The sequence below is a fragment of the Parvibaculum sp. genome, assembly GCF_046297875.1.
Lineage (GTDB): Bacteria > Pseudomonadota > Alphaproteobacteria > Parvibaculales > Parvibaculaceae > Parvibaculum.
The window spans coordinates 1515792-1573462 of the sequence record NZ_JBKBHD010000001.1; the positions used below are offsets into that span (position 1 = coordinate 1515792).

44 protein-coding genes (2 of these 44 cut by a window edge) are annotated in these 57671 nt (G+C 62.9%); 25 read left to right on the forward strand and 19 right to left on the reverse strand.

Features of this window, described 5'->3' with window-relative positions; genetic code table 11:
- From ACK4FH_RS07430 to ACK4FH_RS07440, 3 genes are all read left to right on the forward strand, one after another.
- Positions 1-54 carry the 3' end of a mannose-1-phosphate guanylyltransferase/mannose-6-phosphate isomerase gene (locus tag ACK4FH_RS07430; protein ID WP_409812297.1) on the forward strand. It extends 1380 nt beyond the left edge of the window, so only the last 54 of its 1434 coding nucleotides appear in the window; its start codon lies off the left edge, out of view; its stop codon occupies positions 52-54.
- 179 nt (positions 55-233) lie between these two features.
- A complete protein-coding gene (locus tag ACK4FH_RS07435; protein WP_409812299.1) occupies positions 234-824 on the forward strand; it encodes a polymer-forming cytoskeletal protein in 591 nt (196 codons plus the stop codon).
- A gap of 138 nt (positions 825-962) precedes the next feature.
- Positions 963-1736, forward strand: a complete 774-nt coding sequence (locus tag ACK4FH_RS07440) for an MBL fold metallo-hydrolase (RefSeq protein WP_409812301.1) — start codon at positions 963-965, stop codon at positions 1734-1736.
- Here ACK4FH_RS07440 and ACK4FH_RS07445 read toward each other — a convergent pair.
- On the reverse strand, positions 1733-2596 hold the full coding sequence (locus ACK4FH_RS07445; protein WP_409812303.1) for a metal-dependent hydrolase: 864 nt from the start codon (positions 2594-2596) through the stop codon (positions 1733-1735). The two genes, ACK4FH_RS07440 and ACK4FH_RS07445, sit on opposite strands and share 4 nt — an antisense overlap.
- Before the next feature lie 182 nt (positions 2597-2778).
- Here ACK4FH_RS07445 and ACK4FH_RS07450 point away from each other — a divergent pair, with 182 nt between their 5' ends.
- The gene (locus ACK4FH_RS07450) at positions 2779-3063 is read left to right on the forward strand and encodes a hypothetical protein (RefSeq protein ID WP_409812305.1); all 285 of its coding nucleotides are present in this window, start codon (positions 2779-2781) and stop codon (positions 3061-3063) included.
- Positions 3064-3065: 2 nt separating this feature from the next.
- On the opposite strand, the gene wbaP is transcribed toward ACK4FH_RS07450, so the two are convergent.
- Positions 3066-4631, reverse strand: a complete 1566-nt coding sequence (gene wbaP / locus ACK4FH_RS07455; RefSeq protein WP_409812307.1) for an undecaprenyl-phosphate galactose phosphotransferase WbaP — start codon at positions 4629-4631, stop codon at positions 3066-3068.
- Between the two features lie 191 nt (positions 4632-4822).
- On the opposite strand from wbaP, the gene ACK4FH_RS07460 reads away from it, so the two are divergent.
- Positions 4823-5437: a pseudaminic acid biosynthesis-associated methylase gene (locus ACK4FH_RS07460; RefSeq protein WP_409812309.1), complete on the forward strand. Its 615-nt coding sequence runs from the start codon at positions 4823-4825 to the stop codon at positions 5435-5437.
- A 6-nt stretch (positions 5438-5443) separates the two neighbouring features.
- Here ACK4FH_RS07460 and ACK4FH_RS07465 read toward each other — a convergent pair whose 3' ends face one another.
- The 7 genes from ACK4FH_RS07465 to ACK4FH_RS07495 all read right to left on the reverse strand — a co-directional run bounded on the left by ACK4FH_RS07465 (position 5444) and on the right by ACK4FH_RS07495 (position 13323).
- Positions 5444-6136, reverse strand: a complete 693-nt coding sequence (locus ACK4FH_RS07465) for a glycosyltransferase family 2 protein (protein WP_409812311.1) — start codon at positions 6134-6136, stop codon at positions 5444-5446.
- Complete coding sequence (locus ACK4FH_RS07470) at positions 6118-7194, reverse strand: N-acetylneuraminate synthase family protein (RefSeq protein ID WP_409812313.1); 1077 nt, start codon at positions 7192-7194, stop codon at positions 6118-6120. The genes ACK4FH_RS07465 and ACK4FH_RS07470 overlap by 19 nt, the downstream gene beginning before the upstream one ends.
- Positions 7157-8059 (reverse strand): SDR family oxidoreductase, encoded by a 903-nt coding sequence (locus ACK4FH_RS07475; protein WP_409812315.1) that lies wholly within the window; start codon positions 8057-8059, stop codon positions 7157-7159. Before ACK4FH_RS07475 ends, ACK4FH_RS07470 begins: the two co-directional genes overlap by 38 nt.
- Before the next feature lie 50 nt (positions 8060-8109).
- Complete coding sequence (locus ACK4FH_RS07480; protein ID WP_409812317.1) at positions 8110-8826, reverse strand: cytidylyltransferase domain-containing protein; 717 nt, start codon at positions 8824-8826, stop codon at positions 8110-8112.
- A gap of 32 nt (positions 8827-8858) precedes the next feature.
- Positions 8859-9860, reverse strand: coding sequence for a UDP-N-acetylglucosamine 4,6-dehydratase (inverting) (gene pseB, locus ACK4FH_RS07485; protein WP_409812319.1), 1002 nt, complete (start codon positions 9858-9860; stop codon positions 8859-8861).
- A 119-nt stretch (positions 9861-9979) separates the two neighbouring features.
- A complete protein-coding gene (locus tag ACK4FH_RS07490) occupies positions 9980-11551 on the reverse strand; it encodes an MHYT domain-containing protein (RefSeq protein WP_409812321.1) in 1572 nt (523 codons plus the stop codon).
- An 86-nt stretch (positions 11552-11637) separates the two neighbouring features.
- A complete protein-coding gene (locus tag ACK4FH_RS07495; RefSeq protein ID WP_409812322.1) occupies positions 11638-13323 on the reverse strand; it encodes a DUF368 domain-containing protein in 1686 nt (561 codons plus the stop codon).
- Between the two features lie 243 nt (positions 13324-13566).
- On the opposite strand from ACK4FH_RS07495, the gene ACK4FH_RS07500 reads away from it, so the two are divergent.
- The 6 genes from ACK4FH_RS07500 (at position 13567) to ACK4FH_RS07525 (ending at position 20403) form a co-directional block, all read left to right on the forward strand.
- Positions 13567-14847 (forward strand): lytic murein transglycosylase, encoded by a 1281-nt coding sequence (locus tag ACK4FH_RS07500; RefSeq protein ID WP_409812324.1) that lies wholly within the window; start codon positions 13567-13569, stop codon positions 14845-14847.
- Between the two features lie 180 nt (positions 14848-15027).
- Entirely contained in the window at positions 15028-16446 is a 1419-nt protein-coding gene (locus tag ACK4FH_RS07505; RefSeq protein WP_409812326.1) for a circularly permuted type 2 ATP-grasp protein, read from the forward strand.
- 7 nt (positions 16447-16453) lie between these two features.
- Complete coding sequence (locus ACK4FH_RS07510) at positions 16454-17398, forward strand: alpha-E domain-containing protein (protein ID WP_409815196.1); 945 nt, start codon at positions 16454-16456, stop codon at positions 17396-17398.
- 9 nt (positions 17399-17407) lie between these two features.
- Complete coding sequence (locus ACK4FH_RS07515; RefSeq protein ID WP_409812328.1) at positions 17408-18226, forward strand: transglutaminase domain-containing protein; 819 nt, start codon at positions 17408-17410, stop codon at positions 18224-18226.
- A 59-nt stretch (positions 18227-18285) separates the two neighbouring features.
- Positions 18286-19029: a peptidase gene (locus ACK4FH_RS07520; RefSeq protein WP_409812330.1), complete on the forward strand. Its 744-nt coding sequence runs from the start codon at positions 18286-18288 to the stop codon at positions 19027-19029.
- 69 nt (positions 19030-19098) lie between these two features.
- A complete protein-coding gene (locus tag ACK4FH_RS07525) occupies positions 19099-20403 on the forward strand; it encodes a hypothetical protein (RefSeq protein WP_409812331.1) in 1305 nt (434 codons plus the stop codon).
- A 40-nt stretch (positions 20404-20443) separates the two neighbouring features.
- Here the strand turns inward: ACK4FH_RS07525 and ACK4FH_RS07530 are convergent, their stop codons facing one another.
- Together ACK4FH_RS07530 and ACK4FH_RS07535 are read right to left on the reverse strand one after the other, a co-directional pair.
- On the reverse strand, positions 20444-20815 hold the full coding sequence (locus tag ACK4FH_RS07530) for a limonene-1,2-epoxide hydrolase family protein (protein WP_409812333.1): 372 nt from the start codon (positions 20813-20815) through the stop codon (positions 20444-20446).
- A 120-nt stretch (positions 20816-20935) separates the two neighbouring features.
- The gene (locus tag ACK4FH_RS07535; RefSeq protein WP_409815198.1) at positions 20936-23005 is read right to left on the reverse strand and encodes a 3-hydroxyacyl-CoA dehydrogenase NAD-binding domain-containing protein; all 2070 of its coding nucleotides are present in this window, start codon (positions 23003-23005) and stop codon (positions 20936-20938) included.
- A gap of 346 nt (positions 23006-23351) precedes the next feature.
- On the opposite strand from ACK4FH_RS07535, the gene ACK4FH_RS07540 reads away from it, so the two are divergent.
- The 4 genes from ACK4FH_RS07540 (at position 23352) to ACK4FH_RS07555 (ending at position 28419) form a co-directional block, all read left to right on the forward strand.
- Complete coding sequence (locus ACK4FH_RS07540; RefSeq protein WP_409812335.1) at positions 23352-25016, forward strand: sulfatase-like hydrolase/transferase; 1665 nt, start codon at positions 23352-23354, stop codon at positions 25014-25016.
- A 76-nt stretch (positions 25017-25092) separates the two neighbouring features.
- Positions 25093-25800 carry a TetR/AcrR family transcriptional regulator gene (locus ACK4FH_RS07545; RefSeq protein ID WP_409812337.1) on the forward strand — a complete coding sequence of 236 codons (708 nt, stop codon included), beginning with the start codon at positions 25093-25095 and terminating at the stop codon, positions 25798-25800.
- 99 nt (positions 25801-25899) lie between these two features.
- Positions 25900-27162 (forward strand): cytochrome P450, encoded by a 1263-nt coding sequence (locus ACK4FH_RS07550; RefSeq protein WP_409815201.1) that lies wholly within the window; start codon positions 25900-25902, stop codon positions 27160-27162.
- A 123-nt stretch (positions 27163-27285) separates the two neighbouring features.
- Positions 27286-28419, forward strand: coding sequence for an aromatic ring-hydroxylating oxygenase subunit alpha (locus ACK4FH_RS07555; protein WP_409812339.1), 1134 nt, complete (start codon positions 27286-27288; stop codon positions 28417-28419).
- Here the strand turns inward: ACK4FH_RS07555 and ACK4FH_RS07560 are convergent.
- Genes ACK4FH_RS07560 through ACK4FH_RS07570 form a run of 3 tightly spaced genes read right to left on the reverse strand, consistent with a single transcriptional unit; the run spans position 28352 to position 36259 of the window.
- Positions 28352-33679: a hypothetical protein gene (locus ACK4FH_RS07560; RefSeq protein ID WP_409812340.1), complete on the reverse strand. Its 5328-nt coding sequence runs from the start codon at positions 33677-33679 to the stop codon at positions 28352-28354. The genes ACK4FH_RS07555 and ACK4FH_RS07560 overlap by 68 nt on opposite strands.
- A complete protein-coding gene (locus ACK4FH_RS07565) occupies positions 33676-35190 on the reverse strand; it encodes a hypothetical protein (protein ID WP_409812342.1) in 1515 nt (504 codons plus the stop codon). Before ACK4FH_RS07565 ends, ACK4FH_RS07560 begins: the two co-directional genes overlap by 4 nt.
- Positions 35191-35212: 22 nt before the next feature.
- Positions 35213-36259 (reverse strand): OmpA family protein, encoded by a 1047-nt coding sequence (locus ACK4FH_RS07570; RefSeq protein WP_409812344.1) that lies wholly within the window; start codon positions 36257-36259, stop codon positions 35213-35215.
- A gap of 142 nt (positions 36260-36401) precedes the next feature.
- Here ACK4FH_RS07570 and ACK4FH_RS07575 point away from each other — a divergent pair, with 142 nt between their 5' ends.
- From ACK4FH_RS07575 to ACK4FH_RS07605, 7 genes are all read left to right on the forward strand, one after another.
- Positions 36402-37976 carry an alpha/beta hydrolase fold domain-containing protein gene (locus ACK4FH_RS07575; RefSeq protein ID WP_409812346.1) on the forward strand — a complete coding sequence of 525 codons (1575 nt, stop codon included), beginning with the start codon at positions 36402-36404 and terminating at the stop codon, positions 37974-37976.
- Between the two features lie 175 nt (positions 37977-38151).
- Positions 38152-39093, forward strand: coding sequence for an AAA family ATPase (locus tag ACK4FH_RS07580; RefSeq protein WP_409812348.1), 942 nt, complete (start codon positions 38152-38154; stop codon positions 39091-39093).
- A 3-nt stretch (positions 39094-39096) separates the two neighbouring features.
- Positions 39097-40551 (forward strand): VWA domain-containing protein, encoded by a 1455-nt coding sequence (locus ACK4FH_RS07585; RefSeq protein ID WP_409812350.1) that lies wholly within the window; start codon positions 39097-39099, stop codon positions 40549-40551.
- Between the two features lie 254 nt (positions 40552-40805).
- Positions 40806-41768 (forward strand): DUF459 domain-containing protein, encoded by a 963-nt coding sequence (locus tag ACK4FH_RS07590; RefSeq protein ID WP_409812352.1) that lies wholly within the window; start codon positions 40806-40808, stop codon positions 41766-41768.
- Between the two features lie 58 nt (positions 41769-41826).
- The gene (locus tag ACK4FH_RS07595) at positions 41827-42978 is read left to right on the forward strand and encodes a hypothetical protein (protein WP_409812354.1); all 1152 of its coding nucleotides are present in this window, start codon (positions 41827-41829) and stop codon (positions 42976-42978) included.
- Positions 42979-43106: 128 nt separating this feature from the next.
- A complete protein-coding gene (locus tag ACK4FH_RS07600; RefSeq protein ID WP_409812356.1) occupies positions 43107-44558 on the forward strand; it encodes an MBOAT family O-acyltransferase in 1452 nt (483 codons plus the stop codon).
- A 9-nt stretch (positions 44559-44567) separates the two neighbouring features.
- A complete protein-coding gene (locus ACK4FH_RS07605; protein WP_409812358.1) occupies positions 44568-44951 on the forward strand; it encodes a hypothetical protein in 384 nt (127 codons plus the stop codon).
- A gap of 3 nt (positions 44952-44954) precedes the next feature.
- Here the strand turns inward: ACK4FH_RS07605 and ACK4FH_RS07610 are convergent, their stop codons facing one another.
- The 4 genes from ACK4FH_RS07610 to gltB all read right to left on the reverse strand — a co-directional run bounded on the left by ACK4FH_RS07610 (position 44955) and on the right by gltB (position 52195).
- A complete protein-coding gene (locus ACK4FH_RS07610; RefSeq protein ID WP_409812360.1) occupies positions 44955-45284 on the reverse strand; it encodes an AzlD domain-containing protein in 330 nt (109 codons plus the stop codon).
- A complete protein-coding gene (locus ACK4FH_RS07615; protein WP_409812362.1) occupies positions 45281-46006 on the reverse strand; it encodes an AzlC family ABC transporter permease in 726 nt (241 codons plus the stop codon). The genes ACK4FH_RS07610 and ACK4FH_RS07615 overlap by 4 nt, the downstream gene beginning before the upstream one ends.
- 76 nt (positions 46007-46082) lie before the next feature.
- Positions 46083-47501 (reverse strand): glutamate synthase subunit beta, encoded by a 1419-nt coding sequence (locus ACK4FH_RS07620; RefSeq protein WP_409812364.1) that lies wholly within the window; start codon positions 47499-47501, stop codon positions 46083-46085.
- A 2-nt stretch (positions 47502-47503) separates the two neighbouring features.
- Entirely contained in the window at positions 47504-52195 is a 4692-nt protein-coding gene (gltB, locus tag ACK4FH_RS07625) for a glutamate synthase large subunit (RefSeq protein WP_409812365.1), read from the reverse strand.
- Positions 52196-52806: 611 nt separating this feature from the next.
- Between gltB and ACK4FH_RS07630 the strand changes: the two genes are divergently transcribed.
- The 3 genes from ACK4FH_RS07630 (at position 52807) to ACK4FH_RS07640 (ending at position 55229) form a co-directional block, all read left to right on the forward strand.
- Entirely contained in the window at positions 52807-53673 is an 867-nt protein-coding gene (locus ACK4FH_RS07630; RefSeq protein ID WP_409812367.1) for a hypothetical protein, read from the forward strand.
- Positions 53674-53680: 7 nt separating this feature from the next.
- Entirely contained in the window at positions 53681-54715 is a 1035-nt protein-coding gene (locus ACK4FH_RS07635; protein WP_409812369.1) for a threonine aldolase family protein, read from the forward strand.
- 79 nt (positions 54716-54794) lie between these two features.
- Positions 54795-55229, forward strand: coding sequence for an Hpt domain-containing protein (locus tag ACK4FH_RS07640; protein WP_409812371.1), 435 nt, complete (start codon positions 54795-54797; stop codon positions 55227-55229).
- Between the two features lie 5 nt (positions 55230-55234).
- On the opposite strand, the gene ACK4FH_RS07645 is transcribed toward ACK4FH_RS07640, so the two are convergent.
- Positions 55235-57671, reverse strand: partial view of an ATP-binding protein gene (locus ACK4FH_RS07645; RefSeq protein ID WP_409812373.1) — the 3' portion only. It continues 101 nt past the right edge of the window; only the last 2437 of its 2538 coding nucleotides appear in the window; its start codon lies off the right edge, out of view; it ends in the stop codon at positions 55235-55237.

The following is a 57671-nucleotide window of genomic DNA, read 5'->3' on the forward strand; positions in this document are numbered from 1 at the left end:
GTTCGCTTCGATGATGTCTATGGCCGCGAAGTAAAAAAGCCGGCAGCTGAATAGCGGGCTGCCCGCTACTTTCCTCCAATCCGGTTCCTCTTCTGCAGCGTTTTGCGCCGCGGCGGATGCATCTCCCGTTTCTGGCAAGAGAATTTACAGCGGCATGAGCGCAGTCTTGACGTGTGCGGATCGTGAGCGATCCCGCATGGCGGAATGCGATACATGCGAAGAGGAGATGAAACGTGTCACTCAGCGAAACCATCAAGACGTCGGCCTCTGCCGATCATCCGGGCGGAAAACATGAGGCAGCGCATCAGCGCCGGGGCGATGTGCCGGTCCGGTTGCTGCGCGCCGGCAATGAAGACATCACCATCGGCGAGAACAGCGTACTCGAAGGCTCCTTCGAGACCCAGGGGGCGATGTTCGTCGATGGTGCGGCGGTGAATGCCGATCTGAGGGCGACGCAGCTCTCCATCGGTGCGACCGGCCGCGTGGAAGGACAGGCTTCCGTTTTGCGTGCGGAAATCGCCGGCACTTTCGATGGCGCGCTCGAATGCGCAGGCGAGGTCATCCTGCGTTCGTCGAGCCGCATTTCCGGCGAGATCAAATGCGCGCGTCTCGTCACACATCGCGGGGCCTTGATTGCAGCCCAGGTGCGCATCCTCGACGATGACGAGGAAGGCGATGGCGGCCTGCTCGGCCTTTCGGCGATCCTCCCGCCCAAGGCCGCGCGGCGCTTCTGGAAGCAGCGGAAATACAGAAAGCTCGTGCCCGTTGCCTATGGCGTTTTTCTTGCCGTCGGCACCATCGGCATCGTGTCTCTGGTTTTGTAGCTGTTTCCGCTTCGCATGCGCGCATCGGCCGGGCGGCGCCTCCCGCCGTCCGGCTGGCCGTCCTTGCGGACGAATTGACGTAATGCCCGCTCGCGGCTCACAATTCTGTCACGGCATCGTGTCGCCGTTGGTGGAGGTGTGGCCTTGAAAATCGCCAGTCGCTGGTTCGAGAAACAATCCTTTGGCGATGGGGTGACGCTCCTTTACGAGCCGCATGTCCATCCCTTCATCCGCTGCAACATCTGGCATGTGGCGGGCCGTGACCGCGATCTCTTGATCGATACCGGCACGGGCGTCGCCTCGCTGCGCGCGGAAGTCGCGAAGCTCACCACGAAGCCCGTCACGGCGGTTGCGACCCATATCCACTACGATCATGTGGGCTCCTTCCATGAATTCGATTGCCGCCTCATGCATGAAATCGAGGCGCCGCTCATGCGCGACTACCGCGAGTTCGCCGCGCTCGACATAGCCCGTTTCCCGGAAGACATCCGTGCGAGCCTTGCGGGCTATAGTCTCGCGGAGGAGGGCGGGGCGCTCATCGATGCGCTGCCGCATGAGGGTTACGACATCGCCTCATATGAAGTGCGGTCGGTGGAGGCCACCGGCACTGTCGGCGAGGGCGACGTGGTGGATCTCGGCGACCGCCATTTTTCCGTGTTTCATCTGCCCGGCCATTCGCCGGGTTCGATCGGGCTTTTCGAGGCGGCGACGAAAACGCTCTTCTCGGGCGATGCGATCTATGACGGGCCGCTGCTCGATGAATTGCCGGGCTCGGATATCGCTGCCTATCGCCGCACCATCAAGAGGCTGCGCGACATGGAGGTCGCCACGGTTCATGGCGGGCATGATCCGAGCTTCGGGCGCGAGCGGATGATCGAGATCTGCGATGCGTGGCTCTCGCTTCGCGGTTAGGCGACGTTCGCCTTTTCCGCCTCGCCATGTTCGGCCTTCCAGGTGGCCACATGCTGGCGGTTGTCGTCGTGCCAGGGGTGGAAGCCCGGCTTCAGCCAGCCGATCCAGGCCGGGAAGCAGACGCGCCATGCGCCGGGGAAGACCCATTGGTAGTGCAGGATGCGGCCCCAGGCGCGTGCATTCCATTGCAGTCCGTCCACTTTCAACAGCGTCCAGATGTGCCACATCAGAATCGCGTTGAAGCTCAACGTGGTGGCAAAAAGCGAGAAGGCGCGGATCAGATAGAAGCCGAGTGGCGAGGTGATCGAGCGCAGCATGTCATAGGCGACGGATTTGTGCTCCGTCTCCTCGATGCAGTGCCAGATCCAGAACTCGTAATCCTTCTGCGAGACATGGGCGCGGAAATGATCGCGCACATCGAGCAGGCAGCCCGAGATGATCGCCGTGTAGTGCTCCAGCGCGATGGTGAAGCCGAGTTGCAGCTTCTTCGGCAGCCAGTAGCCCACCGACTGCATCTGCGCCGAGCGGCGCTCAAGCTTGTCCATCGGGTAGCCGAACGCCTCGATGCGCTTGTTGTAGAGGTGGTGTTCGCGCGAATGGATCGCTTCCTGCGCCAGAAATTCCTTGATCTCGACCTGCAGTTTCGGGTCATCCACCCGGTCGCGCAGCGCGCGCACGGAATCGCAGAAGAAGGTTTCCCCCGCCGGAAACAGCGCCGATAGCGCGTTGAAATAGGCCGAGACTGCCGGGTCGCCATTGTACCAGAAGCGTTCCTCGCCGGCCTCGAACCGGATGTTCCGGGCCGCGAAGGGGAGCTTGCTCTGGCTCTTGCTTGGCGTCGCTTTTTCAGGGGCGGACATCTGCAATCCCGGATTCATGAAATTACCAGTTCAGGACGCTATTTTTTGCCAACATGGCGTTCTCTTCAAATAGTTTGTTTGGCAATCTGCGGGTTCAGGTGCGGTAAATGCCGATCCGGGGCCTATATCTTCCCTTTCCGCGCCCTATATGGCCGGAAAGCGCCGCCAGTCGGGAAATGCTCATGAGGATCAGGTTCGGCAAATACCGCATTCCGGTGCCGAAAAGCCGTACCGGGCGGGTGGGGCTCGGGACGGTGCTCGTCCTGCTCGGCTTCGTGCCCGGGCCGCCGGGCCCGGCCGCCATCCCCATCGGCCTTACCATGCTCACCATCGACAATCCGCGCGGGCGGCGCTGGCGGCGCGTTACCATCGTGCGGTTCGGCCGCCGCTGGCAGGACTATCAGGCGAAAAAACGAATGCGCCGCGCGGGTGAGCGCGGCGCATCCGGCAATGACGAGGCTTTCTAATCTCAGCAGGCGCCGCGGCGCAGCAGGACTGCGGGGAAGGTCTTGAACATGATGGCGATGTCCTGCCAGAGCGACCAGTTCTTCACATACCAGGCGTCGAGTTCGACGCGGCGCATATAGGTCGTCTCGTTGCGGCCGCTCACCTGCCAGAGGCCGGTGATGCCGGGTTTGGCCGAGAGGTAATATTCCGCGTCCTCGCCATAGCGCAGCACTTCCGAATAGGTCACGGGCCGAGGGCCGACCAGGCTCATCTCGCCGCGGATCACGTTGATGAGCTGCGGCAGCTCGTCGAGGCTCGTCTTGCGCAGGAACTCGCCGACCGGCGTCACGCGCGGGTCCTTGCGCAGCTTCTGGTCGCGCGCCCATTCGGCGGCTGCCTGCGGGTTGCTTTCCAGATGTGCCTTCAGGATCGCATCGCCATCGACATGCATGGTGCGGAACTTCCGGCACATGAATTCGCGGCCCTTTTCGCCGACGCGGCGATGGGCGAAGAAGGCGGGTCCGTTGTCGAGGCGGATCAGCGCCGAGACGACCCAGAAGAAAGGCGCAAGCGCCGCCAGCGCTAGGCTTGCCACGACGAGGTCAAAGCTCCGCTTCACGATGCGCGACATGGGCCGGTTCAGATTGTCGGCAAGCGTCAGCATCACGAGATCGTGGCTGAAGAAATTGCCAGTCTCGAGCGCCATCACGCCAATGCCCTTCACCGGCGGAATGATCGAGAAGGCGATGCGGGCGCGGTGCAACGCACGCAGGATATGGTCGAGGCGGCCCATTTCCTCCGGCGACGGGGCCAGCACGACGAAGCGAGCGCCGTGGCGGTCGCAGGCGAGCTTCAAGGCTGCCGAGAGCTGGCCGCCGGCCTGATACAGCAGGCTCGAGGGGCGGGCTGCATTTTCCTCGGAGGTGAGTTCGGCGAGGTCCAGCGCGCCGGCGATTTCATAGCCGAGATAAGGCTCGTCCTCGAGCACCTGGGCGGCATCGTCGGTGTTCTCTTTCGAGCCGATCAGCAGGACCGGTGCGGTCCAGCTGCCGTACCGCTTCAGGACATGTCTCATCCCGATACGGGTCACCGGTAGCAGCACAAGTGCCCAGGCCCAGGCCTGAAGCATCCAGAGGCGGGAGAAATAGTCCTTGGTGATGTATTGCAGGAAGCCGTCGACCAGTGCGACGAGGGCCACTGCCTTCACGATTTCCTTGGCTTCCGACCAGAAGGGGGTGCGCTTGGAGTAATGGCCCTTGGCTGCCCACCAGAGGATCGGCAGCATCACGAGGAAGCCGATGGTCAGGAGGCGCGAGATAAGCTCATCGGTCTGGAAAGCGCCGAATTCCGTGTTGAAAATCTGCACGTTGACGCCGAAAGCGATCGAGGCGGCGAGGAACTGGGCAAGCGCCAGCGCGCCGATATCGCCTATCAGCAGCATGAAACGGTCGGCAAGCGGCGTCAGGCGTGTGCCCTTGCCCTGCACCTCGCTATAGGTGCCTTCAAAGCCTTCCACGGGGGGAGTGGCGACGGGGGTCGCCGAGCTGAAGGCCGGAATGTGTTTTTCGATTGCAGTCACGATACTCACGCCCACTTGTGTCCGAATGCGACAGTCGGTTCGTGAGAGCGCAAGTTGTGCGCCAGCCTCTTTTGTCCCGTTTCGGGCGGCGCGCGAGGGTTAATTCCGGAAAGTTGCTGACGATGCGTTAAGCCCTGACTGGTATAGTTAACGGGTTGCACGGGCAGCGGATGGTTGGCTCAAAACGGGGGGCAAGGCGCATGGTCTACAGGACTGAGCAGGAGAATTTCTGGTCCGGCGAATTCGGCGAGGCCTATATCGAACGCAATCAGGGCGAGCGCCTTCTCGCGGCCAATACCGTCAAGTTCGGTCAGGTGTTGCGCTCCGCGCCGGGCATCCGGTCTGCGGTCGAGCTTGGCTGTAACATCGGGCTCAACCTGCAGGCGCTGAAGCGGCTCAACAAGGATTTCGATCTCTGCGGCTACGAGATCAACGAGGTCGCCGTCGGCAAGGCGCGCGAGCTTGGCGTCGCGGAAATTCATCAGGGCTCGATCATTGAGCCGCTATCGCTCGGCAGGCAGTTCGATCTTGCCTTCACCTCAGGTGTGCTCATCCACATCAACCCGGATGAGCTCGGCAAGGTCTATGACAATCTCAACGCTCTATCGAGCCGCTATATCCTCGTCGTCGAATATTACAATCCGACGCCGGTGACCGTGAATTATCGCGGCCATGAAAACAGGCTCTTCAAGCGCGATTTCGCCGGCGAGCTGATCGACCGCTTCGGTCTGAAGCTCCGGGATTACGGCTTCCTCTATCACCGCGACAATTACTTCCCGCAGGACGATCTGACCTGGTTTCTGCTCGAGAAGTAGGACGGATCAGCTTTCCATTGCGTGGCGGCGCGAGCGGCCAAAGAGGTTCTTCGCGTCGTCGCGCATGATGTTTCCGAGGGCCACGAGGATCCTCAGATTGGCTCGCAGGCGTCGGTCGAAGCGGGGTGCATCCTGCCGTCTCGTGCCGCTGACAGGGACTTGCCTGAACCTCGCACCACGCCGCAACGAATTGATCGCGAGTTCCGTGCCGATGGAATTTGTGTGGTCGAAGCCGCCATTTTCCGCCGCGAGTTTCAGGTCGTAGCCCTTCATGCCGCAGAGAATATCGCCCGCGCCAAAGCGGAGGCGGACATATAGTCCCATCACGACTTCGGCGAGGCGCTGCTTGCGCGGGCGAACGCCGAGGACAAGCGCCACGCCCTCACCGGTCAGCAGCTCCTTGAATTTGGCGACGAGTGCCGGATCGTGCTCGCCATCCGCATCCATCGTTATGGCGTGGGTGTAGCCGCGCTTCATCGCTTCCTCGAAAGCGCGGTTCAACGTGCCGTCATAGCCGAGATTGGTCTCGTTTCGAATGACGATTGCGCCTGCTTCCGCGGCCTTTTCGCCGGTGGCGTCGGGAGAGGCGTCGTCGACAACGATCACATCGGCATGGTCGCGTGCCGCCGCCACCACCTTGCCGATGGTCGCTTCCTCGCGGAATGCCGGAATGAGGATCGCTAGGCGAGGTCGGTCCACAGCAGTTCCTTCCCCGCATCCTTTGCAACGGTGAGCCGCTTGCCGAGAACCTTCGCCAGCGCATCCGGCGATACAGCACCGGCGGGGCAGGGCCGCAGCGCCTCGAGATCATTTGCGGAAATCGTCGTGCCTGCGGCGATATCCGACTTCACGCGGAGCGCGCGGCGCTGGATCACCACGGTCTCGGTTTCGTTCGCCTCGATCCGCTTTACGCCATCGCCGAGTGCCGCTTCGAGTTCGCGCGTTGCGTCGACCATGGCACGCCAGGTCACGGGGTTGAGTGCGAAGGAATGGTCCGGGCCTTCGCGCGAATTGTCGTCGGTGAAATGCTTCTCGACCACGCGCGCGCCAAGCGCGACCGCGCCAAGCACCGCGGAATGTCCCGGCGTGTGATCGGAGAAGCCCAGCACCATGCCGGGCCAGCGCGCCGCAAAGGTCAGCAGCACACGCAAGTTCACATATCTGAAATTCTCGAGGCTGCCCGTGTAGTTCGTGTTGCACTGCATAAGGCAGAGCTGCCGGTTGTGCTTCAGGATGAGGGCGGCCGCATCTTCGACTTCCTTCATGTCCGCTGCGCCGGTCGCCAGCAGCACGGGCTTTCCCGTCTTCGCAATATGCTCGACTTCCTCATGGAAGGTAATGTCGCCCGAGCCGATCTTGAAGGCGGGAACAAGATCGCGGAACATGTCCACCGCCTCGATGTCGTAAGGCGTCGTCATGAAGTGGATATCGGCCTTGCGGCACGTCTCGATCAGCTCATCCGTCCAGTCGCGGCGCGTGTGATACTGGTCGTAGACTTCCACGACGGACTTCTTCCATTTCGCCTGATGCGAGACCTGACCCTTCTGGCCCTCGAAACCCACCTTGCTCACGATCTTGCCTGCGACGAAGTGCTGAAACTTGGCGCAGTCGGCGCCAGCCTCCTTCGACTTCCAGATCAGATCCTTCGCGCGCTCCAGATCGCCGTCATGATTGGCGGCAATGTCGGCGATGAAGTAGGCCGGCGCGTCGAGCGCGATTTCATGCGTGCCGATGCGCAGCGATGTGTCGTAGTTCATGGCTCGATGTCTCGTTGTACTGGTGGAGAACGGAAGCAACCACTTCGGAAAGTATAGGCATCTTGCGGCCGAGCAGCGCTTCGGCGCGGCCGCTGTCGAGGCCGAGGCAATGGGCGCGGGCGGTCATGAGCCCTTGCACGGAACCGGAAATCGCATGGGTGAGAGTGTGCCCGATCTGGCGGGCAATCTCGCGCACGAATTCTTCCTTCGTGTAGACCTCGCTTGCGGCGAGGTTGTAGAGGCCGCAGGCCCCGGCCTCGGCCATGTCGAAGGCGGCGCGCGCGAAGCTTGCGACGTCGATCGAGGACGACCAGGCATCGCTGAAGAGCGTCGCGGGCCGGTCGTTGCGCGCGATGCCGATGGCCCATTCCGCCAGGGTCGGTTTTTCCCAGCCGCGCATGCCGACAATGCTCGTTCGCAGCACGAGGGCGTTTGCATCCGTGAGGGCGAAAGCCTCGCCCGCAAATTTGCTCCGTGCATATTCGTTGACGAGAGACACCGGGGCCTTCTCGTCATGCACGGCGCTGCCGCCTTCGGTGAAGAACTGGTCCGTCGAGATGTGAAGGAGCTTTGCGCCGTTTGTCCTCGCCCAGCCTGCGAGGAAGGCGAGGGGACGCGCATTCGCCTGCCATGCGGCAAGCGGGTCGCGCTCGCAGGCATCGAGATCCGTGAGCGCGGCGCAATTGAAGATGAGAGCGGGCTTCTCCGCTTCGAGCGTTTCGCACAGCGCCTTTTCATCCGCGATGTCGAGCGCAATTTCCGCGTTCCGCCGGGCGGCCTCGCGCAGCACAAGGCCCCGCCGCCGCGCTTCCTTCGCGGCCGCCTGTCCCAGCATACCGGTGCTTCCCAACAGGAGCGTTTTCATTCTTTTCCCGTATCCGGCCCGCCTGTCCTCGTATCGAGGTTCTTGGGGCGTCAGCGCTGACGTCTTATGGCGTTCAATTCCTGAAGTTCGGCGTTCTCCCTGCAAATCCTCAGCGTTTCCGTCCAGGGCGGAATGCCGCCGCCGAGCAGGGGAAAAAGCGCGCGGCAGAATTCAAGGTCTTCGGGGTAGTCGAGCGTCCAGCGCAGCTTGCCGAGTTCCTCGTCGGGGCCCTCAAGCGAGATGCGCTTCACGCCTTCCACGCGGCGCAGCCACGGCGTCACATGTTCGCGGTCATAGGCATCGCTCGCCTCTTTCCAGTCTCGTTCCAGCGCTTTCCATGTAAAAGCCTCGCAATCGAGGCCATGCGGATAGCGGTGAACGAAATTGTTGGCTGCGTAGTCGGCAGAAGGGTCGGCGAGAAGTGCCGCGAGAACCTCGCCGCAAAGCCCCGGATCGATCAGGGGGCAGTCGCTCGTAACCCGCATGATGTTGCCTGCGCCGAGGCCGCGTGCGGCGGTGTAGTACCTGTCGAGCACGTCATATTCTGAACCGCGGGCAACCGTCGCGCCGCAGGCTTCCGCTTCCGCGGCGACCGGCTCCTGTTCCGGTCCTTCCGGCACCGCGCAGCAGACGATGTCGATGCCGGGAATGGCGGCGCAGCGCGTCAGCACATGCCAGAGTACGGTCTTGCCGGCCAGGTCCTCGAGAACCTTGCCGGGCAGGCGCGTCGAGGTTATGCGTGCCTGAACGATCACGACGTTAGGCATGGTGCTGCCTTGTCATCTTGCGGCCGCGCCGGTCATGCGTTGGCCCTCACATTATACGCCTTGATTTCGTCGACGTTCAGGAAGTGCGGGTTGCTGCCGGAGCTGTATTCGAAGCCCTGGTCGACCGGTGTGCCGCGTTCCTCGACATTGTTGGTCAGGTAGTCGACATCGCCTCGATAGAACTTGATCGTCGGGCGGATCACGAAATGATCCGAGAATTCGACGGTCAGATGCGAGTCGTCTGCAGGGCACATTGTCTCGTGCAGCTTTTCGCCGGGGCGGATACCGATGACATTGGTCGGCATGCCGGGCGCCATGGCTTCAGCGAGGTCGGTGATGCGGACGGAGGGGATCTTCGGCACGAAGATTTCGCCGCCATGCATGCGCGCGAAATTGCGGATAACGAAGTCGACGCCTTCCTGCAGCGTGATCCAGAAGCGTGTCATGCGCTTGTCGGTGATAGGCAGAGACGTGGCGCCTTCGGCAATCAGCTTTTCGAAGAAGGGGACGACCGAGCCGCGCGAGCCCACGACATTGCCGTAGCGGACCACGGCGAAGCGGGTCTTTTCGTAGCCCACCATGTTGTTGGCGGCGACGAACAGCTTGTCCGAGGCGAGCTTCGTTGCGCCATAGAGGTTGATCGGGTTCGCGGCCTTGTCGGTCGACAATGCCATCACCTTTTCGATGCCGGCGGCAATCGCCGCCTTGATGACGTTTTCGGCGCCATGGACATTGGTCTTGATGCATTCCATGGGATTGTATTCGGCGGCCGGCACCTGTTTCAGCGCGGCAGCGTGAATTACGAAGTCCACGCCCCGCATCGCCTGCTGCAGACGTTCGGGATCGCGTACATCGCCGATGAAATAGCGCATCTGCGGCGTGTTGAACTCCTGCGCCATCTCGTATTGCTTCAGCTCGTCGCGCGAGAAGACGATGATGCGGCGCGGCTTGTGCTTTTCGATCAGCGTGCGGGTGAATTTGCGGCCAAAGGAGCCTGTGCCCCCCGTTATCAGGACCGATTTATTGTCGAACATCCGGTTTCCACTCTCGGTTGCATGTTCGATTCATGCCACGGTAATCCTAACGCCGCGTTAACCATGATAGCGGCTGGGACCGGAATTTGGGAGAATTCCGCGAAAAAAGGGTGTTCGGTCTAGGAAAAGGCGGCTGAGGCGCGTGCCGTCTGCGGGACGACCCGTTCGGCGGGGAAGGTCACGGTCACGCGTGTGCCCTGGCCGGGTTCGCTCTCGATGTCGAGCGTACCGCCGTGATGCTCTATCAGGCATTTCGAGAGCGGCAGGCCCAGGCCCGTGCCCTCATATTTCCGGGCCAGGTCCGAATCGATCTGTCCGAAGCGCTCCAGCGCGACGGGAATGTCCTCCGGCGCGATGCCGATGCCGGTGTCGATCACGCGGATGCTGAGGCCCGCCGGACCGCCAAACGCCTCGACCTTTACCGACCCGCCATCGGGCGTGAACTTCACCGCATTGGAAAGCAGGTTCAGCAGAACCTGCCGCAACCGGCGATGGTCGGCGAGAAGATGCGGCAAGGTCCGGTCGAAATTCGTCGAAAGCGAGATTTTCTGCGCCTCGGCCTGTCCCTCGATCATCCGCAGCGCATCGTTGATCGCATCGGCCACATCGACGTCTTCCTCATTGAGCTGCAATTCGCCAGCATCAGCGCGCGTGAAGTCCAGAATGTCGGTGATGAGCGAGAGCAGATGCCGGCCGCTCCTGTGGATGTCGTCCGAATATTCCTTGTAATGGGCATTGCCGAGCGGGCCGAATGTCTCCGCCTTCATGATTTCGGAGAAGCCCAGAATGGCGTTGAGCGGCGTCCGCAGCTCATGGCTCATGGTGGCAAGGAACTGCGACTTCGCATGGTCGGCGGCGGAAGCGGTCTTCAAGGCGATAAGGAGATCGGAGGAGGTGGCCTCGAGCTGCCGCTTTGTTTCTTCGAGCTCCGTCACATAGGTGCGCAGGCGACGTGCTTCCTGTACCGCGCGGTGCGCAAGATGACGGTCCACCGCGATGCCTGCATAGGCGAGAATCACGATGAGAAGAGAGACAGCGGCGACAGCGATGGCGAGAATGAAGCTGTCGAATGCGCGCGCCGAGACTTCGACGGCCAGATCGCCTGCAATGCTCATGGCGGCCATGCCGGTAAAGTGCAGGCTGCAAATGCCGAGCGTGAGCAGCACCCATGCGGCATGAACGCGCCAGACGCCCCTCAGCGAGAAGGCTGCCTGAGTTGCGGCGGCGGCAAAGAGCGTGCCGAGGATGATCGAGGCAGCAACGAAGCCACGGTCCCAGACGATATAGCCATGCGCGTTCACCGCGGCCATGCCGATGTAATGCATGGCGCCGATAGCGAGGCCGACGATCGCGCCGCCAATGCCAGCCGGCTTTACACGCGCGGCGATGGCAAAGCCGATGGTCGAAAAGACGATGGCGACGATGAAGGAAAGCACCGTCGTGCCGGGGTCGTAGCTCAGCTGTTCGCTCGGCCGGAATGCCAGCATGGCGATGAAATGCGTCGCCCAGATGCCGCAACCTGCGACGGCACCTGCGCCGAGAATCCAGAGTGCGCTGCTCCACGCGCCAATCCTGCCCGCCCGAACAAGCAGGTTGAGGGCGGAAAAACTCGCAAACATGCAAATGAAGCCCGCGAGAAGCACGAGCCTCAGGTCATGGTCGACCGTGATGCAGTTGTAAACTGTCAGCATGGCCGCACTGAACCACGGCCCCGATTAATCCTTGATTAAATCTAGTTAAAACCGTGCTTTCAGTGGTGCGGCAGGGGCTCAGCCACTTAACCATCCGAATGCTGCGCCAGCCGGTCGAGCAGGCGATAGAGCAAGATACCGGCAAGGATGGCGGCGATGCCGCCTGCTACCGTAAGGTCGAGGTCGAGCGGGAAATAGGGGTCGGCAGAGACCATCCGCTCCTTGCCGCCGATCGTTTCATATTGCCGGTCCTTGAAGGGCCAGACGGCGAGCAGCGAACCGGCGAGAATGCCGGTCACGGTGAGCATGGTCCGGCGGTAGAAGCGATCGAGCAGCCACGAGATTGCGCGGGAGAAGACCAGCGCCCCGGTCACAACGCCGCCCAGCAGCGGCAACAGGAACGAGAAGTCGAGCCGTCCCAGCGCATCGATGGCGTCGGTATATTTGCCGAGGATGAGGAGCACGAAGGAGCCGGAGATACCCGGCACCAGCATGGCGGCGATGGCGGCCATGCCCGCGAGGAAAATGAACCAGCTTGCGTCCGGTGTCTGTACGGGAACGAGCGTTGCCGCCGCAAGGCCGAAAGCGGTGCCGAGTGCAAGCCAGATCAGGCCCTTTGCGCCACCGATCTCGACATGCGACAGAAGCCCGGCAATCGACGCGGCGATCAACCCGAAGAAGAAGCCGAACATCGCTTCCGGGAATTCCGTCACCAGCAGCGAAAGCGGTATCACGCGGCTGAAGATGATGAGCGCCAGCAACACGCCGATGCCGATCGGCACGAGGAAAAGAATGTCGATGCGGCGCAGCGCCGCCGCGATCTCGATCCGCCGCAGATGGCCGAGCAATGCAGCGTCGAAATGGGCGATGGCGCCGATCAGGCGTTTGTAGATGCCGAGAATGAGCGCCATGGTGCCGCCGCTGACGCCGGGCACGAGGTCCGCCGCGCCGATGCACATGCCGCGCAGCACCTGTTTTGCGGGATGGAAGTTTTCCCGGTCCTCGTTGCTCAGCGCAGCGACGATGCGCTCCCATTGCCGGACGAGCGCACGCGAGGGGATGTGTGCGATCCGGTAAAGCGCATGCGGCAGCGGTGTTCCGGTTGCAAGGGCGAGTGCGACGAAGGCGCCGCCCAAACCGCCGGCAATGCTGCCGCTTGCCCATTCGGCGCCTGCCGCCACACGCGGCAATGCGGTGAGCAGCAAGAGGGCAAGCGCCATCAGCCCGAAATTTCGGCCGAAACCGAGCCAGAGCATCACCGTCAGGCCACCGGCAAAAACCGCATGGCTGGCCGGGAAGGAGGCAATGGCTTCCGTACCGGCCTCGGACCAGGGTACGGCTGTGCCGATGGCGATATGGTCCGGCACGGCGGCGGCCGGCGAGGGTTGTCCGCCCGCTACAAGCGTGGCGTTCAGCCCAAGCAGAATGAGCGGCAGCAGCGCCGCCACGATCCCGAGCGCGAGGTCGTGGGCAAAGCCCGGCCCCCGCTCGCGGCCAAGATGGACAAGCCATGAGGCGAGGATTGTCAGTATCAGGAAGGCAGCGAAGCGCGGTTCGCAGCCAATGGCCCAGACGGTCGCCATGAGACTGTTCGCAGCCGTGCCGTTCAGCGCGGCGTGGAGGCCCGTGTCGAGGCGGGACCAGAGGGAGGCGGCGACCGGCACGATCCATGAGGCGGCGAGAAGCAGCGCCGCGGCGGTCCAGGTCAGAAGCGGGGCAACGCGCCACCTCGTTGCCATCGGGAAGTCCGAGCCCTTGTGCCGCGCTTCCATGATCATTTCCCCCGTCTGCCTTTCGAGAATCGCGGGCATGAGTCTAGGGCGAGGGGTGCGCGATGACACCTGAAAACCGGACGGTGCCGGTCAGTGCCCGCCGATATGTCGCCTCATTTCATGGCTAGGAAGGAATCGGGGCGGCTGCGGTTAACCGAGATCGAAAATCGGGCCCGCGCCACCTGCGAAATGCGCGGCGGGCATGCTAGCGTCGCGGCCATGATCCACCCGGGAGAGCCCGAGATGTCTCGCTGCCGTTTGCCCCGCCTGTCCTTTGCGCGGCTTCCATTTCTTCCGGTTGTTGCCCTTGCGGCGCTAGCGCTTACCGGCTGCGCGGCCGATGCTGCGCCCGGTGCGCGGCTGCCGCTCGCACCGCCCGTCAGCGCCGCCGACGAACCGGCTTTCGCCGACTGGCTGACCGCCTTTCGCGACGATGCGATGAAGGCCGGCATCTCGGGTGCGACCTTCGACCGTTCGATGCGCGGCGTGCGGCCCGACGACGAAGTAGTGGCGGCGAATGAAAGCCAGCCGGAGTTCACGCGGCCGGTCTGGGAATATCTCGAAGGCGCGCTGTCCGAGACGCGCATCGCGCGCGGCAGGGCGCTGCTCGCGGAAAACGACGCGCTGCTCGGCCGGATCGAACAGCAATACGGGGTCAATCGCCATGTACTGGTTGCGATCTGGGGGCTCGAATCGAATTTCGGTTCCTTCCAGGGCACCAAGAGCGTGGTCCGCTCGCTCGCCACGCTCGGCTACAAGGGCCGGCGCATGGAATATGGCCGCACACAGCTCATCGCGGCGCTGCAGATCATTCAGAACGGCGACATCGAACCTGACAAGATGACCGGCTCCTGGGCGGGCGCGATGGGCCAGACGCAGTTCATCCCCACGACCTATAATTCCCATGCGGTCGATTTCGACGGCAATGGCAAGCGCGACATATGGAACTCGCATGCCGATGCGCTGGCCTCTGCCGCGCATTACCTTTCGAAATCCGGCTGGACGACCGGCGGAAGCTGGGGCTACGAGGTGAAGCTGCCTCAAGGTTTCGATTTCGCCAGCGCCGATATGTCGGTCACGCGCACGGTCGGCGAATGGTCGGCAGCGGGCGTTGCCCGCATGGATCGGCGGCCCTTCCCCGGCGGCGAGGCGGGCGAGAAAGCCTCGATCTTCCTGCCTGCCGGCCATCGCGGCCCGGCCTTCATCGTGCTCGGCAATTTCCGCACCGTGCTGGCCTATAACGCTTCGACCTCCTATTCGCTTGCCGTCCACCTGCTTGCGGACCGTTTCCGGGACCGCGGGCAGATTGCCGGAAGCTGGCCGCGCGACGAGCGGCCGCTTGGCCGGCAGGAGAGGCATGACCTGCAGCAATTGCTCTCCGACCGCGGCTACGACACGGGCGGCGTCGACGGCATTATCGGCTTCAACACGCGCAAGGCGATCCGCGAATATCAGCAGAGCATCGGAATGCCGCCGGATGGCTATCCGACGCTCGAGCTTCTCGCGCGGCTAAGGCGCGGCTGACCAATTGCCGCTTTTTGCGGCGATCCGTGTGTCCGAAGGTCAAATTGCGATCAGATTTCCGGCGAAAAACCGGGCAAATGCCGCAATTCGGGCCTCTCGCGGCATGGCATCGCTTTTGCTCACGCATTAGGCTTGAGGCATGACAAACGCGGGACGAACACCGCAGAGGCAGGAGTTTCGATGGCTGAGGCCATCTTCGATGAAATGGGCGCGCCGGGCAGCGAGGTTCGCCGGGCCTACCGGACCTTGCAGGCATGGCTCGACGAGACGCCGCATGAGATACTGACGCTCAGGCGCGAAGAGGCAGAAACCTTCTTCCGCCGGATCGGCATCACCTTCGCCGTCTATGGCGAGGGCGGCGACCCCGAACGCATCATCCCCTTCGACATCATCCCCCGGATTCTCGAAGCCGCCGAATGGCGCCAGATTTCCGATGGGCTCATCCAGCGCGTCAAGGCGCTCAATGCCTTCATCGCCGATGTCTATGGCGCGCAGGACATTCTCCGCGCCGGCATCGTGCCGCGCGATCAGGTCATCCTGAACGATACCTATCGCTACCAGATGCAGGGCGTTTCCGTTCCGCAGAATGTCTATACGCATATTGCGGGCATCGACATGGTGCGGGTCGGGCCGGACGAGTTCTACGTGCTGGAGGACAATTGCCGCACGCCGTCCGGCGTTTCCTACATGCTGGAGAACCGCGAAATCACGATGCGGCTCTTCCCGGAGCTCTTCTCGCGCTACAATGTGGCGCCGGTCGATCATTATTGCGACGAGCTGATGCGCACGCTTACTTCCGTCGCGCCGCGCAATTGCCCCGGTGAGCCGACGGTCGTGGTTCTCACCCCCGGCATCTACAACAGCGCCTATTACGAACACTCCTTCCTTGCCGACCAGATGGGTGCGGAGCTTGTCGAGGGGCCAGACCTATATGTCCTGAATGACGTCGTCTATATGCGCACGACGCAGGGGCCGAAGCGCGTCGACGTGATCTATCGCCGCGTCGATGATGATTTCCTCGATCCCCTGACCTTCCGGCCCGATTCCGCGCTCGGCGTTGCGGGCCTCATGAATGCCTATCGTGCGGGCAACGTGAACCTCACGAATGCAGTGGGTGCCGGCATCGCGGATGACAAGGCGATCTATACCTATGTGCCTGAGATGGTGAAATTCTATCTCGGCGAGACGCCCATCCTGAAAAACGTGCCGACATGGCGCTGCAGCGAGAAGGACGAAGCAGCCTATGTGCTGGAACATCTCGGCGATCTCGTCGTGAAGGAAGTGCACGGCTCGGGCGGTTACGGCATGCTGGTCGGCCCCAAGGCCACAAAGGAGGAGATCGAGGCGTTTCGCGCGCGGTTGAAGGCGGCCCCTGAAAAATATATCGCGCAGCCGACACTCGCCCTTTCCACCTGTCCGACATTCGTCGACGAAGGCGTCGCACCGCGCCATGTGGATCTCAGGCCCTTCATTCTGTCAGGACAGGAAATCCGCGTCGTGCCGGGCGGTCTCACCCGCGTTGCGATGCGCGAGGGTTCGCTTGTCGTCAATTCCAGCCAGGGCGGCGGCACCAAGGATACCTGGGTGCTCAAGGATTGAGGCCATGATGCTTTCGCGCACCGCAGACAGCCTCTTCTGGATCGCCCGATACATGGAGCGGGCGGAAAATCTCGCCCGCACCTTGCGCGTCACCGACCGCCTGTCGCTGATGCCGTCAGGCACCGATTCGGACGGGAATGAATGGCATTCCACCGTCGTCGTGTCAGGCTGCGAGCAGGGTTTCTACGAGAAGCATGACGAGGCGACGCCCGAAAACGTCATCTCCTATCTCGCCTTCGATCCCGAGAATCCCTCAAGCATCCGTACCTGCATCGAGACGGCGCGGCGCAACGCCCGCGCGGTCCGTACGGCGCTCACCACCGAGCAATGGGAATGTCTCAATTCCGCCTGGCTCGCGCTGCCGGGCTGGAACGAAACCCGCGTGCGCGGCAGCGGGCTTCACCGTTTTCTCGATTGGGTGAAGGATTGCTCGCTCCTTTTCACCGGCGGCACCGTCGCCACCATGCTTCGCCGCGACAGCTACTATTTCACGCGGCTCGGCACCTTCATTGAGCGCAGCGACAACACGGCGCGTATTCTGGACGTGAAGTATCATGTGCTGCTGCCCGAACATGCGGAGGTTGGCGGCGGCATCGACTACTACCAATGGGCCTCGATCCTGCGCGCCGTGTCTGGCTACCGCAGCTACAACGCAGTCTACCGCGAGGGGCTGAAGCCCTGGCTCATCGCCGAGTTCCTCATCATGCGCGAAGAAATGCCGCGATCTCTCATCAGTTCTGCGGCGGAAATCAAGGATTGTCTCGACAAGCTGGGTGAGGAATACGGCCAGCGGCACGAATGTCACCGGATCGCGGGACAGATCCATTCGCGGCTCCGTTTCGGCAAGGTCGAAGATGTCTTCAGGCAGGGTCTCCACGAATTCCTGTGTGAGCATATCGACCAGAACAACAGGCTCGGATTGGAGATCAGCAGAAGCTACCTTTTGGGGTAGACTGCGCTCATGAGAATCCAGATCACTCAGCAAACAAGCTACCGGTATGCCGGCCCGGCCAATTATTCGATGCAGGTGTTGCGCGTGCGCCCGCGCGACAATGGCGGCCAGAAAGTTCTTTTCTGGAGCTTGTCGGTGCCGCATTTCGCCAATGTGACGCAGGGTGAAGATGCCTTCGGCAATCCGCTCGATACGCTCTATGTCTCTCGCCTCCACAGCGAAGTCACGCTGATGATTTCGGCGGAAGTCGAAACGGTCGATACGGGCGGCATTCTGCGCGGCGTCGAGGAGCCCTTCGCGCCGGTCTTCTTCCTGCGCGAGACGCCGCTCACCGCGCCGGACGATGCCATCAAGGCGCTCGCGGCGTCGGCCCTTGCCGGCTCGGACGGGTCGCCCCTCGATCTGGCCCACAGGCTGATGGAGAAGGTGCGCGATGTGATCGACTACCGGATCGGCGAAACCCGTGCAGAGACGACAGCTGCCGAAGCGCTTGCACATGGCTATGGCGTCTGTCAAGACCATGCCCATGTCTTCATTTCGGCGGCGCGCCATGCCGGCCTTCCGGCGCGCTATGCCAGCGGCTATCTCTGGGAGCCGCGCGATACCGAATATGAAGCTAGCCATGCCTGGGCCGAAGCCTATATTGAGGGGCTTGGCTGGGTCGGCTTCGATGTTGCCAACCGCATTTGCCCCACGGATGCTCATGTCCGTGTCGCCTGCGGCCTCGATTATCTGGAGGCCGCACCGGCGCGCGGGCTCAGGCGGGGCGGTGGCGAGGAAACGCTGGAAGTGCGTCTCAGGGTCGATGCTGGCGCCACCCAGCAATAGGTTGGCCGGCGCAAGGTGAGCAAGGACCGGGGGCAACCCGGCAATGTCTGGAGACTTTAATGACCTATTGCGTCGCGCTTCGGCTGGAAGCCGGCCTTGTCATGCTGGCGGATACGCGCACCAATGCAGGCGTGGACAATATTTCCACCTTTCGCAAGCTCACTGTGATCGACCATCCGGGCGACCGGGTTATCGGCCTGATGACGGCGGGCAATCTCGCGGTAAGCCAGGCGGCCATCAACATGGCGATGGAGCAGGGCGTGCGTGTGCGCGGCTCCGAAGAGCTTGAAACGCTGCATACCGTGCCGACCATGGTGCGCGCCGCGCAGCTCATGGGCGAGGCCGTGCGCGAGGTCTACCGGATCGACGGTCCCTCGCTCGAGGCGCAGGCGGGCGATTTCAATGTCTCGATCCTGATGGGCGGGCAGGTCGGCAATGGCGAGCTTCGCCTCTTCCAGATCTATTCGGCGGGCAACTATATCGAGGCGACGGAAGACACGCCCTATCTCCAGATCGGCGAACACAAATACGGCAAGCCGATCATTGATCGCGCGCTCACCTATGACACACCGCTTGGCGACGGGTTGAAGCTCGCGCTCATTTCGATGGATTCGACCATGCGCTCCAATCTTTCGGTCGGTATGCCGATCGACCTCATGGTCTACCGCCGGGGTTCGCTCAAGGTCGCGTTGCAGAAGCGCATCAAGGACGACAATGAATATTTCAATGGGTTGCGCCGGTCCTGGTCCGATGCGCTGACCCAGGCTTACCGCGCCATTCCGGGCCCCGGCTGGGATTTTTAGAAAACTTATCCCCTCCCCCTCCAGCCTGCTTGAGACTGTCCGCTCATTCATGTGGACAGGAGCAAGCCCATGTCATTCATCGAGAGATCGGCCGCGTTTCCGCCCGCCGGTGCGGCGGCCTGGCCGCCTTGCGAGGCGCCAGTCTGGCGCGGCGGGCGGCCATGCCCGGCCCCGTTTGCAGCGTCTGGCTGGTGGCACCCGCAGGCGCGCCTCGCGCTCGATTTCAGGAACGGCCGCTATATGCGCGGCGGCGCGGAGATTGAGGCCGGTGCGCTGCTTGCCGTCACCCGCTCGTCCGGCATCGTCATTCCGAACACTGCCGGTGTTCCCCAGACGATTGGCAGCAACACACTCCCTCGCACGGATCGCGGGCTTAATGCGAACGGGCAGATCGCCGCGCTCAACGCCAATGGCAACAACCCGCAGAGCGCGACGGGGTGGGGCAATCAGGGCAGTCCGACGCTGGTAGATGGCCCAATCGAGGGCATTTTCTCGACCCTCTATGTTTCCGGCAGCGGCACGGCGCGTCGTCAGACCGCCATTATTACCGTGGGCGGCGTGGTCACGATGGCCACGAAAATCAGCTACGGCCCCGGCACAAACCCCTCCGCCAGTGCGGTCGTCGTGCTGGCAACGCCGGGCGGCAACTGGGTGTTCAGTGGAGCGCCGGGCGCGCTCGCCACAACGCAGACGGGCGGCGGCAGCGTCACCATCGTCAGAAACGCCGTGGGCGAGTTCTGGTTCTTGCATACGACCTCCGGCGCTGGCGATGTGCGCGTTGGCCTCGGCGCGGGCGATGCGGCGAAGGACATCAAGCTGCGGGGCATTGACGTAACGCAGACGAGCTTTGTGCCAGACGCATGGATCAGCAATGCGAGCCCCGCGCCGGCAGTCCTCGCCTCGGATATTCGCGCGGTTCAGGGCGTTCGCACGTCGAACGGCCAGCCTGAACCTTTTGCCGGTTGGGAAGCGGCGGGGCTCGATGCGGCTTGCGGCGGCATCGCAAAAGTTCTTATCGGCAGGCTGTCCGCAGCTTCCGCCCGTTTCATCACAGGCGCGGGCGTGGACGCCAATAACCTCTGGCGCGTGGTCTTCGATACCGACAATCGCTTCAAGATGATCCTGCGGAAATCCGGCTCGGATGTTCTGACGCTGCAATCCGGTGTTGTCTCGACGCTGGGGCTGAAGGAAGTGGTCTGGCGCGCGAAGCCCGGAGATTACGCGCTCGATGCCACGGATGTTGCGGGCGCCACCAGCGCGAGCAGCGAGACGCTGCCCGCAGGTTCCACGACGCTTCGCATCGGCTCCAGCTTTTCCGTCGCCACGCCGTTCAACGGCTGGATTGAGGAACTGCAAATCCTGAGGGCCGTGTGATGCAGGGCAACACTACTCAACCTGGTGCCACGTGTTCGGCCTAGGCCGCAGCCGCCTTCGAGAAAGTGGCAAGGTCGAAATAGTCGCGCCAGACCTTGATCTTGCCGCCTTCCATTTCGAAGACGCCGCAGCAGGGCAGCGCCACGGGCTTGCCGCCAACTTTCATGCGGTCGACGCGCTCTGCGAAGACGATGCTACCGGAGGAAGAGATATTCAGAAGCTCCCACTTCACATCGGACCAGCCATTGACGAAGCCGCCGATGAAACCCGTCAGCGCTTCGCGGCCCTTTACCGGCTCCAGCATCATGTTGTGGTAGACGCCGTCTTCCGCGAAGAAGCCGACGATCTTCTTCACGTCGAGGCGCGGCCAAGCGTCGACGAAATCGCGGATGACCTGTTCGTTGCTGCTCATGATGTCCTCCCTTGTTGTTCTTGGGCGCAATCGTGCCGTGCGCGAGCCCTGAATTCAATCGGTGGCATGAAAAAAGGCGGCGCCCGCAAGCGCCGCCCGGATCTTGCCTCGCGTGCAGAATCAGAAGTCCGAGAACTTCTTTCCTTCCGCGACGATCTTTTCCAGGAGCTTTGCGGGCTTGAAGTCGTCGCCCATCTGCGCCTGGAACTCTTTCATCTTGGCGAGCACCTTGTCCGCACCTACGGTGTCGCCATAAAACATCGGGCCGCCGCGATAGACGGGGAAGCCGTAGCCGTTGATCCAGACAATGTCGATGTCGGAAGAGCGGATCGCCTTGCCTTCTTCGAGAATCTTCGCGCCCTCGTTGATCATCGGATAGATGCAGCGTTCGAGAATTTCATCGTCGCTGATCTTGCGGCGGTTGATGCCCTTCTTCGCGGCGAAGTCGAGAATGATCTTTTCGACGACCGGCGAGGGCTTCGCGTTGCGGTTCTCGTCATAGTCGTAGAAGCCCGCGCCCGTCTTCTGGCCGCGGCGGTCCATCTCGCACAGCACGTCGCGGATCGTCTCGCCCTTCGACTTCTCCTTCGACCAGCCGATATCGAGGCCGGCAAGGTCCGACATGGCGAAGGGGCCCATGGGCAAGCCGAAATCGTAGAGTACGCGGTCCACGTCCCAGGGCATGGCGCCTTCGAGGATCAGCTTCTGCGCCTCGCGCTGGCGCTGCGCGAGAATGCGGTTGCCGACGAAGCCGGGGCAGACGCCGACCAGAGCGGCGATCTTGCCGATCTTCTTGGCGATCTGCATGGAGGTGGCGATCACTTCCTTCGAGGTCTTGTCCGCGCGGACGACTTCGAGGAGGCGCATCACATTCGCGGGCGAGAAGAAGTGGAGACCGATCACGGCTTCCGGCCGCTTCACGGCGGTGGCGATCTCGTCGATGTTGAGCGCCGAGGTGTTCGTGGCGAGGATTGCACCCTGCTTCACGATCTTGTCGAGCTTGCCGAAGACATCCTTCTTGATGTCCATGTTCTCGAAAACGGCCTCGATCACGAGGTCGCAATCGGCGAGGTCGTTCATGTCGAGCGAGCCGGTGAGAAGGCCCATGCGCTTCTCCACTTCTTCCATGGTGAAGCGGCCCTTCTTCGCCGAGTTCTCGTAGTTCTTGCGGATGACTCCGATGCCACGGTCGAGTGCTTCCTGCTTCGTCTCCACGATGGTGACGGGCAGGCCGACATTGAGGAAGTTCATGGCGATGCCGCCGCCCATCGTGCCGGCGCCGATGATGCCGACCTTGTTGACAGGGATCGTCGGCGTGTCGGCCGGCACGTCCGGCAGCTTCCAGACCTGACGCTCGGCAAAGAAGACGTGGCGCTGCGCGGCGGACTGCGTGCCTGTCACGAGTTCGCGGAAGAGCTTCTGCTCCACCTTGATGCCTTCATCGAAGGGCAGGTTCACCGCCGCCTCGATGCACTGGATGTTGTATTCGGGGGCGAGGAAGCCGCGGAACTTGCGGGCGTTCTCCTTGCGGATCTTCTCGAAGATTTCCGTCTTGCCGCGGGCGGCTTCCATCTTCTCGTTGAGATCGCGGATCTTCTTCAGCGGCCGCTTCTCGGCGACGATCTTCTTCGCGAAGGCAACGGCGCCCTCGCGCAGCTTGCCTTCCTCGGCGAGCTCGTCGACGAGGCCCATCTCGAGGCACTTCTTGGCGCCCACATGCTGGCCGCTCGTCACCATCTCGACGGCCTTTTCCGCGCCGACGATGCGGGGCAGGCGCTGCGTGCCGCCGGCACCCGGCAGGAGGCCGAGGTTCACTTCCGGCAATCCGCATTTCGCCGAAGGCACCGCCACGCGGTAGTGGCAGGTCAGCGCCACTTCGAGGCCGCCGCCAAGCGCGGTCCCGTGGATCGCGGCGATGACGGGCTTCGGCGCATTTTCGATCATGGCCTGCGCGTCGAAGAGGCTCGGGCCCTTCGGCGCCTTGCCGAATTCCGTGATGTCTGCGCCCGCGATGAAGGTGCGGCCGTCGCAGATCAGCACGATCGCCTGGACTTCCGGGTCCTCGATCGCCTGTTTGATGCCGTTGTTGATGCCTTCGCGCACCGGCGCCGAAAGCGCATTCACGGGCGGCGAATTGAGGGTGATGACGGCAATGCCGCCTTCCTTCTCAAGCGTGGTGACGTCGTTGATCGCTGTCATGGCGCTCCCTGCCTTTTCATTCTGGATATGGGAATCCGTTTGTTGGCCGGGATTATAGCGGCGAGCCCGGAGCGTGCCAGACGGCGCTTCACACCTGCCTGTGCAATGCTGTCTAGAGGCGGTGCGAGGCTGAACAGGAGTGGCTCGGTCGGATACAGGTTGCGGCAGCAAGGAGTTTCAGCATGCTCCAGCGAAGCATGGCGGTCCTCCCGGCTTGACGAATTAATGTCAAGCATTAACATCGGTTTCAGAGGAGCGGCTGGAGGGGCGCGGGACGATATTCCCGGCGGCCTGTGCGCCGTATTTTGCTTTGAGCGATCGGGAACAGGGGGAGCATATGAAAATCGGAAAACGGGGCTGGGCCATCGCGGGCGGGTCGCTTGTCGTATTGCTGGCGGCCGGCTGGTTCGGGTTTAGCCGCTATGCGATCCAGCTCCCCGCCATGATCCAGGACTGGCGCGATCCGATTGGCCCCAGCCAGACCGTCGACTGGGCGCCGGGCCCCGATGTGGCGGAGGCGCCAGCGGGTACGCGTCCGCCCAATATTGTGCTCATCGTCGCCGACGATCTTGGCTGGAACGACATCACGCTGAATGGCGGTGGCGTGGCGGGCGGCACCGTACCGACGCCGAACATCGACTCCATAGCGAAGTCCGGCCTTGTCCTCTCGCATGGCTATTCGGGCAGCGGCACCTGCGCCCCGTCGCGCGCAACCATGATGTCGGGCCGCTATCCGACGCGTTTCGGCTTCGAGTTCACGCCAATGCCGCCGGGCATGGCGCGCATTACCACGCGCTTTGCCGCCGAAGACCCCACCGCGCTTCGCCGCACGACGCTGATCGATGCCGAAGGGCCGGAACTGCACTATACCGAGATGGGCATGCCCCAGAGCGAAACCTCGATGGGCAATCTCCTGCAGGACGCCGGCTATCGCACCATCCATATCGGCAAGTGGCATCTCGGCGAAACGAACGGAATGGCAGCTTACGATCAGGGATTCGATGAAAGCCTGCTCATGGCATCCGGCCTCTATCTCAATCTCGACGATCCGAATTCCGTGGAAGCACGCAACGACTTCGATCCGATCGACCGCTTCCTCTGGGCTAATATGCGCTTCGCCGTGCGCAAGAATGGCGGCCCGCGCTTCGAGCCGGACCGTTATCTCACCGACTATTTCACGCACGAGGCGGTGAAGGCGATCGAGGCGAACAGGAACCGGCCCTTCTTCCTCTATCTCGCGCATTGGGCGCCGCATACGCCGCTTCAGGCGACACAGGAAGACTATGATGCACTCTCCCATATCGAGGATCACACGCTGCGCGTCTATGGCGCGATGATCCGCGCGCTCGACCGGGGGGTGGGCGAAGTGCTCGACGCGCTGAAGCAGAACGGCCTTGAAGAGAACACGCTTGTCATCTTTACGTCGGACAATGGCGGCGCGCATTACATCGGCTTGCCCGAGATCAACGAGCCCTATCGCGGCTGGAAGGCGACCTTCTTCGGCGGCGGCATCCGCGTGCCGCTCTTCATGAAATGGCCGACGAAGATCGAGGCGGGCCAAGAGTATCGCCATCCCGTGCATCATTTCGATATTTATGCAACGGCGGCTGCGGCGGCCGGTACGCAGGTGCCAAGCGACCGCGTGGTAGACGGCCGCAATCTTCTGGCGGTGCTCGACGACATGGACATGCCGCTGCACGAAACCTTGTTCTGGCGCAGCGGGCATTACCAGACTGTGCTGCACAAGGGATGGAAATTGCAGCGCACCGCGCGGCCCGATGCAGTGTGGCTGTTCGATCTCGAAAACGATCCCACGGAGCGGAACAATCTGGCCGATGCAATGCCCGAAAAGGTTGCCGAACTGGTGGCGCTTCTCGACCGGCACAATGCCGAGCAGATGACGCCGGGCTGGCCGTCTCGCGTCGAGATGCCGGTTTCGATCGACAAGGATCTGAGCGTTCCGCAGGCGGCAGACGACGAATATATCTTCTGGCCGAACTGATCGCATCCGTGCGGGCTTCGGCCCGCGCCTTTGCCCATGCTAGGTTGCGTCATCGAAGCTGGCAGAGGCGCGGAGCATGGCGGACAGGGCGGGCAAAGAGGACAAGACGGCAAAGGCGGTCGGCAGGCCGCGCCGTGCCGAGGCGCCCGTCTCCGGCGATCCGCGCGGCGACATCATCGCCGCGGCGGCGCGGCTCTTCCACGCCAAAGGCATTGCCGGCGCGTCGGTTCGCGAGATTGCTGAGGAAGCCGGGCTTCGCAAGGCGTCGCTCTACTACTACTTCCCGTCGAAGGAGGAGATTGTCTATGCGATGATCGAAGGTGTGCTCGGGCCCGCGCTCGACATGCAGCGCCGGCTCGGCAGGGCAGAGCTCTCCGAGCCCGCAAGGCTCTGGCTCTATCTCCGCTTCGATGTCGAGATGCTCTGCTCTGCGCCTTATGACTGCACCTGGCTCCTCTCGCATGCCAGCCTGAGCGACGAGCGTATGGCCGGCTATTGGACGGAGCGGCAAAAGCTTACCGCCTGGCTCACGGCGCGTCTCAAACAGGGGCAGGCGAAGGGCGAGATCAGGGAGTGCGATGCGGCGGCGGCCGCGAAGGCCCTGCTTGCCGCAACGGAATACTCGGTTACCTGGGCGGAGCGCGAAAATCGCAGGCGCATGATCGGCAATGCGGAGGAGGTCGCCACGCTCCTCGTTCGAGGTCTGCTCTCCGGCAAATGCGATTTTGACGCGGTGATGAATGAAGTTCGCGACGCATCCGGAGTCTTTCTTTCCGCGAATTAGATGTATGAAGATGACAGTTGCGTCATTCAAGGGAGGCCCCCAATGAGCGAAAACACACCCAAATCGCCGGCCCAGGACTACACCCGCAGCAATGCCGAGATGGCCGCGAAGTGGAAGATCGACGTCAATCGTGATCCCTGGTCGATCCCGCTCGAGGATCTTGATCCGGCGCATGACGATCTTTTCGGCGCGAACAAGGTGCTGCCCTATTTCGAGCGGTTGCGGAAGGAAGACCCCGTTCATCTGAGCGAGAAGGGGCCTTATGGCCGCTACTGGTCGATCACGAAATATGAAGACGTGATGTTCGTCGATACGAACCACAAGCTCTTCTCGTCCGACATCCGCAATGGCGGGATCCGCCTCGGCGGGCAGCGCATCGAAGGCGAGCCCGATCCGCTGACCTATCTGCCCATGTTCATCATGGAAGATCCGCCCAAGCATGACGTGCAGCGGAAAGTGGTGCAACCGATGTTCACGCCGCAGAACCTCGCCGATCTCGAACCGTTGATCCGCGAGCGGGCAGCTCTCATTCTCGATGCGCTGCCGCGCAACGAGGAGTTCAACTGGGTGCGGGAAGTGTCGGTCGAGCTGACGGGCCGCACGCTGGCGACGCTCTTCAACGTGCCGCAGGAGGACCGCCACAAGCTCATCCACTGGTCGGATACGGTGGAGCGTATCGGCGATCCCGAATATTTCGCTACGCCGGCAGATGCCTTCAAGGAACTGTGGACCTGCTACGAATATTTCGACGGCGTCTGGAAGGACCGGCTGAAAAATCCGGGTTCCGATCTCATTTCGCTGCTCGCGCATGGCGAGGCGACGAAGAACATGCCGCCCAACGAGTATCTCGGCAACATGCTGCTGCTGATTGTGGGCGGCAACGACACGACACGCAATTCGATCACCGGCGGCGTTCTCGCGCTCAATCAGCATCCGTCCGAGTACAAGAAGCTGCAGGAAGATCCCGGCATCATTCCGAACATGGTTTCGGAAATCATCCGCTGGCAGAGCCCGGTGGCGCATATGTGCCGGACCGCGACGGAAGATGTCGAAATTCGGGGCAAGAAGATCAAGAAGTGGGACAAGGTGGCGATGTGGTACGTCTCGGGCAACCGCGATGACGAGAAGATCGACCGCGCCAATGAATTCCTGATCGATCGCGAAGGCGCGCGCCATCACCTCTCTTTCGGTTTCGGCATTCATCGCTGCATCGGCAATCGCGTCGGCGAAATGCAGCTCCGGATTCTCTGGGAAGAGATCATGAAGCGGTTCAAGAAGGTGGAAGTGACGGGTGAGCCGAAATATCTCCGTTCGAACTTCATCCGCGGCATCACGGAGCTGCCGGTCACGCTGCGGGATTGAGCTTCTGCCCGAGTTCCAGAATTTGATGTCACCCCGGCAGCAATGCCGGGGTGATTTCGTCTGGCTTGACAGCTCGGCGAATTCGTCCTAATTTCGACCGATCGGTCGAAATTGGGTGATGTCATGACTGCTGCCCTCGAAAACCTTCTTGAAGAAGGCCGCCGCGCCGTGGTGCGGCCGCTTGCGGAAGCGTCCACGCTGCCGCCCGCCTTTTACACGTCTCCGGAGGTGTTCGAGCGGGAGCAGGAAGCGATTTTCCGGCGCAACTGGGTCTCTGTCGGCCATGCCGCGGAAATTCCGAAGGCCGGCGACCGGTTCCGCATCGATGTGGCAGGCGAGCCGCTGATGATCGTTCGCGGCAAGGATGGAGAGGTGCGCGCGCTTTCCGCCGTCTGCCGCCACCGCTGGATGCTGTTGGGCGAAGGGGCGGAAAGCTCCGGCACGATTTCCTGCCCCTATCACAAATGGACATATGCGCTGGACGGCTCGCTGATGGCGGCGCCCTTGATGGAGCAGGCGGAGGGATTCGACCGCGCCGAATGCGCGCTTCCCTCGTTCGCCTGCGAGGTCTGGAACGGCTTCATCTTCGTCAATCTGAGCGGCGATGCCGCGCCGCTCACCGGGCAGCTTCAGCCACTCGCAGAAGAATTCACGCCGTGGAAGATGGATGAAATGGAAATCGTGGGGCGGATCGAATTCGATCAAGCCTATAACTGGAAGGTGCTGGTCGACAATTTCATGGAGGCCTATCACCACTTCGCCATCCACCCGGAAACATTCGAGCCGAATTATCCGGCGGCAATCTCCTTTCACGATCCGGCGGAGGGGCCTTATGCGGTGCTGCGCATGCCGCACAAGGGCAATGAGCTGAGCCACCCGCTGTTCAAGCCGCTCGACGACATTCCGGAGCGGGCGCGGCGCGGTTTCTCCGTCTTCAACATCTATCCCTCAATGCTGATCGCCGTGCTTTCAGACAGCGTCATCTGGTACCGGATGGAAATTGCGGGCGTCGACCGTTTCAAGCTCACGGTCTATCTGCTGGCGCATCCCGCCTCGACCGATGTGCCCGATGCCGAGACGTTGAAGCATTTTCTCCGCGAGGCGACCGTCGCCGTCCATATGGAAGACCTGATCGCCTGCGAGGGTGTGCAAAAGGGTCTCCATAGCGGTGTGGCGCAGGCCGGCCGCCTCAGCCATCTCGAAGGCGCAATCCATGCGCACCAGCGCTGGCTGATTGCCGAACTTCAGCGGCCCTGACCGGCACCCGGCGGCGCGCCCGCCGCCAGCCAGGCCGTGCCCGCCGCCTGCGGCGCAGCGGTGCGATCGATGCAGAATGCGGTGCCGCCGTGCCGAATGGCTGAACCACGATATAGATATCGTGACCGGTCTCGATCGCCTCGTTGGGCGAGACGCCGTAGCGGGCGAGAAATTCCATCGGCGATTCCTTGGCCTTGAAGAAATTGCCCTCCACCATGCCCCGCGCATTCATCCGCAGCGGCGGTTCGCTACCCAATCTCACTTCCTTGATGCGGAAGCCGGCCTGATTGAGTGCCGATTCGGCGTAGCGCACCGAATGAGTGTTCGGCAGGTATTTGGTCCAGTCCGCGCCATAGACGCGCTTCATCCAGGCGATTTGAACGCTGGTGTTGGCATTTTCCACGTTCGACATCTTGATCAGCTTCAGCGACGGGTCGCCATAGGGGATACCGAGATTGTGGAAGGCGCGCATGTTGAGCATGGCGGCGGAGCTGGTGCCGCGGTCGCTGATCATCGGCACATTCACATTGTCGAAGAAGTCCGGCAGGAGCTTGGCTTCCATGTAGGACCAGGTCATCTGTATTGAGCCGGCGAATTCCGGCAGTTCGGCAAGGCCGAGCTCGCGCTCGACGACGGCGACATCGTCACCGCCATTGAGGAACTTGTCGGTGCTGAACTTCTTGCCGTCGCCTTCGAGGACTTCATGCTTGAAGGCGACCGGCTGCTCCTTGCCGTCCTTCATCACCTGCTTGGGCAGCCAGTGGTCCTCGGCCGCCTCGTCGAAAGCGCCGGGCAGGGGGCTCTTGACGCGCTTACGCTCGTTGGCGAGGGCCTTCTGGAATTCGGCCGGATCGCGGTAGGGCTGCAATTCGATCACTGCGCGGACATCGGGGTCGCTGGTGGCCTGACGCAGGATCGACGGATCGGCTTCGATCAGTTTCTGAAAATCCGCCCGGCCGCCTAGATGCGCGATCTTCTCATAGGAGGCCCTGTCGAGGCCGCGCGCCCAGGCCGGAACCCCGCCTGCGTCTCCGACGACACTCTCGGCGATGCGCAGAGCCGTTTGCTCGGTCGCGTCGAGCGCTCTGAGGCCCGCTTCGGCGGCCATGCGGCGCGCATCGAAGATCGCGTTGGCCACGTCGATGCGCTGCGGCTCGGGCAGGCTGCGGACCTTGCCGATCGAGCTTTCGGCCAACCGCTCGCTCGCCGTCAGCGCCTGGGTTTCGAGAAGTCCCATCGGCAGCAGGTCGTAGTCTGCGGCGAGCTTCCGCAAGCTCGCAATGCCGTCGGCGTCGGCGAGATGCTCGAAGCCGTCAAGATCGGTGTATGTGCCCTGGCGCCGGAGCCGCGAAAAGAAGTCCTCGCCCGCGTCGGCCGCGCGGTCGATCCAGCGCTTCAGAAGCGCGAGCTCCACGGGCGTGGCCGCACCGGTAAAGCTGCGTGTCACCAGTTGCAGCACATCCTCGGCATAGAGCCCGTCGACGATCTCAAGACCGGCGCGCGGTATGGCGGTGCGCTGCAACTCGTCGAGCATCGCAAAGCGCATCAGGTCACCGCGCCCCGACGCGACGTCGTATTTGGAAATAATCGCATGGATTTCGGATTCTGTCAGACCGACGCGGCGCGCTTCCGAAATCGCGGTCTCGATGACCTCTTGTGCGGCAGCCGTGTGTGCGCCTTTGAGGAGTTCGTTGCCCTCGCCCGGCGTGATGTCCCGGCCTTCGGCGAAGGCCTGTTGGGCATTCTCACGGGCTTTTTCATAACCGGCGGCAGCGTCGCTGCGCATGCGGTCGAGTTGATCGGCATTGGCGCGCGCAGCGTCGGCCTCGGGAAGGCGTTGTGTGCCCACGCCCGAAGAGGGTGCCGTGCCGTCACCGGGCTGGCCAACGCGGATCGTGTCGTCGGCGCTGGTGCTGCGCGGTGTGGGCGTCGCCGGTGCGCCGGGGGTGCCTTCGATGATCGTGTCGCCGGCGGAGGAACCGGGCGTACCCTCGATGATCGTGTCGCTGGCGGCTGTGCCGGAAGGTTCCGGCGGCGCGCGCGGTTGCGATGGCGGCGTGGATTGCGTCCTGGTCAGGTCTTCGACATCGGGCAGCTTGCCGGGATTGGCCGGGTCGATCAGGTCGTCGAGTTCGAGGTTCGAGGCGCGCTGCACATCCTTGCCGTCCGGAAAATTCTTCGCAAAATCCTCGGCCGGAATTTTCGGCGGCTCAAGCTGCGCGAGTTTCGGCGGCGCGGCCTGACCCACGCCCGTTCCGACGCCGACCTCACCCAGCAGCTTGCGCCCGCGTTCGATGGAGCGCGCCTGCGACACAAGGCGTTTGCCGCCGCGATAGACGGCCGCCGAAGTCCCGCCAATATCCTTCAACCCCTTCAGGAAATCCGCGCCGGAGGAGAAAGCGAGGCTCGGCACCACATCGAGATATAGGCCGGCAGAGATTTCCGCCCAGTGGCGGTCTTCGGCGAGGGCCTGCTCGAGACGCGCATCGCCGAGAACGGCATGGGCGCCGCGCGCGAAGCGCACTTCCGCCGTGGTGTTCAGCTTGTGGCCAACTTCGGTGTAGAGCACATGGGCGGCGTTGGCGACATCGGCCATCGTCGCCACGGTGCTGAAGAAGAGCGCTTCGTAGCCGACCGCCCAGCCGAAGAGACCGCCGCCTGCGGCCGCCGCCGATGTGCCGATGGTCGCGGCGACAACGATGATCTTGGTGTCCTGCGCCGAAAGCGATTGCTGCGCGGAGAGAGCCTTGGCAAAGACCGGCACGCCCGCCATCCAGGCCCGCGCCGCGCGGTCGGCCTTCCAGGCATCGTCGCGCTCGCCGCGGATGGATTGTGCGGTCATCAACCGGCTGCGCGCGTAGCGGTTGACGGCGGCGAAGCCGCGGCCAGTCAGTTCGGCGAGTTTCTGGTGTTCACCGCAGGTCTTGATCCCGCGCGCCACGCCAAGCGCCGCGCGCAGCGACGACAGATATTCGCGCAGCATCTGCCGCGTCGCGTCGAGGCGCCAGGCTTCGGCGGCGGCCGCATCGAGGCCAATCTCCCGCTTCAGCAGATCGTCGCTTGCATAGCTGAAGCTGAAGGAAACGGTCCGGCCGTTCGGTGCCTTGACATCGATTGTCGAGAAGGGATGGTTCGGCGCATAGGACGCGGGGATTTCGGCGCTCGCGCGGAAGCCGTATATGGCGGCGTCCGAGCGGATTGCGCTGACGTCCTCGATCTGGCGCGTCATCATTTCGATAAAGGCTTCGCGCAGGATCAGCATGGCGGCGTGGTCGCCGACCAGCATGTCGAGCGAATAGGTTTCGCCGCCGGTAAAGGCGGTCGGGCTCTGGATCACGCCGGCGGCGGTGTCGCGGCCAAGCCGGGCGCCGGAGGCAAGCCATCCCTCGCCGCCGATTTCGCCGAGCAATTCCTTGCCCGTGGCGCGCCTTGCCGCGTCTGCGAGATAGACCTTGCTTTTGAATGTCGCCGCCTTGCGCCTTGCCAGCGCATCGAAATCGACGGGCGTGTCGATCGGCGTTCCGGTGCAACGCGCCGCTTCCATCACGGCGCGCGTCCATGTCAGGTTTTGCGCCGCGCCGAGACCCGGCGCCGTGTGCCGCACAATCTCGGCCGGCGAATTGACGACCTTTGCCTGGGCGTGGAACGGCTCGGTGCGCAATATGTCGGTGGCGATGCTGACGCCGCGGATCGTGTCGCCGTCCTTCACGGTCACGCGCCAGTCGTCGCCGACCTCCGGTAGGTCCATGGCGCCGCCGGATGCTTCCTGTCTCTTGTCGACAAGGCCGATGGGTGGCGTCCGGTAAATATGGATCGGCTTGACGTCGTCGACATCGCCGCCGACGAAGCGCACGGCCTCGCGCAGTTCGGCCAGCGCCTCGTCGTCTTCCTTGGTGCGCGGCAGCCGCTTGGCCATGATCGTGCGGTTGCCGGCAAAGACATGCACTTCGTCATTGACCCAGAGCTGAACCGGCAACTCATCGGTGAGCAGCGGCGCCGCCGTGCGAAATTCAAGATAGATCTTCTCGGGGATCAGCACATGGTCGGCGCCTTCGGTCCCGGCGCCGACCGGCCGCGTCACCGCGAAATCGGCGACGAAATCGCCATAGCGCAGCACCCAGCTTCCCTCGGCGCCGTTCAGCATGAAGCCCTTGCGGCCCGGCGCGGCCGGACGCTTCAGCTCGGCGCGGATCAGGATCCAGTCCTTCTTGTAGATCGCATCCATCATTGCCTGAAGGAGCGCTTCGTTGCCGATGCCGTCGGCCAGCATCTGCTGCTTCAGATTTTGCCGGATATGGGCAAAGGCGTTGTCGAGGATCAGTTGCGCCGTCGGGCGGTCGCCATATTGCGAGCGTTTGGCCTCGACGAAATATTCGACATCCGTGTCGAGCGATTTCAGTTCGGCCGTCTCGCCGGTTTCGGTCGGCAGTTCGTCGCCGACGACCAGCAGATAGCGGCGATCGATCAGAATGCCGGCCGGTGAGCCGTCCGCCTTCCAGGGGTAGGGAAATTTCGCACCGAGATATTCGCGGATGGCGAGCTGGTTTTCGCTCGGGGCCACCAGATGAATGACCGGGCGCGGGCGATACCAGGTCTCGATGCCGGTCTGGTAGGCGCGCCCGGTGCCGTCGCCCGCAAAGCGGAAATCGGCGATGCGGCCGCCGTCGCTTTCGTCGCGGCCCGTCACCGCATTCGCCCATTGCTTCCAGCTTCCGGTCAGCGCCTCGTCGCCGATGAGAAGCTCCAGTTCGACCTTGTGCTTTCCGACAGGCTCATCTTTCAGAACCTTGAACATCTCCTCGGAATCGCCATGGGTCAGCGTGATCTCTTCCGGCCCTAGCCATTCATAGGCCGATCCCGCGCCCACAGGTTTCGCCTCACCGAGGGGCGGCTCGACATATCCTTCCGCGCCGGGCCATGTGCCTTCCAGCGTCACATTCAGCGTGCCGCTCGAGCGCGCGAAGCGGGTTGAGCGCAGCGTGTATTCCTCTTTGGTCTTCGGATGCGTCAGCACGACTTCGGCGCTGCCTTCGCCGTCCGCCACCGTCGCCTTGCCCCGCACCCTGCCAAGAATGCGGTCGTGATAGGCGACTTCCCATTTACCGGCGAGATCGACCGGCGCCAGATCGTCGTCGCCGAAAGCGCCCATCGCCAGCATGGCTGCACCCGCCAGTGCCGCCGCGCCGCCCGCGCCGGCCACGGCCATGCCCGCCGGTGTGGCGAGGTCGGGCAGCGGAATGTCGAAGCCGAAAAGTTTCATCTCCCGCCTCCGTAGATGATGCCGGCTTGTGTCAGGACCAGCGTGGCGCTGCGATAGAGGCGCGGGTTTTCCTCGGTCTGTTCGACCAGTACCGAAAAATTGCCGTTCAGGCGGACATTGTAGGTGCTGCCCGGACGCTCCTCCTCGAACAGCGCCTCGACATGGAAGGGATGGCCGAAATGAATGCCGTCCACGGGCTCGAAAAAATATTTCGGCATCGGCGCGGCGAGATCGTCCTCGTCGAGAAGCGAGGGCTGGTCCACATCCTCAAAGCGCGGCACCACGATCGAAAGCCGCGCCGGGATTTCGTCAGGCGGTTCCGCCGCGCCGCAAGGATCGTCTATCTTCAGATGATCGTTCAGATCCGGCATCAGTGCATCCGTTTCGTAAGCGCGAAAGAAAGGGCGCCCGCCGAGATGGGTGACGGCGTGTTGTGGTGCGTAGTAAATCGAAACGGGTGGCGATACGCGCGGCCTTCCTGCCAGTTCGTTGCTCCAGGCGCCGAGGGACAGAGAACAATTGTAAAAACGCTCGGCGTCGCTTGCCTCGTTCATCGCAGTGGCATTGATGCGCTCGTTGAGAGCTTCCATCTCGGCTTCGAGTTCGCGTATGCGTGCTATATTGTCGTTTCCCAGACCACTGCCGGGCGGATAGCTTTCCAGAACGGCGACCTGACGATCGCGCTCGGCGTGGGTGGCGACGAAATCCACTTCCAGGTCGTAGATGGCGTTATCACGCCTGTCGATCAGCTCTGCAAAGCGCTGGGTGTAGCTTGCGTGGCGCCCGAGAACGTCGAGAAGACGCTTCTGGTATTGCGGCAGAAATGTTTCCCTCAGTTCCGCTTCGGCGCTCTTCCAGAGGTCATGTCCGCCCTGCAGATATTTGAGATCGGCTTCGAGACCGTCCCGGACTTTCCCGGTCATCGACGGCGGCGCCACGCCGATCTGCTGGGCAATCGTTGCCGGCCGCGCGCCGAGACCTTCCTTTGCTTCGTTCAGTCTTGCGATGTACCGGTCGTAGAAGACTTCCGCGATATTCCGCACCATTTCGTCATTGAGCCTTTCGGCGCCCGGACCGTAGTCGACGCTTCGGGACAGTCGAGGCGGGCGCGCCACCTGCGATGCATCGGAAGCCCGCAGGTGGTGCAGAGCGGCGGAATCATCGATGCTTTTCGCCGGACCGACGATGCGCGCATTTTCCCGCTTGAAAGATTCCGCAATCGCGGTCTGCGCGCCGCCGTCCGCGAATGTCGCTATCGTCCGTGCGCGGGCGTCGCCGACTTCCGCAATCATGCGGTCGATTTTTTCGCTCAGATCGGCGAGAAGACGGCGATCGTTCTGGCTCAGGGAAATCGCCGGTACCGCTGGGGTGCCGGGCATGCTCGTTCCCGGTCCCGGCATCACGGGGACCGGCAACTCCGGCTGCTGGAAGGTCTGAGCAAGCGCCGGCACGCACAGCATTGCCGTCAGGGTCAGTCCCGCCGTCAGCGATCGCGCGACAGAGTGGTTCATGCCGACCTCCGGGGCCGCGAGCCTATTGCCGTACCAGTTCCACGCGCCGGTTGAGTGCGCGGCCGTCTTCGGTCTCGTTGGTAGCAACCGGCGCAAGCAGGCCGACGCCCGCCGCCTTCAACCGCGCGGCCGCGATGCCGTGTTTTCCGGTCAATGCCGCGACGACGCTTTCGGCGCGCCGCGCCGAGAGCGACATGTTGTGATCGTAAGCCCCCTTGCTGTCTGTATGGCCAACGACATAGAGCTTCAGCCCCGTGTCGTCCTTCAGCAGTTTGGCGATCTCTTCGAGCGTTGCGTCGGATTCCGGTTTGACGGTCGCGCTGTCGGTGTCGAAATAGACGCCGTAAAGCGCGATGCGGCCGGTCTCGGCAATGGCCTTGGCCATGGCGGCGGCCTCGACCAGCACCATGCGCTGTTCCATTTCGCCGGTCTCGATCACATCGAGCAGCACCAGCGGTTTCTTCGCCGTCATCCTGAACTGGTCGAAACCCTCGATGGCAATCGCGAGCGAGACATAGACCGCGCCTTCGGGCCGGTCGAGCTTGGCCGTCAGCGCGCGCACATCGTTCGGCTGCGAAAACGCATATTGCGTCACCTGGCCCATATTGTTCAACGGGACGCGCTTCAGCAGGGCGCTGGTAATCAGATAGGAGCCGGCGCGCGGCGCATCGGGACCGTTTCCGCATTCTGCGCCGCCACATTCGAAAATGATTTCAAAGCCGGCGTCTGCCAGTTCCTTCCGGTAGTTGCGCATTACCTCAAGCGTCGAGCGTCCCTCCGGTGCCACATAGAGAATGCGGGTATGCGCGCCCTCCACGGCCTGGGCGTCGGTGAGTTTCGAGGCAGAGCTCCGATGGGGTCCGGTCGCAATGTCGAATTCGTCATAGGCGCGCGTGTGGTAGCCGATGATGACGGAGTCTTCGTAGCGTTTGAGCAGCGGATGATCGCTGGCACCGTCGGCATCGTTCGCCCGCGCGGCGCCTGCCAGCGCCAGACCCGTAATGGCCGCCAGCGCGACGGCGCAACGCCAGACGCCTGTTCGCCGCGTGCCCTCGATCCGCATTGTCATCGGTCTGCCCTCCCTGCTGCGCCGGTGGCGAAACAGCCCCTTTTTCCAAAGGTTAGGGTCGGTTTGGCTGTTCTTTCTTCATCACAAGTGATGATAGGGTTCCGGTGAAGGGGATCGCCGGTCCCCGCTGGCCGGGGCGCTGATGGAAAACGCTGTCGAGACCATTCCCCTTGCCGAGGCGGCGGGTTTCCCGCGGCCCGCCGTCTGGTGCGGTGCGGCGGAGGCCGACGGCGCGACGGTCATCTATGTCTATGGCGGCACCTTCGCGATGAACCGGGGGCCCATGCACAGCGTCATCGCCGATCAGGTGGCCCGCAATGCGCGCGGCCGTGTGCTGATGGTCGACTACAGGCTGGCGCCCGAACATCCCTTTCCGCTCGCCATTGAGGATGTCGTGGCGACCTATCGTGCGCTGCTGGCGCGTGGCGTCCCGCCTTCGAAGCTCGTCGTGATGGGCGACACTGCCGGCGCCGGCATCGCGCTTGCCGCCCTCATCGTGCTGCGCGACGAAGGCGCACCGCTGCCCGCCGGTTTCGTCGCGCTCACGCCCTGGGTCGATCTCACAATGTCGGGCGGTTCCTATGTCGAGAACATTCGCACCGGCCGCTTCGCCTCCGATTTGGAGTTGCTGGCCATGCTGACGATCGACTATCTGCAGGGCGCCGATCCCCGCCATCCGCTGGCTTCGCCGGTCTTCGGCGAGTTGACGGGCCTGCCCGAAACACTGATCCATGCGGGCGCCGACGACATATTGCTCGACGATGCGCGGCTGCTTGTCGAGGGGCTGCGCCGTGTCGGCGGACGGGCGCATCTCCATGTCTGGCAGGGACTTCCCGACACCTGGCAACGCCTCCAGCCGCTCTCGCCGCAGGCCGCGGCGGCGCTTGCCAGCATCGGTCAGTTCGTGCGGCGGCGCACCGGGGCGACGGCCCGCAGCGCGGCCGAAAAACAGCAGCTCAGCGACGCCTATTCGCGTGAACTCGCGGAATTCGTCCAGCCGCACATGAACGAACGCTTCGACCAGCTTTTCGAATGGGCGCGCGACCACGATCCGGACTGGGTCTGGCATTTCATGGAGCGGCGGCTCGAATTCGGCGCTCTCGTCACGCAGGAGCAGATCGAGCATGACTGGCTGGCGCTTCTTTTCGCCGACGCCCCGGAGGCAATGCTGCTCTTGAGCGCAAGCCGGCATGTCATTCTCGCCAATCGCCGGGCGCGCCGGGTGCTCGAGAGCGGCGGCGTCTTCGCCCACAAGAACGGGCGGCTCACCGGCGCCGATACGCAGAGCGAGGATGCGCTTTCGATGCTGATGGATCAGGCTTTCGGACTGGTCAGCGCCGGGAACAATTTCGGGCCCGCCGACCGCTATGGCCGCATCGCAAACGGCAAGGGCGAGGTTTTTCTTCTGCGCTGCGAGCGCATCCAGCCGCCGGCCGACGGCTCCGGCGCACCGCCGATCGCGCTTGTCCGGATTTTCGAGGAAGGCCGCCGCCGCCGGATCGACCGCGATGCGCTTCGTGCCTGGTACGGCCTTTCGCCGCGCGAGGCGGAGCTTGCGGCGTCTTTTGCCGAGGGCTCAAGCCTTGCCGCCTTTGCGCGCTTGGAGGGACTTTCGATGGCGACCGTCCGCACGCATTTTTCGCGCATCAAGTCGAAGCTCGGCGCCGCGGATCAGGCCGCCGTCGTCGGCAAGGTCATCCGCGCCGCCTTTGGGTGAGCGCCGGGCCCCGCGCGTCGCCTGGCGATGTGCAAGGCCGTTCGGCATCGCTTGCGCGGTGAACAGGGTGCCACCTCTTTGACATTGCCTGCTCCTCTCGGGCCTGTGCTACTCTCGCAGCAATCGCAACAGGTTAACGCAGGGAAGGGGCGGTTTTCCGTCCCTCGATGATCGCTTGAGCAACGAGAAAAATGCACCCGCCGAGATCGAAGCGGTCCGCAAGGGCTTCGAGACGCGCGGCTATATCTGCAACGCGCATATCGCGACCTCCATCTTCCTTGCCGAAAGGCTGCAGAAGCCGCTGCTCGTCGAAGGCCCTCCCGGTGTCGGCAAGACCGAGCTTGCCAAGGCGACGGCGGAGATGGTCGGCAAGCCGCTCATCCGGCTCCAATGCTATGAGGGGCTCGACGAGGCGAAGGCGCTTTACGAATGGAAATACGGCAAGCAGCTTCTCTATACGCAGGTGCTGAAGGAAAAGCTCGGCGATCTGATGGCGGGCGCCCAAGGCCTGAAGGAGTCGATGGCCCGCCTTCACGATTTCGACGACACATTTTTCTCCGAGGAGTTCCTCGAGCCGCGGCCGCTTCTGAAGGCGCTGTGGCAGCCGGGCGGCGCGGTGCTGCTGATCGACGAAATCGACAAGTCGGATGACGAGTTCGAGGCCTTCCTGCTCGAACTTCTCTCGGACTACCAGATTTCCGTGCCGGAGCTCGGCACGATCAAGGCGCGGACGACGCCGATCGTGTTCCTCACCTCGAACAATACGCGCGAGATCGGCGATGCGCTGAAGCGGCGCTGTCTGCATCTCTATATTCCGTTTCCCGACACCGATCTCGAGCAGCGGATCATCGCGGCGCGGGTGCCGGAAATGGAAGAGCGGCTGCGCACCCAGCTTGTCGCTTTCGTGCAGGGGCTTCGTCAGCTTGAACTCAAGAAACTCCCCGCCGTCAGCGAAACCATCGACTGGGCGCGAACCATGGTTCTGCTTCATGCGCGCGAACTCGATGCCGATCTGGTCCGCAACACGCTCAATGTGCTGCTCAAGTTCCAGGACGATATCGACAATGTCGATGGCGAGGTAAACGCGCTGGTCTCGAAGGCCGTTCAGGCGGGGTGAGCCATGAGCGAAGTCCTCGGCGATTTCATCCGGGCGTTGCGGGCCGCCGATGTCCGTGTCTCGACTTCGGAGTCGATTGACGCCGGCAATGTGATCGATCTCGTGGGCTTCAACGAACGCGAGACGTTGCGCGATGCACTCTCGCAGGTGCTCGCCAAGAGCGACGATGAAAAGCAGGCTTTCATCGAAACCTTCGATACGTTCTTTGCCTTCGACCAGTTCAAGGAAAAGCCCGCCACGGTCAACGAGCCGGCTGCCAACGAGAATGAGCAGAGTGAGCAGGCTGAGTCCGAAGGTGGCGAAGGCGAAGAGGGTGAGGGCGGCGAGAGCAGCGGCGCCGACGGCCCATCATCGCCGGGCGGCGGTGGCTCGGGTGGCGAGCGGCAGGGCGAGGGCCCGCAACCGCGCGACGATCTCGTCTCGCTGCTGGAGCGCGGCGATCAGGCGGCGTTGCAGATGGCGCTGGCGGAAGCGGCGCGCCAGACCAATCTCAACCGCATAAGGCTTTTTACCCAGCGCGGCATGTTCACGCGCCGGATCATGGAACTGATGGGCCTCGACGGGCTCAATGACGAGATCGAGCGGCGCGAGCAGGCCCGCAATACGGAAGGCGCGGCATCGCTTATGCAGGCGCGCGAGGAGTTGCGCGGCCAGGTGCGCGACTATGTGGAAAAGCAGCTCGAAATCTTCACCGCGAATGCCGGCCGCCAGCTCCGCGAGGAAGTTCTTTCCAAGATGCGGCTGTCTAATGTCGACCGTTCCGACATGCGCATCATGCGCGAACTCGTGCGCAAGATGGCCAAGCGCCTCATCGTCATGCATTCGCGGCGAAAGAAGATCGCGCGGCGCGGTACGCTAGATGTGCGGCGCACGATTCGCGCCAATATCGAATTTGACGGGCTGCTCTTTCACACGATCTGGAAGCGCACCAAGGTCGACCGGCCAAAAGTCATGGCGATATGCGACGTGTCGGGCTCGGTAGCGCAGGTCTCGCGTTTCCTGTTGATGTTCCTCTACAGCCTGCAGGAAGTGCTGCCCAATGTCAGGAGCTTCGCCTTCTCCGGCGACCTCGGTGAAACCACTGACATGTTCGAACTCGAGAAGCTTGAACAGGCGCTGGCGCTCGTGCTGCGCGACTATGGCGGCGGATCGACGGACTATGGCCGCGCCTTCGAAGACTTCCAGTCGCTCGCCATGAACGACATCGACCATCGCACCACGGTGCTCATTCTTGGCGATGCGCGCTCCAATTATGGCGACCCGCGCGCCGACATTCTGAAACTCGTTCACGCACGCGCGCGGCGCGTCATCTGGCTCAATCCCGAACCGCGCTCCATGTGGAACTCGGGCGACAGCGAGATGCGGCGTCTAACGCCCTATTGCGACCGGGCAATCACCTGTGCCTCGCTGAAGGATCTGGAGCGCGTCGTTTCCGAACTGCTGCGAACGGCCGTGTGACCTTTCCATAACAATTGGATGACCTCTGGCGGGCGGCCTATGCAAGTCTGGATTGCGGCGTTAAGCTTTCCGTCTCATTTCGGGGCAGGCTGGGGCATACCATCGGGCATGGCTGCTGCAGAGATCAGGGCAACGGCTTCGGGCCTGCGCGGCGCTGTGCCGTAATGGGCCGCGAATGCAGTTTTATGGATAACGGGGGCAAAATGGCGGGACGCGCCATAGCAAGATCCGGGCGGACGGAGAGGAAGCGTGTTGTGCTCCTTCTCGGCCTGTCGCTGCCTCTGATCCTTTTCTGCTGGGAGAGCGCGAAGGCGCAGCCGATGCAGCTTGCGCCGCGCGGGGTGGAAAGTGCCGCACTGGTTCAGGAAGCGCCCGCGATGCCGGCATCGCTCGATGCCGCGCCGGTCGCCATTGCAGCCGTTGCGCCGGCGTCGGCCCCTGCCGCCAGGCGCGAGCGCTACAATGTGGTCGTGCTGGGCGACTCGCTCGGCGATGGCACTTGGGCCGGTCTCTATCATGTGCTGCGTCAGGATAAGCGTTTCAACGTCATCAAGAAGTCGCGTGTTGCCACCGGCTTTTCCCGCGCGGATTATTTCGACTGGAATGCGGAAGTACGCAGCATCGCGGCGGAAACGCGGATCGACATTGCTGTCGTCGTGATGGGCACGAACGACCGGCAGCCCATCGTCGAAGAGGGCAAGCGCCATGCACTGTTCGAGCCCGGCTGGCGCGATATCTATGAGCGCCGCGTCGACGACTTCACCGCCACGCTCAAGGCAACGGGCGCACAAATCTACTGGATGGAACTTCCGGTGATGAAAAGCCCGCGCTTTGGCGCGGACATGGCGCAGTTCAATGCGATCTTCGAGGCTCGCGCAGGCGCGAACAATGTCACCTTCGTTCGTACCGAAGGCCTCGCGACAGGCACAGATGGCGGCTACACGGCCTATGGGCCGGACCGTTTCGGCCGCACCAAATTGTTGCGCGCCGAAGATGGTATCCATTTCACGATGCCCGGCTATGAACTTCTCGGCGAGCGGATTGCGAATGCGATGCTGACGGATTTCGATGGCGGCAGGATTGCTGCGGCCGCGCCGGTCATGCCGAGCGCGCCGGAAGCACCACAGGAAGCGGCCGGAAAGGCGGCAGGTTATGACATGGCGGACAGGCGCCCCGGCCGTTCGGATGACTGGCTCTGGCTTGACGCAACCAACTGACATTCCGGTTCTTCAAAGGCTGCTGCCGCTTGCGGTGGCCATGCTCGCAATTTTTTCCATGACAAATCGTGCAGCAGCGGCCGAATGCATGCCGGGAACGCCGGGGCTTGAAAAATTCCATGCGGCGGTGAAAGAGATCGAGGCGGGCGAGAGAAAGCGCCCGCTCACCGTGCTTCATCTCGGCGACAGCCATATCTCGCTCGATGGTTTCACGCGCGGCTTGCGCACGCGCTGGCAGGAGTGGTTTGGCGATGCTGGGCGCGGGCTCATGCCCGGTATCCCCTTCCGCTACTACGCACCGGACGGCTATACGCTTGTCATGACAGGGCCTTGGGATGTGTTCTCGAGCCTTCCGGCGGACGCCAAGGGCCCGTTCGGTATTCAGGGCTTCCGGGTTGAGGCGGCGGCGCGCAAGGCGGAAATCGCGCTTGCTTCGGACACACCGCTTTCAGGAATCGAGATCGAAGCCTATGGCGGGCCGGAGACGGGTGCGATCCTGCTTGCGCTCGGCAATGCCGCGCCGCTCCGTCTGCAGACGCGGCAGGCGGAGCCCGGCTATATACGGTTCCGCGTGCCTGCGGCGAATGTGCATGAGGTGAAGCTCTTGCCTGCGGGTTCTGGTCCCGTGGTGCTTCTCGGCTGGGCGATGCTGAAACCGTCCACGCCCGGCGCGCGGTATGACAGTCACGGCATCGTCGCAGCAACGGCCGCCGTCACCAGGCGCTGGGACGCCGGCATCGTCCGCGCGCAGATTGCCGCACTCGATCCCGATCTCGTCATTCTGGGGTATGGCACCAATGAGGGCTTCAACAACGGGCTTGATATGGAGGCCTATCGCGCCCTGGTCGACGGGCTTGCAGGTCTTGTCATGGAAGCGACGCCCCATGCTTCGCTTGTGCTGCTTGGCCCTTTCGATGGCGCGCGGCAGGGGAGCGGGGCGCTTTGCGAAGGCGGCTGGGCGACGCCGCCAAAGCTCGATGCTGTTCGCAGTGCACTTCGCGATGTTGCCGCAGCGCGGAAGAGCTTCTTCTGGGATGGCGGGGCGGCGATGGGCGGGCGCTGCGCGGCGGAACGCTGGGCGCGGGCGGAGCCGCCGCTCATGTTTGCCGACCGCGTTCATCTGCGGGCATCGGGCGGCGAATTGCTTGCGGCATCGCTCCATGAGGCGCTGATGGCAGGCGCCTGTCATGAAAGTGACGCGCCGGGTTAACCATAAGGGCAGGCTTCGATTGAGCTTTTTTGCCTGAACGGGGATGATGCCTTGAATGCCGTCATGCCCCTCTGATGGATAGTGTGGGTGACATCTGTGCCTGTGACGGGCGCGCGTAACGAGGCGGCATGCTTTTTCCGACCATCGAGTTCGGCATCTTCTTTCTGATCGTCTTCGCAGTCAGCTGGGCCGTGCGCGGATTGCCGGAAGCGCGCAAGCTCCTGCTCGTCGGTGCCAGCTATTTTTTCTATGGCTGGTGGGACTGGCGCTTTCTCGGCCTGCTGTTTCTTTCGACCGCCATCAACTATCTCGCCGGCCTTGCGCTTGCACGAACCGAGCGTGTGGGCCTTCGGAAGTTCATCGTTGGTGTCGCGGTTGCCGCTGGTCTCTCGATCCTCGGCTTTTTCAAATATTACGGCTTCTTTCTCACTTCCTTTGCGACTCTCCTCGAAACGATCGGATTGGAGCGCGATCTGCCACTCATGCAGGTCATCCTGCCGGTCGGCATTTCCTTCTTCACCTTCCAGGGCATTTCCTATGTGGTGGACGTCTACCGCCGCCATGCGAGTGCGGAGAAGTCGCTGCTCAATGTGATGCTCTACATCTCCTTCTTCCCGCAGCTTGTGGCGGGGCCGATCGTGCGCGCGGCGGATTTCCTGCCGCAGCTACATCGCGCGGCGGTACTCACTCGTGCGCATATCGGCGTCGGTGTGGTGCTGATCCTGTCGGGCCTCGCCAAGAAGATGGTGATTGCGAACTATCTCGCGACGGAGCTTGTCGATCCTGTCTTCTTCGATCCATCCGCCGTCGGTGCGCTCGATCTCTTGATCGGCATCTATGGCTATGCAATCCAGATCTATTGCGATTTCTCAGGCTATAGCGACATTGCAATCGGCGTGGCGGCGCTGCTCGGCTACCGTTTCCTCGAGAATTTCAACCAGCCCTATCGCGCATCGAGCCTGCAGGATTTCTGGCGGCGCTGGCACATCTCGCTTTCCACCTGGCTGCGCGACTATCTCTATGTGCCGCTCGGCGGGAACAGGGGCGGCGAGTTCAAGACCTATCGCAATCTCTTCCTGACCATGTTCCTCGGCGGAATCTGGCATGGCGCGGCCTGGACTTTCGTTTTCTGGGGAGCGCTGCATGGCGCGATGCTGGGTATCGAACGCTATGCACGACGCAAGCTCGAGGAATTCGCGCCGACCCATACGGACCCGGGCGGGCTTCTCGCGGCCCTTGGCAACCGGGCGCAACGGATTGTCGGCATTGTCTGGACGTTTCATTTTGTCTGCTTTGCGTGGATATTCTTCCGGGCAGACAGTTTCCAGACGGCGGCAGGCTATATTGCGGGCTTCGCGCGCTGGGGCGACCCCAGCCAGTATGTGACGCCTTTCGCCGTCGGTCTCATTCTGCTTGCGATGTTCTTCCAGTTCACGCCGCAGCATCTTGGCCGCTGGCTTGCGCGTATCGTACAATATCTGCCGGCGCCGCTGCTTGCGCTGTTGTTGGGCGGCGGCATCTGGCTCATCTGGGCGGTGGCGCCCGAGGGCGTTGCGCCCTTCATCTACTTCCAGTTCTGAGGCAGGCCGATGCTCGACATGCTTCACGATCATGACCGTCGCGAAGACGTCGCCACAAGGCAGGCGCAGGAGACGGCGCGATCCGTGCGGCGCATGGAGCTCACGCTTTTTCTCTCCGTTCTGCTTCTGCTTGCGCTAAACAGCGATCAGCTCGTCACTTGGGTCAACGGTTTCGATGTCGGCCCGGTGCAGGACAGGATCGTTGCATTCTCCACAAGCTGGAACGAAAAGATGATCGAAGCAGGCCTCACCCAGCCGGCGGAAGCGGCACGCGAGGATGTGAACCGCGCGCGGCAGATGAACTGGGACGAAGTGAAACGCTGGATCGAAAACGAACAGGCGCGAAGCCGCGAAGGAGCGCGCGCCTTGCGCGGCGTTCTCGGCGAGGATTGACGCTCAGATCAGCGCCTGCATCGCCCAGAGTGTACCCATTCCTGCGGCCAGCGTCATGAGGACGCTCTTCGTTTTCCATGCGACCAGCGCCGCGACGATGCCCGCAATGAGGCGCGGATTGCCGATGCCGAAATAGAGGCCGCCCTCCGCGCCGCGCAGGATGGCGGGCAGGATGATCGCCGAAAGCACGGCTGCAGGCAGAAACCGCAGGGCCCGCGTGACGGGTGCGGGCAGCGTGAAGCGGCCGCCAAGTTCGATGAAGGAGGCGCGCAGCAGGAAAGTGCCGATGCCGATCACGATGATGGCGAGCCAGACCGTCTGCTTGTCCATCATGCGTCTTCCCTCCGCTTCGGGTTCAGTCTCTCGATGGCATAACCCGCCATGATGCCTGCTATGGCTGCGAGGAACAGGCCGAGATTGAAGGGAAGGCTCCAGGTGATCACGGCGACGGCGCCCCCGGTGAGCGCGGCTGTGGCGTTTGCGCGGTCGGCAATCGACGGCACGATGAGCGCGAGAAAACTCAGCGGCACGAAAAAGTCGAGCGACCAGCTTGCCGGGATGCGGTTGCCGAGGAAATAGCCCGCCGCCGTCGCCGTCAGCCACACCGCCCACATCGGTATCGCGCCGCCCATATAGAAGGCGAATTTCGAGGCAAGGCTCATGCCGGGTCGCGCCGTGTAGCGCAATACGCTCAGCGTGTAGGACTGATCCGTCATCATATAGGCGACGAGCCAGCGCCGCCCGCGCGGCAGGGCCGAGAGGTGCCCCGCCATTGCGGCGCTGTACATGGCGAACCTCAGATTGATGACAAGGCCCGTCAGGATCACGACGAGGACGGGCGCGGCATCGGCGATGAGCTGCGTTGAGGCTAGCTGAGCTGCGCCCGCAAAGACGATAACGGACTGGCCGATCCCTGCCATCGCATCAAGCCCGGCATTGGAGGCCACGACGCCTGCGATCATGCCGAAAGGCATGGCGCCCGGCAGAAGCGGCAGCATCGCGCGCGCTCCGTCGATCCAGTCTTGCCGTTCCGTCTTGTTCATTCCGTCCATCATGCCTTCATCCGGCCTACGAAAAAGCCCCCGTGACGTCTATCACGGGGGCTTTGTCTTCGATCCTTTTGCGCCATTCTCAGCGCGGCAGTCTCGTTTCCCCCATCAGGAACAGGTCCACCTCGCGGGCGGCCTGCCGGCCTTCGCGAATGGCCCATACGACAAGCGACTGGCCGCGGCGCATGTCGCCCGCGGCGAATACCTTGTCGAGGTTCGACTTGTAGGTTGCCGTGTCGGCCGCCACATTGCCGCGCGGGTCGAGCTGTACGCCCAGTTCCTGCAGCATGCCTTCATGCACCGGATGCACGAAACCCATGGCCAGCAGCACAAGATCGGCTTTCAACTCGAATTCCGAGCCTTCGATGGGCTTCATCTTCTCGTCCACGCGCACGCATTCGATGGCGGTGACATGGCCGTTCTTGCCGATGATGCGGCGCGTCATCACGGCGAAGTCGCGCGTGGCGCCTTCGGCCTGGCTCGAGGATGTGCGCATCTTCAGCGGCCAGTCCGGCCAGGTGAGGAGCTTGTTTTCCTTCTCCGGCGGGGCGGGCATGATTTCAAGCTGCGTCACGCGCACCGCGCCCTGGCGGAACGAGGTGCCGATGCAGTCCGAGCCCGTATCGCCGCCACCGATCACCACGACATGCTTGCCGCCGGCGAGGATCGGCTCGACCTGGCCGATGGATTCTTCCGACACGCGGCGGTTCTGCTGCGGCAGGAATTCCATCGCGAAGTGAACGCCCGCGAGATCGCGGCCCTCGACAGGCAGGTCGCGCGGCTTTTCCGAGCCGCCGGTGAGGATCACCGCATCGAACTCGTCGTTGAGATCCTTCGCAGGCTTGGTCACGCCGATATGGACGCCGAAGTGGAAGGTCACACCTTCGGCTTCCATCTGCTCGACGCGGCGGTCGATCAGCGTCTTCTCCATCTTGAAGTCCGGGATGCCATAACGGAGCAGGCCGCCGGCCTTCTGGAACTTCTCGAAAACATGGACATCATGGCCGCGGCGCGCGAGCTGCTGTGCAGCCGCGAGGCCCGCCGGGCCGGAGCCGACGACTGCAACACGCTTGCCGGTTTTCTGGGCTGGCACCTGCGGCGCAATCCAGCCTTCCTTCCAGCCGCGGTCTACGATCGTGCATTCGATGGTCTTGATCGTCACCGGCTGGTCGGTGAGGTTCAGCGTGCAGCTTGCCTCGCAGGGCGCGGGGCAGATGCGGCCGGTGAATTCCGGGAAGTTGTTCGTCGAATGGAGGTTGCGGCAGGCTTCCTCCCAGTCGGCGTGATAGACGAGGTCATTCCAGTCCGGGATCTGATTGTTCACCGGACAGCCATTGTGACAATAGGGAATGCCACAATCCATGCAGCGCGCGGCCTGATCCTTCACTGCCTCTTCGGCGAGCGGGATGACGAATTCGCGGTAATTGCGGATCCGGTCTGCGGCGGGCAGGTACTTGCGGTCCTGCCGGTCGATTTCCAGAAAACCTGTAATCTTTCCCACGCTTACTCTCCTGCTGCTGCGATGGCCTGCGCAGCATCCTGCGCCTGCTGCATTTCCCGAAGGGCGCGGCGGTACTCCACCGGCATGACCTTGCGGAACCTGGGCAGCATGGCCTCCCAATTGTCCAGAATCTGACGCGCACGCGCCGAGTTGGTGTAATGCGCATGGTTCTCGATGAGCTGATGCAGACGCTCGGCATCGAAGCGGGTCATGTCGCTCATCACGTCGACGCGGCCGTGGCTTTCGAGGTCGCCCGTCTGGTGGCGGTGCCGCTCCATCAGGTCGTGCTCTTCCTTCACAGGCTCGAGATCGACCATGGACATGTTGCAGCGCCGCTCGAACATGCCGTCCTCATCCAGCACATAGGCAATGCCGCCCGACATGCCGGCCGCGAAGTTGCGGCCCGTCTCGCCAAGCACGACGACGATACCGCCGGTCATGTATTCGCAGCCGTGATCGCCCGTGCCCTCGACAACGGCGATGGCGCCGGAATTGCGCACGGCGAAGCGTTCGCCCGCGACGCCGCGGAAGTAGCACTCGCCGCTGATCGCGCCGTAAAGCACCGTGTTGCCGACGATGATCGACTTCTCGGGCACGATGCTGGACTTCGCCGGCGGGTAGACGATCAGGCGGCCGCCCGACAGGCCCTTGCCGACATAGTCGTTCGCTTCGCCTTCAAGTTCGAGCGTGACGCCTGCCGCCACCCAGGCGCCGAAGCTCTGGCCGGCCGTGCCGGTGAACTTCACATGGATCGTGTCTCCGCCGAGACCCGCATGGCCATGGCGCTTCGCGATCTCGCCCGACAGCATGGCGCCAGTCGTGCGGTCCGTATTGCGGATCGGCAGTTCGATCTTCACAGGCTTCTTCTGCTCGATCGCATCCTTCGCCTTCTCGATCAGCGTCCGGTCGAGAATGCTGCCAAGATTGTGGTCCTGCGTCTCGCAGTGATGGATCGCGGCGCCCGGCACGTCCGGCTTGTGGAAGAGCTTCGTGAAATCGAGTCCCTTCGCCTTCCAGTGCTGCACGACCTTGCGCTTGTCGAGCATCTGCATCTGGCCGGTCATTTCCGACATCGTGCGATAGCCCATCTTCGCCATCAGCTCGCGCACTTCCTCGGCCACGAAGAAGAAGTAGTTGATGACGTGTTCAGGTGTGCCGACGAAGCGCTTGCGGAGTTCCGGATCCTGCGTCGCAACGCCGACCGGGCAGGTGTTCAGATGGCACTTGCGCATCATGATGCAGCCTGCCGCGATGAGCGGCGCGGTGGCGAAGCCGAATTCATCCGCGCCAAGCAGCGCGCCGATCACGACGTCGCGGCCGGTGCGCAGACCGCCGTCTACCTGCACGGCAATGCGGCCGCGCAGACGGTTCATGACAAGCGTCTGATGCGTTTCGGCAAGGCCGATTTCCCAGGGGCTGCCCGCATGCTTGATGGAGGTCAGCGGCGAGGCGCCGGTGCCGCCCTCGAAGCCCGAGATCGTCACATGGTCCGCGCGCGCCTTGGAGACGCCGGCGGCAACCGTGCCGACACCGACTTCCGAGACGAGCTTCACCGAGATGAGCGCCTTCTCGTTGGTGTTCTTCAGGTCGTAGATAAGCTGCGCCAGATCCTCGATAGAATAGATGTCGTGGTGCGGCGGCGGAGAGATGAGGCCGACGCCCGGCGTCGAGTGGCGTACCTTGGCGATGACCGCATCGACCTTGTGGCCGGGCAGCTGGCCGCCTTCGCCGGGCTTTGCGCCCTGCGCCATCTTGATCTGGATCATGTCGGAGTTGACGAGATATTCCGTCGTCACGCCGAAGCGGCCGGAGGCCACCTGCTTGATCGCCGAGCGCATGCTGTCGCCGTTCGCCATCGGCGTGAAGCGGTCTGCTTCCTCGCCGCCTTCGCCTGTGTTCGAGCGGCCGCCGATGCGGTTCATGGCAAGGGCGAGCGTCGTATGGGCCTCGCGGCTGATCGAGCCGAAGGACATGGCGCCGGTCGCAAAACGCTTCACGATCTCTGAAGCGGGTTCCACTTCCTCGAGCGGCACAGGCTTGCGGCCGTCATCCTCTGCCAACTTGATGTCGAAAAGGCCGCGGATCGTGAGCAGGCGTTCGTTCTGCTCGTTGATCTGGCGCGCGAAGGCCCGGTACTTGTCCTGGCTGTTGCCGCGCACGGCATGTTGAAGGTCGCGGACGCTGTCCGACGTCCAGGCATGGTCTTCACCGCGGATGCGGAAGGCATATTCGCCACCCACTTCCAGCGAGTTGCGGAGCACAGGCGCGTCGGAATAGGCGAGGCGGTGGCGCTCGAAAGTCTCGCGCGCAATTTCCGCGATGCCCACACCTTCGATCATCGAAACGGTGCCGGTGAAATACTTGTCGCAGAAATCGGAAGCGAGGCCGACAGCGTCGAAGATCTGCGCGCCGCAATAGGACTGGTAGGTCGAGATGCCCATCTTGGACATGACCTTGAGGAGTCCCTTGTCGATCGCCTTGATGTAGCGCTTCTCGGCTTCCTTCTGCGTCAGGCCCTCGTCGAGATGCGGCAGCAGTTCCGACAGCGTCTCGAAGGCGAGATAGGGGTTGATGGCTTCGGCACCATAGCCCGCCAGACAGGCGAAGTGATGCACTTCGCGCGCTTCGCCCGTTTCGACGACGATGCCGACCTTGGTGCGCAGACCCTTGCGAATCAGATGGTGGTGAACGGCAGACGTCGCGAGCAGCGCCGGAATGGCGATGCGATCGGCCGAGATCAGCCGGTCTGACAGGATCACGATGTTGTAGCCCTGATGGACCGCCTCTTCCGCGCGTTCGCACAGGCGCTCCAGCATTTCCGCCAACGCGTCTTCGCCGCGATCCACCGCGAAGGTGATGTCGAGCGTCTGGGTGCGGAAATGATTGTCCGCGACCTCGCCGATCATGCGGATCTTTTCGAGGTCTTCATTGGTCAGGATCGGCTGGCGCACTTCGAGCCGCTTCACCGATGACATGCCCTCAAGGTCGAGCAGGTTCGGGCGCGGGCCGATGAAGGAGACCAGCGACATCACAAGTTCCTCGCGGATCGGGTCGATCGGCGGGTTCGTCACCTGCGCGAAGTTCTGCTTGAAATAGGTGTAAAGCAGCTTCCACTTCGAGGAGAGTGCGGAGATCGGCGTGTCGGTACCCATGGAGCCGACCGCTTCCTGGCCTTCCATCGCCATCGGCGTCATGAGGAACTTGATGTCTTCCTGCGTGTAGCCGAATGCTTGCTGCGTATCGAGCAGTGAGCCGTAAACGGGCTTCGTCATGGAGCCGCGCGGTGCCGGCATTTCCTCGAGCTGGATCTGTGTCGCGTCGAGCCACTTCTGATAGGGGTGCAGGCTCGCAAGCTCCGCCTTCACCTCGGCGTCCGAGATGATGCGGCCCTGCTCGAGGTCGATGAGCAGCATCTTGCCGGGCTGCAGGCGCCACTTCTCGACGATCTTCTCTTCCGGCACGGGCAGTACGCCCATTTCCGACGCCATCATCACGTCGCCATCATCGGTGACGTAATAGCGTGCGGGGCGCAGGCCGTTGCGGTCGAGCGTCGCGCCGATCTGGCGGCCGTCTGTGAAGGCGACGGCCGCGGGGCCGTCCCACGGTTCCATCAGCGCGGCGTGATATTCGTAGAAGGCGCGGCGCTGTTCATCCATCAGCGGATTGCCGGACCAGGCTTCGGGAATGAGCATCATCATCGCATGGGTCAGCGAATAGCCACCCATGACGAGGAGTTCGAGCGCATTGTCGAAGCAGGCCGTGTCAGACTGTTCGTGAACGGCGATCGGCCAGATCTTCTTCACGTCCTCGCCGAGAAGCTCCGATTCCATCGTCGCATAGCGCGCCGCGAGCCAGTTCACGTTGCCGCGCTTCGTGTTGATCTCGCCATTGTGGCAGATCATGCGGAAGGGATGCGCGAGGCTCCAGGTCGGGAAGGTGTTGGTCGAGAAGCGCTGATGAACGAGGGCGAGCGCCGTCGTCATTTCGGGATCGGCGAGATCCTTGTAATATTGTCCGACCTGCGCCGCGAGCAACATGCCCTTGTAGACAATGGTGCGCGAGGAGAAGGAAGGAATGTAAAGCTCTTCCGGCACATGGCCTTCTTCCGCGAGCAACGTGTTGAAGACACGCTTGCGGATGACGAAGAGCTTGCGCTCGAAGGCGTCCTGATCGGCGCAGGACGCGGCGCGCGCGACGAAAACCTGCATGTGGTGCGGCTCGGTCGGGATGACCGATACGCCGAGATCGGAATTGTCGACCGGCACATCGCGCCAGCCGAGCACGGTCTGGCCTTCCTCGGCGACGATCTTGTTCACGAGTTCGACGATCTTGGCGCGTGCGTCTTCGGCCTTCGGCAGGAACAGCATGCCGACGCCGTAATGGCCTTCGACCGGCAGTTCGATGCCGAGCTTCTTCGCTTCCTTGCGGAAGAAGGCGTCCGGCAACTGGATCAGAATGCCCGCGCCGTCACCCGCCTTCGGGTCCGCGCCGACGGCGCCGCGATGCTCGAGATTCTCGAGAATCTTCAGGCCGTCCTGAATCATCTTGTGGGATTTTCGGTTGTGGATGTTCGCAATGAAGCCGATGCCGCAGGCATCGTGCTCGTTACGGGGATCGTAAAGGCCCTGCGCGGCAGGGAGCCCCGCCACGTTCCAGCCCGCCTTGCGGCTGTTTTCTTCCCGCTTCTGCGTCATAGCCATCCCATCCTTCACCCTGGCCCGCGTTGCCGGTTCTTGCCCGGTCCGGCGCCAGCCGCCTCATACTTGTTTCCAACCCGTCGACCCGCGCGCCGCCCATCCGCCGGAACCGTTCCGGCCGGGGCCCCGATTCCTCGGGGCGGAGGACGCTGGCGGATCGCACGCGCTATCGCAAAAGTCCCTGCCCGAAATTCCGGCAAGAGCCTTCACCGCCGGACCGTCATGCGATCCGTTTTCCGGCATGCTGCAGCACCGGGCCGTTTAACAGGCCGCAGGCGCACTTGCATACCCTTGCAGTGCCGCCATCCCAGACGGAGCTTTCTGCTTGGTGCTCCTTTGCCCGGAGCGGGGGCTTACAAAAAGGCCCGCATGTGAGGGCAGACCTTCGGCGCCGGAAAAGCGGTGCTTCCCCAGCAGGCGGAATATGCCAAACCCCGCACCCTGAATCAAGCAAATAAGACAGGATTACTGACCTATAGTTCGGACTCGTTCTCAACTGTAGTTACGGAAAATTTATCGAGGTTTTCCCGGCGCCCCGCCTCTGACATGCTCGGGTCAAGCCAATGACCGGGCGGAGAATAGCCCGGCCATCCAAGGGGGAGGATAAGTTGCTGACAAGGGTCGACAGGGTGCAGCTCGCAGTGCCGGATGCCGAAGCGGCGGCAGCGGGCTGGATCGGGCTTCTCGGAGCCGAAAGGGCAGGCGAGGACCGGCTGCAGGGCCTCGGCGCGCGGCGGACTCTGCTCCGGGCTGCCAATGGCTGGGTCGAACTGCTGAGCCCGGACGGCGCGGGCAAGATCGCGCATGCGGTTGCCGCCCGTGGTCCGCATCTATATGCGGCGGGTGTCGCCACGGCGGATTTAGGCGCGCTGAGGGTGCATCTCGAAGGCCGGGGCGTTGCAGCGCCCCATGAGGCGGGACAGCTGCATCTCGATGTTGCGGATACGGGCATCGAGGGCCTTCGCGTCGTTGTCAGCGAAGATGAGGCGCTCGATGCGGTCGGCGACATCGATTTCTTCTACGAGGCGACGCTGCTCTCGAAAGATACGGGAGGCGTCACTCGTGCGCTCAACACGCTGTTCGGGCTCAATGACAGCTATTACACGGAGATCGTTTCCGAGGTGTTCGGCTATCGCGGTACGCTGACCCTGTTCCACGAGGACCGGCTCGACAGGCTCGAAGTGATAGACCCGACCACGGAAGGTACGACGATGGAGCGGTACTTCCGCAAGTTCGGGCAGAGCCTCTATATGGCCTTTGCAGAAACGCGCGACATCAACCTGATTGCAGAACGCGCTGCGGCGGCAGGCGCAGGCTTCACGGTCGACCGGCCTGCGGACAGGCCGGTGCATCTTCCCGCCGATCAGCTCTGGCTGCATCCGAAGGCACTGGGCGGCATGATGCTCGGGCTCTCGCGGCCGAGTATGGCCTGGTCGTGGTCCGGGCGGCCCGAACGTGTCGAAGCGGTGGTGTGACTGCGTCATGAATTTCGCCAGCGACAATACGGCAGGTGCGGCACCCGAGATCATGGCGGCGCTTCAGTGCGTCAATGAAGGCAATGCCGTTTCCTATGGCGGCGATGAAGCGACCGCGCGGCTGAAAGCGCGCTTTGCGGAAATTTTCGAGCATGAGGTCGATGTCTTTCCCGTCGTCACGGGCACGGCGGCGAATGCGTTGTCTCTTGCCGCCATCGCGCCGCCCTATGGCGCGGTGATCTGCCACGAGCTGTCGCATATCCATCTCGATGAATGCGGTGCGCCGGAAATGTTCTCCGGCGGGGCGAAGCTGCTGCCGGTCGGCGGTGCGGGCGGCAAGGTGGACCCGGCGGCAGTCAAGTCCGTGCTCGATGCCTATCCAGCGGGAATCGTTCATCATGTGCAGCCGGCCGCGCTCTCGCTCACTCAATCGACCGAGCTTGGCGCGGTCTATTCCGTCGGCGAGATCGCAGCGCTTGCGGGCGTGGCGCGGACGCGCGGGCTTCGTCTTCATATGGATGGCGCGCGCTTTGCCAATGCCGTGGCGAACCTCAATGTGCCGCCCGCCGAACTCACCTGGAAAGTAGGGATAGACATCCTCTCCTTCGGCGCGACGAAGAACGGCGCGCTTGCCGCCGAAGCGGTCATCGTCTTCAACCGCGACATCGGCAGCGACCTTGCGTTCCGTCGCAAACGCGCGGGGCATCTTCTTTCCAAGATGCGCTTTGTGTCGGCGCAGCTCGAAGCCTATCTGGAAGACGGTTTGTGGCTCCGTCTCGCCGCACATGCAAACGAGATGACGGCGCGTCTTGCCCAAGGGCTGGCCGCGGCTGGCGCGGAAATGCCGGTCGCACCGCAAGCGAACGAAATTTTCCCGCGGCTTCCCGCTGGCGCGGTCGAGCGTCTTCGCAGCGCCGGTGCGCGCTTCCACCCGTGGCCAATGGCAGGCGACAGCGCCGAGTTCCGTACCATCCGTCTTGTGACGTCCTTTCAGACGACGGAGGATGAAATCGGCCGGTTTCTTGCCGTTCTCGGAGCCTGAACCCCTTTAACGTTCATTAACGCCGTCTCCCTAATATTTCGGGTATTCGAAAGTGCCGCATCCGGCATGAGGTGGGACCATGGCGATACCTATGGACGAAGCGTCAAACGACTTCGAAAGCATGATTGCGAGGGCCGAAGCCGCCGTCGAGGCGCTTCGCGAGACCTATCGCGAGCAGCTTGTCGAGGATGTCGCTGCGCTCGCGAGCCTGTGGTCGCGCATCGAGACCGAAGGGATTGACCAGGCGAAGCTCGATGAGCTGCACAGCATTGCCCACAATATCAAGGGGCAGGGCGGTTCCTTCGGTTACGACCTGGTGACGGATATCGGCGCGTCCTTCTGCGACTATCTGCGCGGCGCGCCGCGCATGGCGACGAGCGAGCTTTCCATCATCAGCATGCATATCCGTATGCTGAAGAATGTTGCCGACAACAACATTACCGGCGATGGCGGCGAGACGGGCGCCCGTCTCATCGAAAAGCTCCGGCAGCTCACGAGCGGTGCCGCGAAGTAGGCGGATCAGCCGGTCAATCGCTCCAGTTCATCCAGCATGTCCTGCAAAGCCTCGTTCGGGGCGGAGGCTTCGTCGGTCGCAATCATGCGGCGGGCGGCCGCCGTGGACTTCCTTGGCTGCGGCTTTTGACCGGACATGGCGCGCGCGATCGCTTCCACAAGCAGTTCGATCTTGAAGGGCTTGGAAACGAAGCCGTTCATTCCGGCGGCGAGGTAGATGTCGCTATGGCCCTGCATGGCATGGGCTGTCAGCGCGACGATCGGTATTTCACGCCACGGCTCGTCGCAGGCACGGATTACCTTGGTCGTCTGGATACCGTCCATCAGTGGCATCTGGATATCCATCAGCACGATATCGAAGCTCTGTTCCTGCAGCTTGCGGATGGCCTCGATGCCGTTCTCGGCGACGGCGAGGCTGTGCCCGAGACGTTCCATTACCGCTGCCATGAGTTTCCGGTTCACGGGCTGATCTTCTGCGAGCAGGATACGAAGCGGACGCGCAGGTCCATCCGGACGCGCGGGCGCCGCCGTTACGGACATCCGGGCCGCCATCTCGGCGGTGACGATTTCAACGGGCAGGCGGATAGTGAAGGTGCTGCCTTCGCCTTCCACGCTGTCAACGTCGATCGTGCCGCCCATCAGCGTCGTGAGTTCGCGCGTGATCGCAAGTCCAAGTCCGGTGCCGCCATAGGTGCGGGAAATCGAACTGTCGGCCTGCTGGAAGCGCGTGAAGAGGCGCGGCAGCATCGCATCCGGAATGCCGATGCCGGTGTCGCGCACCGTGATCGTGAGATCGGCATGGCTTTCGTCTTGCCCGACTGCACCTGCGATGGTGATGTTCACCTCGCCGCTCGGCGTGAACTTGATCGCATTTCCTGCAAGGTTGAAGAGGATCTGCCGCAGCCGTGTCGGATCGCCCATGATGATGTCCGGCACTTCCGCGTCGCATTGTGCGGTGAGCACGAGGCCCTTTTCCGCCGCATTTGGCCGAAGCACACGTACCACCGTTTCGAGAATGGCCTTCGGCGATGCCTGTTCGTATTCGAGTTCCAGCCGGCCCGCCTCGAGCTTCGACAGGTCGAGAATGTCGTTCAGGATGGTCAGCAGGCATTCGCCGGATTCGCGGATCGTTGAAATGCGGTCGCGCTGTTCTTCCGTCAATTCCCCGGAGAGAAGAAGCTCCGACATGCCGATCACGCCGTTCATCGGCGTGCGCAGCTCGTGGCTCATTGTTGCAAGGAAAGCCGACTTGGCGCGGTTCGCATTCTCCGCCGCTTCCTTGGCGAGTGCGAGGTCATAGGCCGTGCGGGCGAGTTTCGCGCGTTCCTGTTCGAGCTGGATCGAGGTCGTCTGCAGGTCGATGATACGATCCTGCAGTTCCGTCTGGCTGCGCTTCAGCTTGATTTCGGTCTGCTTGCGGCCGCTGATATCGGTTTCCACGAGAATGTAATTGCGGATCGCGCCCTTGCGGTCGCGGATCGGACGGGCTTCGATCGAAGCCCAGTACTGGCCACCCTGGCGTGTCAGGCTGATCGTTTCGACCATGCGCGCTTCGCCGTCGGCCGCGCTCTCGACGAGCACCTTCATCGCGCCGATGCCGCCATAACGGGAAAGGATATCCTGCGGATAGCGGCCTTCCACGTCGGCGCGCTCGAAGCCAGTCATGCGGATATAGGACGCGTTCGCCCAGAGTATGCGGCCTGCCCGGTCGGCAATGAGAACACCGGAGTCGGTGCCGTTCGCCACAAGGGCTAGCCGTTCATTGTCGCGCAGGCTGTGCTGCAATCGGCCGAATACCTGTGTGAAAAGCTCGGTGAGATCGGCGATTTCGCCTTTCGGAATGCCGATGGGAGGTTCGAAGCGGCTGCGCAGGCTGTTTCGTACCGCGCTTGCCAGCCGCTCCAGCGGGCCGATCACGGCGCTGTTCAGCAGGATGAAGAGCGCGGACATCAGGATGATCGTTGAAAGCGTGTGGCGCAGGGCGTTTGCGACGATCGAATAGTTCAGCTCGCGCATGGCCGGGCGCAGATCGGCAAAGGTGATCGTCGCGAGATCTTCGCCAGGCACGGCGGCAGCATAGACCCAACCGGCAACGTCGCCGAATTCAACCCTGAAACTTTGCGGCCGGTCCAGAATGAAGCTGGCGCTGACGGCGGTGCTGATTTCGGGCAAGGCAAGGAAATCCGAGGACTTGCCGATCTGCGAGGCGCGGTCGCCTTCGAGAACACGGCCCTGCCGGTCGAGCAGGAACACGGCAAGGAGATCATTGTTCCAGGCCGCTTCGCGCGCCACGGCCTGTGATGCTTCGGCGATGCTGAAGTCGTCGTCGAGTTGTGCGCGCATCGCAAGATGATCGGCGACGGTGGCGGCCCGCAGTTCTACCTTCGAGAACATGACGCTGCGCAGCTCGTAGTAATCGATCACGGATTGCACGCCGGTCAGC

What these genes read in the sequence shown, in the direction of transcription:
- ACK4FH_RS07450 (WP_409812305.1), top strand. Translation starts at nt 2,779, where the DNA reads ATGAGGATCAGGTTCGGCAAATACCGCATTCCGGTGCCGAAAAGCCGT.
- ACK4FH_RS07615 (WP_409812362.1), bottom strand. Translation starts at nt 46,006, where the DNA reads ATGATGGACGGAATGAACAAGACGGAACGGCAAGACTGGATCGACGGA.
- ACK4FH_RS07555 (WP_409812339.1), top strand. Translation starts at nt 27,286, where the DNA reads ATGACTGCTGCCCTCGAAAACCTTCTTGAAGAAGGCCGCCGCGCCGTG.
- ACK4FH_RS07460 (WP_409812309.1), top strand. Translation starts at nt 4,823, where the DNA reads ATGGTCTACAGGACTGAGCAGGAGAATTTCTGGTCCGGCGAATTCGGC.
- ACK4FH_RS07480 (WP_409812317.1), bottom strand. Translation starts at nt 8,826, where the DNA reads ATGCCTAACGTCGTGATCGTTCAGGCACGCATAACCTCGACGCGCCTG.
- ACK4FH_RS07540 (WP_409812335.1), top strand. Translation starts at nt 23,352, where the DNA reads ATGAAAATCGGAAAACGGGGCTGGGCCATCGCGGGCGGGTCGCTTGTC.
- ACK4FH_RS07570 (WP_409812344.1), bottom strand. Translation starts at nt 36,259, where the DNA reads ATGACAATGCGGATCGAGGGCACGCGGCGAACAGGCGTCTGGCGTTGC.
- ACK4FH_RS07585 (WP_409812350.1), top strand. Translation starts at nt 39,097, where the DNA reads ATGAGCGAAGTCCTCGGCGATTTCATCCGGGCGTTGCGGGCCGCCGAT.
- ACK4FH_RS07445 (WP_409812303.1), bottom strand. Translation starts at nt 2,596, where the DNA reads ATGTCCGCCCCTGAAAAAGCGACGCCAAGCAAGAGCCAGAGCAAGCTC.
- ACK4FH_RS07525 (WP_409812331.1), top strand. Translation starts at nt 19,099, where the DNA reads ATGTCATTCATCGAGAGATCGGCCGCGTTTCCGCCCGCCGGTGCGGCG.
- ACK4FH_RS07550 (WP_409815201.1), top strand. Translation starts at nt 25,900, where the DNA reads ATGGCCGCGAAGTGGAAGATCGACGTCAATCGTGATCCCTGGTCGATC.
- ACK4FH_RS07505 (WP_409812326.1), top strand. Translation starts at nt 15,028, where the DNA reads ATGGCTGAGGCCATCTTCGATGAAATGGGCGCGCCGGGCAGCGAGGTT.
- ACK4FH_RS07510 (WP_409815196.1), top strand. Translation starts at nt 16,454, where the DNA reads ATGCTTTCGCGCACCGCAGACAGCCTCTTCTGGATCGCCCGATACATG.
- ACK4FH_RS07600 (WP_409812356.1), top strand. Translation starts at nt 43,107, where the DNA reads ATGCTTTTTCCGACCATCGAGTTCGGCATCTTCTTTCTGATCGTCTTC.
- ACK4FH_RS07635 (WP_409812369.1), top strand. Translation starts at nt 53,681, where the DNA reads ATGAATTTCGCCAGCGACAATACGGCAGGTGCGGCACCCGAGATCATG.
- ACK4FH_RS07530 (WP_409812333.1), bottom strand. Translation starts at nt 20,815, where the DNA reads ATGAGCAGCAACGAACAGGTCATCCGCGATTTCGTCGACGCTTGGCCG.
- ACK4FH_RS07610 (WP_409812360.1), bottom strand. Translation starts at nt 45,284, where the DNA reads ATGATGGACAAGCAGACGGTCTGGCTCGCCATCATCGTGATCGGCATC.
- ACK4FH_RS07565 (WP_409812342.1), bottom strand. Translation starts at nt 35,190, where the DNA reads ATGAACCACTCTGTCGCGCGATCGCTGACGGCGGGACTGACCCTGACG.
- ACK4FH_RS07545 (WP_409812337.1), top strand. Translation starts at nt 25,093, where the DNA reads ATGGCGGACAGGGCGGGCAAAGAGGACAAGACGGCAAAGGCGGTCGGC.
- ACK4FH_RS07640 (WP_409812371.1), top strand. Translation starts at nt 54,795, where the DNA reads ATGGCGATACCTATGGACGAAGCGTCAAACGACTTCGAAAGCATGATT.
- ACK4FH_RS07470 (WP_409812313.1), bottom strand. Translation starts at nt 7,194, where the DNA reads ATGAACTACGACACATCGCTGCGCATCGGCACGCATGAAATCGCGCTC.
- ACK4FH_RS07515 (WP_409812328.1), top strand. Translation starts at nt 17,408, where the DNA reads ATGAGAATCCAGATCACTCAGCAAACAAGCTACCGGTATGCCGGCCCG.
- ACK4FH_RS07520 (WP_409812330.1), top strand. Translation starts at nt 18,286, where the DNA reads ATGACCTATTGCGTCGCGCTTCGGCTGGAAGCCGGCCTTGTCATGCTG.
- ACK4FH_RS07490 (WP_409812321.1), bottom strand. Translation starts at nt 11,551, where the DNA reads ATGCTGACAGTTTACAACTGCATCACGGTCGACCATGACCTGAGGCTC.
- ACK4FH_RS07595 (WP_409812354.1), top strand. Translation starts at nt 41,827, where the DNA reads ATGACAAATCGTGCAGCAGCGGCCGAATGCATGCCGGGAACGCCGGGG.
- ACK4FH_RS07605 (WP_409812358.1), top strand. Translation starts at nt 44,568, where the DNA reads ATGCTCGACATGCTTCACGATCATGACCGTCGCGAAGACGTCGCCACA.
- ACK4FH_RS07560 (WP_409812340.1), bottom strand. Translation starts at nt 33,679, where the DNA reads ATGAAACTTTTCGGCTTCGACATTCCGCTGCCCGACCTCGCCACACCG.
- ACK4FH_RS07475 (WP_409812315.1), bottom strand. Translation starts at nt 8,059, where the DNA reads ATGAAAACGCTCCTGTTGGGAAGCACCGGTATGCTGGGACAGGCGGCC.
- pseB (WP_409812319.1), bottom strand. Translation starts at nt 9,860, where the DNA reads ATGTTCGACAATAAATCGGTCCTGATAACGGGGGGCACAGGCTCCTTT.
- gltB (WP_409812365.1), bottom strand. Translation starts at nt 52,195, where the DNA reads ATGACGCAGAAGCGGGAAGAAAACAGCCGCAAGGCGGGCTGGAACGTG.
- ACK4FH_RS07575 (WP_409812346.1), top strand. Translation starts at nt 36,402, where the DNA reads ATGGAAAACGCTGTCGAGACCATTCCCCTTGCCGAGGCGGCGGGTTTC.
- ACK4FH_RS07500 (WP_409812324.1), top strand. Translation starts at nt 13,567, where the DNA reads ATGTCTCGCTGCCGTTTGCCCCGCCTGTCCTTTGCGCGGCTTCCATTT.
- ACK4FH_RS07495 (WP_409812322.1), bottom strand. Translation starts at nt 13,323, where the DNA reads ATGGAAGCGCGGCACAAGGGCTCGGACTTCCCGATGGCAACGAGGTGG.